The 42,959-nt window shown below is 63.7% G+C and carries 41 protein-coding genes and 1 pseudogene; 28 read left to right on the forward strand and 14 right to left on the reverse strand.

Annotation, left to right across the window (positions count from 1 at the left end; all coding sequences use genetic code 11):
* The first annotated feature begins 462 nt into the window (after window positions 1-462).
* Together IVB36_RS31490 and IVB36_RS31495 are read left to right on the forward strand one after the other, a co-directional pair.
* The gene (locus tag IVB36_RS31490; RefSeq protein WP_247394181.1) at window positions 463-759 is read left to right on the forward strand and encodes a hypothetical protein; all 297 of its coding nucleotides are present in this window, start codon (window positions 463-465) and stop codon (window positions 757-759) included.
* 386 nt (window positions 760-1,145) lie between these two features.
* Window positions 1,146-1,415 (forward strand): hypothetical protein, encoded by a 270-nt coding sequence (locus IVB36_RS31495; protein ID WP_247394182.1) that lies wholly within the window; start codon window positions 1,146-1,148, stop codon window positions 1,413-1,415.
* A 104-nt stretch (window positions 1,416-1,519) separates the two neighbouring features.
* Here the strand turns inward: IVB36_RS31495 and IVB36_RS31500 are convergent, their stop codons facing one another.
* The 4 genes from IVB36_RS31500 to IVB36_RS31515 all read right to left on the reverse strand — a co-directional run bounded on the left by IVB36_RS31500 (window position 1,520) and on the right by IVB36_RS31515 (window position 5,809).
* Entirely contained in the window at window positions 1,520-2,248 is a 729-nt protein-coding gene (locus IVB36_RS31500; protein WP_247394184.1) for a DUF72 domain-containing protein, read from the reverse strand.
* A gap of 45 nt (window positions 2,249-2,293) precedes the next feature.
* The gene (locus tag IVB36_RS31505) at window positions 2,294-3,223 is read right to left on the reverse strand and encodes a Ku protein (protein ID WP_018453912.1); all 930 of its coding nucleotides are present in this window, start codon (window positions 3,221-3,223) and stop codon (window positions 2,294-2,296) included.
* Window positions 3,224-4,191: 968 nt separating this feature from the next.
* Window positions 4,192-5,091: an SMP-30/gluconolactonase/LRE family protein gene (locus tag IVB36_RS31510; RefSeq protein ID WP_204512182.1), complete on the reverse strand. Its 900-nt coding sequence runs from the start codon at window positions 5,089-5,091 to the stop codon at window positions 4,192-4,194.
* Between the two features lie 58 nt (window positions 5,092-5,149).
* Complete coding sequence (locus tag IVB36_RS31515) at window positions 5,150-5,809, reverse strand: GntR family transcriptional regulator (protein WP_026232625.1); 660 nt, start codon at window positions 5,807-5,809, stop codon at window positions 5,150-5,152.
* Window positions 5,810-6,036: 227 nt separating this feature from the next.
* Between IVB36_RS31515 and IVB36_RS31520 the strand changes: the two genes are divergently transcribed.
* From IVB36_RS31520 to IVB36_RS31550, 7 genes are all read left to right on the forward strand, one after another.
* Window positions 6,037-7,053 (forward strand): TRAP transporter substrate-binding protein, encoded by a 1,017-nt coding sequence (locus IVB36_RS31520; RefSeq protein ID WP_018453915.1) that lies wholly within the window; start codon window positions 6,037-6,039, stop codon window positions 7,051-7,053.
* A gap of 76 nt (window positions 7,054-7,129) precedes the next feature.
* Complete coding sequence (locus IVB36_RS31525) at window positions 7,130-7,639, forward strand: TRAP transporter small permease (protein ID WP_085383159.1); 510 nt, start codon at window positions 7,130-7,132, stop codon at window positions 7,637-7,639.
* Between the two features lie 61 nt (window positions 7,640-7,700).
* On the forward strand, window positions 7,701-8,981 hold the full coding sequence (locus tag IVB36_RS31530) for a TRAP transporter large permease subunit (RefSeq protein WP_085383158.1): 1,281 nt from the start codon (window positions 7,701-7,703) through the stop codon (window positions 8,979-8,981).
* A 32-nt stretch (window positions 8,982-9,013) separates the two neighbouring features.
* On the forward strand, window positions 9,014-9,508 hold the full coding sequence (locus IVB36_RS31535) for a type II 3-dehydroquinate dehydratase (RefSeq protein ID WP_247394186.1): 495 nt from the start codon (window positions 9,014-9,016) through the stop codon (window positions 9,506-9,508).
* Between the two features lie 14 nt (window positions 9,509-9,522).
* Window positions 9,523-10,179, forward strand: a complete 657-nt coding sequence (locus IVB36_RS31540) for a hypothetical protein (RefSeq protein WP_247394188.1) — start codon at window positions 9,523-9,525, stop codon at window positions 10,177-10,179.
* Window positions 10,180-10,515: 336 nt separating this feature from the next.
* A complete protein-coding gene (locus IVB36_RS31545) occupies window positions 10,516-10,677 on the forward strand; it encodes a DUF2934 domain-containing protein (RefSeq protein WP_007595988.1) in 162 nt (53 codons plus the stop codon).
* 282 nt (window positions 10,678-10,959) lie between these two features.
* Window positions 10,960-11,247 (forward strand): DUF2934 domain-containing protein, encoded by a 288-nt coding sequence (locus IVB36_RS31550; protein ID WP_247394190.1) that lies wholly within the window; start codon window positions 10,960-10,962, stop codon window positions 11,245-11,247.
* Between the two features lie 285 nt (window positions 11,248-11,532).
* Here the strand turns inward: IVB36_RS31550 and IVB36_RS31555 are convergent, their stop codons facing one another.
* Window positions 11,533-12,264: a DUF3750 domain-containing protein gene (locus IVB36_RS31555; protein ID WP_018453922.1), complete on the reverse strand. Its 732-nt coding sequence runs from the start codon at window positions 12,262-12,264 to the stop codon at window positions 11,533-11,535.
* Window positions 12,265-12,385: 121 nt separating this feature from the next.
* Here IVB36_RS31555 and IVB36_RS31560 point away from each other — a divergent pair, with 121 nt between their 5' ends.
* The gene (locus tag IVB36_RS31560; RefSeq protein ID WP_007595982.1) at window positions 12,386-12,646 is read left to right on the forward strand and encodes a hypothetical protein; all 261 of its coding nucleotides are present in this window, start codon (window positions 12,386-12,388) and stop codon (window positions 12,644-12,646) included.
* Between the two features lie 160 nt (window positions 12,647-12,806).
* Here the strand turns inward: IVB36_RS31560 and IVB36_RS31565 are convergent, their stop codons facing one another.
* On the reverse strand, window positions 12,807-13,037 hold the full coding sequence (locus tag IVB36_RS31565; RefSeq protein ID WP_094183527.1) for a hypothetical protein: 231 nt from the start codon (window positions 13,035-13,037) through the stop codon (window positions 12,807-12,809).
* Between IVB36_RS31565 and IVB36_RS31570 the strand changes: the two genes are divergently transcribed.
* On the forward strand, window positions 13,036-16,152 hold the full coding sequence (locus tag IVB36_RS31570) for a DEAD/DEAH box helicase (protein WP_247394192.1): 3,117 nt from the start codon (window positions 13,036-13,038) through the stop codon (window positions 16,150-16,152). The two genes, IVB36_RS31565 and IVB36_RS31570, sit on opposite strands and share 2 nt — an antisense overlap.
* A gap of 3 nt (window positions 16,153-16,155) precedes the next feature.
* On the opposite strand, the gene IVB36_RS31575 is transcribed toward IVB36_RS31570, so the two are convergent.
* The 4 genes from IVB36_RS31575 to IVB36_RS31590 form a co-directional block, all read right to left on the reverse strand.
* Window positions 16,156-17,427, reverse strand: a complete 1,272-nt coding sequence (locus IVB36_RS31575) for a DUF892 family protein (protein ID WP_085383542.1) — start codon at window positions 17,425-17,427, stop codon at window positions 16,156-16,158.
* Window positions 17,428-17,574: 147 nt separating this feature from the next.
* A complete protein-coding gene (locus tag IVB36_RS31580) occupies window positions 17,575-17,868 on the reverse strand; it encodes a hypothetical protein (protein ID WP_026232628.1) in 294 nt (97 codons plus the stop codon).
* A 105-nt stretch (window positions 17,869-17,973) separates the two neighbouring features.
* Window positions 17,974-20,211 carry a glycogen debranching protein GlgX gene (gene glgX, locus IVB36_RS31585; RefSeq protein ID WP_018453927.1) on the reverse strand — a complete coding sequence of 746 codons (2,238 nt, stop codon included), beginning with the start codon at window positions 20,209-20,211 and terminating at the stop codon, window positions 17,974-17,976.
* A gap of 43 nt (window positions 20,212-20,254) precedes the next feature.
* On the reverse strand, window positions 20,255-20,512 hold the full coding sequence (locus tag IVB36_RS31590; protein ID WP_018453928.1) for a DUF3606 domain-containing protein: 258 nt from the start codon (window positions 20,510-20,512) through the stop codon (window positions 20,255-20,257).
* A 278-nt stretch (window positions 20,513-20,790) separates the two neighbouring features.
* Here IVB36_RS31590 and treZ point away from each other — a divergent pair, with 278 nt between their 5' ends.
* Window positions 20,791-22,602 (forward strand): malto-oligosyltrehalose trehalohydrolase, encoded by a 1,812-nt coding sequence (treZ, locus tag IVB36_RS31595; protein ID WP_247394193.1) that lies wholly within the window; start codon window positions 20,791-20,793, stop codon window positions 22,600-22,602.
* A gap of 63 nt (window positions 22,603-22,665) precedes the next feature.
* On the forward strand, window positions 22,666-23,523 hold the full coding sequence (locus IVB36_RS31600) for an SDR family oxidoreductase (protein ID WP_018453930.1): 858 nt from the start codon (window positions 22,666-22,668) through the stop codon (window positions 23,521-23,523).
* 91 nt (window positions 23,524-23,614) lie between these two features.
* On the opposite strand, the gene IVB36_RS31605 is transcribed toward IVB36_RS31600, so the two are convergent.
* Window positions 23,615-24,130, reverse strand: a complete 516-nt coding sequence (locus IVB36_RS31605) for a ferritin-like domain-containing protein (RefSeq protein ID WP_018453931.1) — start codon at window positions 24,128-24,130, stop codon at window positions 23,615-23,617.
* A gap of 86 nt (window positions 24,131-24,216) precedes the next feature.
* Between IVB36_RS31605 and IVB36_RS31610 the strand changes: the two genes are divergently transcribed.
* From IVB36_RS31610 to IVB36_RS31625, 4 genes are all read left to right on the forward strand, one after another.
* Window positions 24,217-24,411 carry a hypothetical protein gene (locus IVB36_RS31610; RefSeq protein WP_007614011.1) on the forward strand — a complete coding sequence of 65 codons (195 nt, stop codon included), beginning with the start codon at window positions 24,217-24,219 and terminating at the stop codon, window positions 24,409-24,411.
* Window positions 24,412-24,531: 120 nt separating this feature from the next.
* Window positions 24,532-24,714, forward strand: coding sequence for a hypothetical protein (locus tag IVB36_RS31615; RefSeq protein WP_143273038.1), 183 nt, complete (start codon window positions 24,532-24,534; stop codon window positions 24,712-24,714).
* Window positions 24,714-24,926 carry a hypothetical protein gene (locus IVB36_RS31620; protein ID WP_143273036.1) on the forward strand — a complete coding sequence of 71 codons (213 nt, stop codon included), beginning with the start codon at window positions 24,714-24,716 and terminating at the stop codon, window positions 24,924-24,926. The genes IVB36_RS31615 and IVB36_RS31620 overlap by 1 nt, the downstream gene beginning before the upstream one ends.
* Window positions 24,927-25,047: 121 nt before the next feature.
* Entirely contained in the window at window positions 25,048-25,233 is a 186-nt protein-coding gene (locus IVB36_RS31625; protein ID WP_018453934.1) for a hypothetical protein, read from the forward strand.
* A gap of 47 nt (window positions 25,234-25,280) precedes the next feature.
* Here IVB36_RS31625 and IVB36_RS31630 read toward each other — a convergent pair whose 3' ends face one another.
* The gene (locus tag IVB36_RS31630) at window positions 25,281-27,068 is read right to left on the reverse strand and encodes a peptide ABC transporter substrate-binding protein (protein WP_085348497.1); all 1,788 of its coding nucleotides are present in this window, start codon (window positions 27,066-27,068) and stop codon (window positions 25,281-25,283) included.
* A gap of 390 nt (window positions 27,069-27,458) precedes the next feature.
* Between IVB36_RS31630 and IVB36_RS31635 the strand changes: the two genes are divergently transcribed.
* The 9 genes from IVB36_RS31635 (at window position 27,459) to IVB36_RS31675 (ending at window position 36,645) form a co-directional block, all read left to right on the forward strand.
* The gene (locus IVB36_RS31635; protein ID WP_247295672.1) at window positions 27,459-28,253 is read left to right on the forward strand and encodes a MetQ/NlpA family ABC transporter substrate-binding protein; all 795 of its coding nucleotides are present in this window, start codon (window positions 27,459-27,461) and stop codon (window positions 28,251-28,253) included.
* A 136-nt stretch (window positions 28,254-28,389) separates the two neighbouring features.
* Window positions 28,390-29,424 carry a putative FMN-dependent luciferase-like monooxygenase gene (locus IVB36_RS31640; RefSeq protein ID WP_085383546.1) on the forward strand — a complete coding sequence of 345 codons (1,035 nt, stop codon included), beginning with the start codon at window positions 28,390-28,392 and terminating at the stop codon, window positions 29,422-29,424.
* A gap of 47 nt (window positions 29,425-29,471) precedes the next feature.
* Window positions 29,472-30,098 carry a CMD domain protein gene (locus tag IVB36_RS31645; RefSeq protein ID WP_085383552.1) on the forward strand — a complete coding sequence of 209 codons (627 nt, stop codon included), beginning with the start codon at window positions 29,472-29,474 and terminating at the stop codon, window positions 30,096-30,098.
* 12 nt (window positions 30,099-30,110) lie between these two features.
* The gene (locus tag IVB36_RS31650) at window positions 30,111-30,695 is read left to right on the forward strand and encodes an alkylhydroperoxidase domain protein (RefSeq protein ID WP_247394196.1); all 585 of its coding nucleotides are present in this window, start codon (window positions 30,111-30,113) and stop codon (window positions 30,693-30,695) included.
* A gap of 60 nt (window positions 30,696-30,755) precedes the next feature.
* A complete protein-coding gene (locus tag IVB36_RS31655) occupies window positions 30,756-31,913 on the forward strand; it encodes an ABC transporter substrate-binding protein (protein ID WP_247295676.1) in 1,158 nt (385 codons plus the stop codon).
* A 13-nt stretch (window positions 31,914-31,926) separates the two neighbouring features.
* On the forward strand, window positions 31,927-33,750 hold the full coding sequence (locus tag IVB36_RS31660) for an ABC transporter permease (protein ID WP_247337725.1): 1,824 nt from the start codon (window positions 31,927-31,929) through the stop codon (window positions 33,748-33,750).
* Window positions 33,750-34,592, forward strand: a complete 843-nt coding sequence (locus IVB36_RS31665; RefSeq protein WP_247366663.1) for an ABC transporter ATP-binding protein — start codon at window positions 33,750-33,752, stop codon at window positions 34,590-34,592. The genes IVB36_RS31660 and IVB36_RS31665 overlap by 1 nt, the downstream gene beginning before the upstream one ends.
* Window positions 34,589-35,329 (forward strand): ABC transporter ATP-binding protein, encoded by a 741-nt coding sequence (locus IVB36_RS31670; RefSeq protein WP_085357560.1) that lies wholly within the window; start codon window positions 34,589-34,591, stop codon window positions 35,327-35,329. The genes IVB36_RS31665 and IVB36_RS31670 overlap by 4 nt, the downstream gene beginning before the upstream one ends.
* Before the next feature lie 284 nt (window positions 35,330-35,613).
* Window positions 35,614-36,645 (forward strand): HoxN/HupN/NixA family nickel/cobalt transporter, encoded by a 1,032-nt coding sequence (locus tag IVB36_RS31675; protein WP_247394200.1) that lies wholly within the window; start codon window positions 35,614-35,616, stop codon window positions 36,643-36,645.
* Window positions 36,646-36,658: 13 nt separating this feature from the next.
* Here the strand turns inward: IVB36_RS31675 and IVB36_RS31680 are convergent, their stop codons facing one another.
* The gene (locus IVB36_RS31680; RefSeq protein WP_026232634.1) at window positions 36,659-38,161 is read right to left on the reverse strand and encodes an ATP-binding protein; all 1,503 of its coding nucleotides are present in this window, start codon (window positions 38,159-38,161) and stop codon (window positions 36,659-36,661) included.
* Between the two features lie 275 nt (window positions 38,162-38,436).
* Window positions 38,437-39,501, reverse strand: coding sequence for a 2-dehydropantoate 2-reductase N-terminal domain-containing protein (locus IVB36_RS31685; protein ID WP_007595931.1), 1,065 nt, complete (start codon window positions 39,499-39,501; stop codon window positions 38,437-38,439).
* Window positions 39,502-40,353: 852 nt separating this feature from the next.
* On the opposite strand from IVB36_RS31685, the gene IVB36_RS31690 reads away from it, so the two are divergent.
* Both IVB36_RS31690 and IVB36_RS31695 read left to right on the forward strand, forming a co-directional pair.
* Window positions 40,354-41,310: an alpha/beta hydrolase gene (locus tag IVB36_RS31690; protein ID WP_247394198.1), complete on the forward strand. Its 957-nt coding sequence runs from the start codon at window positions 40,354-40,356 to the stop codon at window positions 41,308-41,310.
* Window positions 41,195-42,593 (forward strand): annotated as a pseudogene (locus tag IVB36_RS31695) (porin); the annotation flags it as partial. The gene IVB36_RS31690 and the pseudogene IVB36_RS31695, both read left to right, overlap by 116 nt.
* Window positions 42,594-42,959: the final 366 nt, after the last annotated feature.

Genomic DNA, 42,959 nt, shown 5'->3' on the forward strand with positions numbered 1-42,959 from the left:
CATGACGAAGCAGGCAGCGCAACAGACCAACCTGTAGGGGGTCAATTTTGGACGCCGATCCCCCGGCTTAGGGGGTCAATATTGCAGGCCGAATGACACTCTGTAAGGAGCAGGGGGTGTAGCGCTTGGTAGGACGGCTTGGCGAACGCAAGGCGGACGTCGTCACACGTGCCCTTGCTCGCCGGCTTCATGCGTCGGTTGATCCATCGCGGCTGGGCGATCATGGCCTGGTACTCGCGATCAAGATCGGCCCACGTCCAGGTTGTCGGCTTGAGTGCCTCCGGTGCTGCCTCCGAAGGCGCCTCGTCAAGCTTGCCGCCAGCCATGTCGGCGTAGACCTGCTTGGCCTTCTCGCGGGCGTCCCGAAGCGAGAGATAGGTTGGGTCGACATGGATCCCTGTCGCGGATCCGATCTTGCGCGAGGCCGTACGCTCGCACGATCCACCGCACTGAGCGCCCGCGTTGGCGCAGGGTCAGATAGCGCTGCTCGGTATCGTTCCAATCGGCGATCCGGCCGCTGTCCGTTGCCTTCTTGGCAGCGGCAATCGCTTCGTCGACGACTGCCGGCGTGATCCGCTCCCGGACTTGCTGTGCCTTCTTCTCTGTCGCTGCGTCGGCCAAAATGCCACCAATCCGTACAAGTTTCGTACAAACGATAGCAGGTTAACTTGGTCGGTGATGAGCGAGATCAAGCCATTTTTGGGCAATTTCGCCACAAAGAAGAAGGTGAAGTTACTGGGATGGCTCCATAATCCCTAAAACACGGGAATCATAATCCTGGGGTCGGGGGTTCGAGTCCTCTCCCGCTACCAAAAAATCAGGCACTTCCTGCTAACCTGCGATCCTCGGACTCTCTTGGTACCACATTAGTCCCACCAATTCGCAAGCTGGCGAGCATGAAGCTACGCGCTGCGGAGGGGAAGACGGCGGGGTACATTTAGCGGTTTAGCGCCCGGAGTCGAAGCGTGGCCGCTTCTCAGCGGGCAGAACCCTACGGCTGAGCCGTGCTGCAGCCGACGCGATTGTGCCAGAGCCGCGGAACACGGGGACAAACCTCAGCTCTGCGATTGCGAATCCCTGCTGCGTGCTAACCGCTCGGAACGAGAAGACGGGCCAAAGGATTCGTCCGGGCAGGAGCAAGCTCGATGCTGATGACGAAGGAAGGACGGCCGGCGATCCGAACGCTGCGCGGCTGGGCGCTCAGCGTGCTGCAGGAGGCGGGCGCCATCCACGAATGCGAGGAGCACGGCTGGGCGAAGGACCGGGCCGACCCGCATGCACGCGAGCACGCATTGGATATAGCCAGGCAGGAGCCACCCGAGGGCTTATCTCCGGATCAGGCCGTCGGGCAAGTGCGCGAGGTTTTGCATTCGATCGGCGATACGTGCCCGGAGTGCCCGCCACGTCCCGATTAGGTCCCCTGCGCTGTCGCGCCGCTCGAATGGCGTGCGAGCCTCAAACGCCTTTGGCAAACTTGGACGACGTAACGGATATCAGCGGACTATTGCCAAAAGGCCCTTCAAGCGAGCAAGTCTAGTGCGTTCTCGATCGCTGCGCCGGCTGCGGTGTTGTCGAAGATGCACCAGGTCTCACTAGATGACGACGCAGCACCGAGCCGCAGCTTCAGCGATCGCAGGAACGCCCCGTCGTACGCGGAGTAGTAAATGCGCGGCGCTCCATGCAATCGAAAATAGCGCAGACTAGGCCACCCGCCCGGCAGGTCGGCATCGGTCCCCCGCGCCGGATCCGCGGCGACACGGGCAATCCGACGTTCCCCGAGCCAGGCGCCGACCTCGGGCGTAAACCAGCTGACGTGACGCGGCTCGCACGCGAGAGCGGCTGAGGTCTTTTCCTGCAGCGCGCGGAACAGGAACTCCGCATCGGACGCAACGAACATTTTGCGAGGCGCAAACTGAACGAGCAAAACCCCGAGCTTCGCACCAAGTCCGGCGCTCTCTTCGATGAACCGATCGAGTTCACCCTGCGCAAGCTGTGACGAGTGAGTAACAGACTTCGGCACCTTTACCGAAAAGCGGAAATCATCTGGCGTCGCGTTCGCCCATTTCTCATAGGTCGAACGCCGGTGCGGCTTATGAAATGATGAGTTGATCTCGGTGGCGTTCAACACCCGCGCGTAGCGTTCAAGCTGGCTACCTACCCCGCCAACTCTTTCCTTGCAGACTCGCGGAACATTCCATCCCGCTGTGCCGAGCCGCAGCTCAGCCTTGACATGCGCGGCCTCTTCCATGTCAGTCCGAAACTGCCATCGGGTATCACCGGATGTTTCACAATCTCACGCCGACTTCCGCCGCGTCCCTGCTGTCGGCTTCTTCGCCGCCGCTTCCTTAGCCAGCTTCTTACCGGCGATCGGCATCAGCATCTCCTTCTGAGCCGCGGCAGCCTTCTTCGTCTTCTTGGCAGGCTTTTTCGGAGCCTCGGTCTTTGCTGCTGCCCCGCCGACGCTCTTGCGTAGCGCGTCCATCAGATCGACGACGTTCTCGCCTTTCGGCCGATCCTTCGGCACGATCGGCTTGCCGGTGCGCTTCTGGTTGATGAGCTCGATCAGCGCGCTTTCATAATGGTCCTCGAACTTCTCCGGCTCGAATGATCCCGCCTTCTGGTTCACGATGTGCCTGGCCAGATCGAGCATGTCCTTCGTCACTTTGACGTCCTGGATCTCGTCGAAGTATTCCTGCTCGCTACGAACCTCGTAGGGATACCGCAGCAAGGTGCCGACCAGACCCTTGTCCATCGGCTCGAGCGCAATGATGTGCTCTCGGTTGGTGAGCACCACGCGCCCGATCGCAACCTTGTTCATCTCGCGGATGGTCTCGCGGATGACCGCGAAGGCGTCGTGGCCGACTTTTCCGTCCGGACGGATGTAGTAGGGGCGAATTAGGTAGCGCGGATCGATCTCGGCCTTGTCTACGAACTCATCGATCTCGATGGTCCGCGTGGATTCCAGCGCGATCTCCTCAAGCTCCTCCTTGGTCACCTCGATGAACTGGTCCTTCTCGAGCTGGTAGCCCTTAACGATGTCCTCGTTGGGCACCTCGTCGCCGGTGTCGGCGTCGACTTTCAGGTACTTGATCCGATGACCGGTCTGACGGTTGAGCTGGTTGAAGGAGATCTTCTCGCTCTCCGACGTAGCTGGGTAGAGCGCCACGGGACAGGTGACCAACGAGAGACGCAAAAAGCCTTTCCAGTTCGCGCGGGGGGCCATGGTACGCAAAACTCCATAAGGGGACTTGGACTCAAGACGAACGGCGCGACACAGTTCCGACACCGCCCGCAGGTGTCCACCGCAAATTGATGCCAGATCCCGGTCAAGCGCCCGGAATAGATGGCTGGCAGTCTTAACCCAACGAACAAAATAAGAACGTGTATCGGTGACGCAATCCCTGGCACTCCGCGGTGATTAGACCTCTGTGGAAAACGGCCAATCCCTTGCTCTAGGGAAGCGGCAACCCAGCCCGTCGGGCAACACACCCTTCTCCCGTCAATCCCTCTCCGCAAAAATATTCCACTTTACCGAAATTCGGAAACGGCGTATGTGTCGCTCATCCCGGCTCATCCTTGAGGGGCGATCTCGTTGTCGTCTTGATTGCGAGCCGGGCTTGCGATGGACGCGGCAGCGTCGGTACGAGATGGTGCGGGCAGGGCGGGTAGACCCTGTGAGCCCGCAACCGCGTGCGGACGAGCGGCGCTGCTAGGCTTCGTCTCGCCTGTAAGGTTTCGGCTTCGTCGACAGGGCTGGAAAAACTGCGGCGAAATGGCGGGCCGTGCGTACGGCAAAACCGTGTGGTCCTGGCCGTCGTTTCTACGGTCAAGCTTTCGCGGAGGTGTGTGCGAGCCCAACCGGGCAGACAGCATCATCCAAATTCGCGAGGCGAGGGAGGCCAAAGAGAACTCGGCTCCCGGGAGAGCACGGCATAAGCCGTCCAACCATCGCGCAGGGAAGGCCGAGTGATTGGCTACACCTGTATGCTGCTGTGCGGTTTTCCTGCGTGTGCTTTTCGCGCAGCGGACCGCGGGTGCCAGCCGGCACCCGGCCTTCCCTGCGCCCTCTTGGATATGAGGGCGGAGTGACGAAGCAAAGCTCGGGCGAAACGCGCCGCGAGAACGAGAAATCATGTCCGCTGTTTGAATGCCTGGTCGCGTCATGTGCCGCGACGTCTCGGTGGCAGGCGCTCAGGATGAATTGCCGAAGCGATGCTCTGGAAGTCCCTGTGCAATGCCATCAATGGCCAGAACATGACCCGCCTGGGGTTCGCGGCCCAGTTGCTCGCGATCAAGAAACTTTCTCGCCGTCGTCACGAACAGGGTCTTCAGATCGGCTCCGCCGAAGCATACGCAGGTCGGATTGGTCGCCGGCACCGGAATGACGGTATCGATCCGGCCGTCCGGCCGATAGCGCACCACCCGGCCGCCGGAGAAGAATGCGGTCCACAGTCCGCCCGCAGCGTCGATGCACGCGCCGTCGGGCCTCTCGCCGGAGGCGCTGTAATCCGCGAACAGCCGTCTGTTGCTAATCGCGCCGTCATCGAGATCGAAGTCGAACTGCCAGGTGCGGTAACGCCTCGTGTCCGTGAAGTAGAGCGTGCGATTGTCGGGCGAGAACGCGATGCCGTTCGTCACGATGACATCGCCGAACATACGCGTTGTCCGGCCGTCCGCGTCCACCCGATACAGCGCTCCGTTCGGCCGATGCAGCTGGTTGTCCATGGTGCCGATCCACAGCCGGCCCCGCGCGTCGACGCGCCCGTCGTTCAGGCGATTGTCGAGGCCGCTTTCGACCTCGCAGAGCTGACCTGGAGGATCGTCATCGAACGCGCGGCGATAAAGCCTCAGATCCTGCGCGAGCAGGTGGGAGCCATCCGCCGTCAAGGCCTGACTGCCGAGGAAGTTGCATGCGTACGGAATAACCTGATGCGCGCCTGTCGCCGGATCGAAGGATTGATGCAGCCGCCGGTCGATGTCGACCCACCACAGCTTGCGGGAGCTGTCGCACCACAATGGCGTTTCGCCGAGGATGTCGCCTGTGGCGACCGCGGTCTCGACCCGATGCGCGGGAATCATGTCAGGAGTCATCCCGAAATCCGATTGCAGCGACGAGCGCTGTCTCCGAACGACGTCAGGCCGCGGACGATCAATCCTCGTTCCAGGAGGCGAGGGCGTGCGCGACGCACCCGTTGATGTGGTCGGTAAGCACGGTTTTGGCGCCTTTGATGTCGCGCTTGAGGGCGCATTCGAGCAGCGCCTTGTGCTGGTTGATCGTCTCCGCGCCGCGGTAGCGCAGCGCATAGCGGAAATATTTGTCGAACACGATCGCGTGGGTCTGCATCAGCTCGCGCGAGCCGCAACTCGAGATGAGAGCCTGGTGGAATTCGCCGTCGTAGCGTTTGCGCAGCTCGGGATCGTCCCCCTCCTTGAGGACGGTGCGTTCGGTGGCCGCCAGCTTGTGATGCGCGGACACCACGCGGCCCTCCCACTCGACGTCGCCGGCACGAAACGACTCGGCCATTGCATGCTGCTCCAGCAGGATGCGCAGGCCGGCGAGTTCACGCAGGTTCTGGATGGATATCGGCGCCACCTCGAAGCCGCGCTGGCCCTCCGCGACCACGAATCCCTCGGAGGTCAGACGATTGAGGATCTCGCGCAGCGTGGAGATGCTGACGCCGTAGTCCTCCTTCATGGCGTCGAGCTTGAGACGTCCGGACGGCGTCAGCACGCCGAAAATGATGTCAGATCGAATCCGCTGATAACCGCTGTCGCCCGCCGACAAGGGGCGCCCCTCGAGTGACGTCATGCTCTCCGATCCCGCAATATGCGCGCAACGCCCCGTGGTGGGCGGCCGAACCATCAATGTTACCAGCAATATAGCAAATCCATAACAACAGATGTATTCGAAAATCTCAGATGAACAGAGATTTATCATTTGACCGAGAAATGTAGTTATGTTTTTTGATTGACCTGAGGGTGCAGAAAAGAATGGCTCGAGCCGCCGTCGTGCCCCGATCGAACAGGGAGGTCAAAATGAGCTTGTTGGTACGGGCGCTGTCTGCGACGGCGATCTGCGTGGCGCTGACGGTCGGTGCATCCGCTGAGGACATTCAGGAGCGCACGATCAGGTGGGGACACCTGAACAACACCGATCACCCCGTCAGCGCGGGGGTGCAGAAATTTGCGGAGATCCTGCTGGCGAAGAGCGGGGGCAAGATGAAGATTCGTGAGTTCGCGGCCTCGCAGCTCGGCAACGAGCTGCAGCAGCAATCCGCGCTACGCGGCGGCACGCAGGAAATGCTGTCGGCCTCGACGACGTCGCTCGCAACCGTCGTGCCGGAGTTCGGCCTCATCGACTTTCCATTCATCGTGAAGACCATCGAGCAGGCGGATGCTCTCGGCACCGGCAAATTCGGCACGTCGATGCTCGATACGTTGCCGTCGAAGGGATTGATCGGTCTGGGCTATTGGGGCCTCGGCTTCCGCAACGTCACCAACAGCACGCGGCCGATCACCAAGGTCGAGGATTTCAACGGCCTCAAGCTCCGCGTCATTCCGAACCCGGTCTATCTCGAGACCTTCGGATCCTTCAAGGCCAATCCCGTTCCGATGGCCTTCGGCGAACTCTATTCGGCGTTGGAGACGCGCACCGTCGATGGCGAGGAGAACCCCTTCACGGTCATTCTCTCCAACAAGTTCTACGAAGTGCAAAAATACGTTTCCGCCACCAATCACACCTTCACCCTGAACATTATTCTGGTGAGCAAGGCGTTTTGGGACAAGCTCTCGCCGACCGAGCAGCGCCTGATGCGCGAGGCGTATGAGGAAAGCCGAGGCTATCAAAAGGAGCAGACCCGCCTTCAGACCGAAAAGGCCCTCTCTGAATTACAGGCGAAGGGCATGCAGTACAACACCGTCGCGCCGGAAGAGCTCGATCGCATGCGCAAGACCGCGCAGCCGGTGGTCGACAAGATTGCCGCCAATCTCAAGCCGGAGGCGGTCAAGCTGTTCAACGACGAGCTCGATCGCATCCGCAAGGACGTGAAATAGTCGACCTCGTCAGCATGCAAGAGGCAGAGCCGGCCAGTCGGCCGGCTCTGAACCCGACTTTGCCCGGACGACACGCATGGCGCGAATTCTCGACCTCTATTGCACCCTGCTGAAGGGCATCATCGCCGCATGTCTTGCGGTGATGGTGGTGCTGGTGTTCGGCAACGTTGTCCTGCGCTACGGCTTCAACTCCGGTATTGCGATTTCCGAGGAGCTGTCACGCTGGCTCCTGGTCTGGCTGACTTTCCTCGGTGCGGTCGTGGCAATGCGTGAGCACGCCCATCTCGGCGTCGATAGCCTTGTGCGGATGCTGCCGGCTTACGGCAAACGCATCTGCTTCATCGTCAGCTACGTCCTGATGCTGTTCGCCGACTGGCTTCTGCTCTCGGGAAGTTGGCGGCAGACGATCATCAATATCGACGACCGCGCGCCGGCGACCGGCCTCTCGCTCGGCATTTTCTATGGCGTCGGCGTGATCTTCGGCGTTTCGGCCGGAGTGATCCTTCTCTACGACCTGTTCCGCGTCGTTTCCGGACAGGCCAGCGAAGCCGACATGGTAGCCGTCAGGGAATCGGAGGAGCACTGATGCTGTCTCCTCGTATCGTGCCGCCCGGCGCTCACATCCTGAAAATCACCGGGATCATGCCATGACGATTGCCGTCTTCACCCTCTCGCTGCTCGGCGCCATGGCGCTGGGCATGCCGATCGCCTTTGCGCTGATCGTCTGCGGCGTGGCCCTGATGAGCACGATCGACATGTTCGACGCGCAGATCGTGGCGCAGAACGTCATCAACGGCGCGGACAGCTTTCCGCTCATGGCCATTCCCTTCTTCATGCTCGCCGGCGAGGTCATGAACAAGGGTGGTTTGGCCAAGCGAATCGTCAACGTTGCGCTCGTCGCGGTCGGCCATTTTCGCGGCGGCCTTGGTTACGTCACGATCCTCGCGTCCTGCATCCTTGCGTCGCTGTCGGGCTCCGCGGCAGCCGATGCCGCGGCACTGGCTGCCCTGCTGGTGCCGATGATGGTGGCGGCGGGCCACAAGAAATCCTATGCGGCGGGTCTGGTCGCGGCCGGCGGCATCATCGCGCCCGTGATTCCGCCCAGCATCGGATTCGTCATTTTCGGTGTCGCCGCGGGCGTGTCGATCTCGAAACTGTTTCTGGCCGGGATCGTCCCCGGGCTGTTGCTCGGGGCGGGGCTCTGCCTGGCCTGGTGGTGGGTGGTCCGCCAGGAGAACCTGACGCCCCCGCCAAGAGCATCGCTCTCGGAAATGGTGAAAGCGGTGGTCGACGGCTTCTGGGCGTTGATGCTGCCGGTCATCATCGTGGTCGGCCTGCGTTTCGGCATCTTCACGCCGACGGAAGCCGCAGTGGTCGTCGCTGTCTATTCGCTGTTCGTTGCGACCTGCATCTATCGGGAATTGAAGCTGTCGCAGCTTTACGAGGTGTTCGTCTCCTCGGCCTTGACGACGAGCATCGTCATGTTTCTCGTGGCAGCCGCGCTGGTGTCGTCCTGGCTCATCACCGTGTCCGAGATTTCGGCACAGATCGTCACCCTGCTCAAGCCTTTCATGGGCAACAACACGCTCCTGATGCTGGCGATCATGGTCGTGGTGGTGATCGTGGGGACGGCTCTCGACATGACGCCGACCATCCTCATCCTCACGCCGATCCTGATGCCGATCGTCAAGGCGGCGGGCATCGATCCCGTCTACTTTGGTGTCCTCTTCATCATCAATAATGCGATCGGCCTCATCACGCCACCGGTCGGTATCGTGCTGAACGTGGTTTGCGGCGTCTCCAGGATCAGCATGGAGGACATCATCAAGGGCGTCTGGCCCTTCTTGATTGCGCAACTGATCGTCCTGTTCGCGATGGTGCTATTCCCGGGGCTGGTGACGATCCCGGCCAAGTGGTTCAGCGGCTAGACGCGTCGGCAACAAAAGAAGGACAAGCGAAAATGGCCGCAAGGATCATGATCCTCAACGGACCCAATCTCAATTTCCTCGGCATCCGCGAGCCCCACATCTACGGCTCGACGACGCTCGGGGAGATCGAGGCGAGCTGCAAGGCGCTGGCCGACCAGCTCGGGGTTTCGATGTCGTTCCATCAATCGAACATGGAGGGCGAACTCGTCAGCCTGATCCAGTCCGCCCATGGCAACGCGGACGCCATCATCATGAACCCCGCGGCCTATTCATTCACCTCGATCGCGCTGATCGATGCGCTGAGGATTTTCGAGGGTGTAAAGATCGAGGTGCATATCTCGAACATCCACGCGCGGGACGAGCTGCACCGCCACTCGATCACGTCGAGCGCCTCCACGGCAGTCATTTGCGGCCTGGGTCCCTATGGTTATCTCGCCGCGATGCTCGCGGCGGTCCAACGGCTAGGGCAATTGCCTGCGACCATCGCGCCAGCTCTGCACGGGCTTGCGGCCGGTGGCAAGGCGTAGGCATGGAGGGCGGGATGCGCGGCACGGGATTTCTCGCCATCTGGAGCGACGTCGAGGCTCACGACCTGACCGACTACCGGCACTGGCTGACGCGTGAGCACACGACCGAGCGCGTGACGACGAAGGGCTTCCTGGCATCGCGTGTCTTCCGCGCGGCAAGGGACGACATCAACCGCTTCTTCATTCTGTACGAGCTGGGGACGCCGGAGGTCCTCGACGGCGAGGCTTATCTGGCGCGCCTCAACGCACCGACGCCGTGGTCCCGGCGCATCATGCCGAAGCTTGGCAATTTCATGCGGGGCGGCGGCGTCATGATTGCGCGGGGAGGGCGGGGCGAGGGCGCATCGATCGTGGCGCTGCGGATCGAGACGTTGCCGAAGGATCCCCAGGGTCTGGCTCAGGCGCTCGTTGCGTGCGACGGGGTTGCCGCGGTGCAGATCGGCGCGACCGACGAGGCGCGGACATCGGTGCGGACGACCGAGAAGGGCATGCGGAAGAACGAGGGCTTTTTCGCCGGACTTTTGCTGATCGAGGCGCTCGACGTCGCGTCGTTGCAGGGCGCCTTGCGGAAAGCCGCGGAAATTGCCCCCGACGTCATGGCCGGGGCGAGCGAGCCGGAAGTTTTTCAAAGCATGTTTGCGCTCGACGCCCGTATCGCAGATTTCGGCTGATGACAACGTTCTCGCTCGCCGCGGTGACTTGCTCGAGCTTGCGCCGCCTGCTGCCCGACGTCAGATTCGTCTGGATTGCTGGCTGACGTGGCATCCCGATACCTGAGGAACGCTCCGCGTCAGGAGTGCACCGCTCCATCCCGGGGCCTGTAAAAGGCGGCGAGAGCGGGCTTCGTTCGAGCTCGCGTGTTCGCCGCTCCGGGCTAGGAACTCTTGCGCACCATCGAGGCTTGACTCAGCGGGCCAGCGTCGCCGCCGATTTGCTGGCCTGCACGGCCCCGCCTCCAAGCCCCCATACCCCCCAGGGTGGGGCCGTGTCTCTTCGCAGGAGATGCAATGCCGGAGCCGACCGATCACGACATCAGAGAACGCGCGCACCGCCTGTGGGAACAGGCGGGCAAGCCGGAAGGCCGCGAGGAAGAGTTCTGGCATGCGGCCGAGCAGGAGTTGCGCAACGAGGACAAGTCGAACCCCATGCGGACGCCGGATACGCTGTGACCAACAAGGGCTGCCCATTCTGCTATGGTCTGGGATGGGTCTGCGAAAACCACCCGCTCCGCGCCTGGAGTGAGGAACTGGGCGGCTGCCGCTGCGGTGCGGGCATGCCCTGCACCTGCAACACGACGGAAGATCCCGAAACAAGGGCGGTGATCGTCGAAGCGGACACGACGTGGCATTGAAGGACCTGGCATTGAAGGCGGAACAGAGCCTTCCAGCAGGAATTGAGGATGTGAGCAGCACGGGCTGCGACGCAGGCCCGTGGCTACGGCGGGGTTTGCGGTGGACGAGCGGCAAAAGATAGAGCACCAGATCGAACTCGCAACGCGAGCGGCTGCGCTCGTCAAAGACGAAACCACCGTCCAGCGATTCAGGAGCTTCGCCGAGGAGCTGAAGCAAAAGCTTCTTCGCATGATGCGGCGCGGCAAGGTGCGAGCGCGCGCGTACGAGCTCTGGGAGCAAGCCGGTCACCCGGCCGATCGCGATGTGGAGTTCTGGGTCGAAGCGGAACGGCAGATCGAACAAGAGCGCGATCAGCGGAAGCTCTCGGATCCGCCAGAGAAACGATAGAAGCTGGCGCTGCCGGTAGCCACCTCGGCAGCGAACAAGGTTCGTCCGCGCGTTCGCCGGACAGAGAAAAAGCCGCCGAGTTCTTCACCCTGGCGGCCTCAAAAGTTCGTAGCTGTTGGTCGCCTCTCCAGCCTGGTGCGTACCGCCGTTACCTTGTTTGCGGCCATGCAAGTTCAGTCTAGGCCAAGGCGCTCGATTCTGCTGTGACCTGAAGCACACATTGGAAGGACGATGTCGGGAAGCTTGGGAGGTGACCGACGTTGACGGGACTGCTCCGTCATCGCGTTACGCGCCAGCCGCGACACCCAGGCGGCCTATGCCGGGAAGCTTCAGCGCGGGGCGGCGGATGTCGAGGCCGAGCACCGCGCCGAGGAAATTGATCTCGACCCCTTCGACCCAGCCGATGGTCATGCCGAGATAGCCCGACAGCGAGGCGTAGAGCCCGGTGCCGGACGCCGTGATGCCGGCCCAGCGTCCGCTGTAGGGAAAGTCCTTGCCGATAGCGGTCGGCGGCAGCACGGCACGCAGCTCGGGAACAGCATCCAGCGCCGCCTGCACGAAGGTGTTGGAATTCGGTCCCGGCCAGGCGCTGTAGTCGCCATAGGCGCGGAACTTGTAATTCTCGATGACGGCACGGATCTTCGGAATCAGCGCTTCGGCCCGCGCGCCATCGACGGCGACCACCGTTTCCGGGAGGGCTCCGAACCAGCGGCCGTCGGGCGGAAAGCCGTTGCTGCGAACAGGGTCGCCCCAGGCCGTGTAGTCGTATCGGCTATAGGTTGTGGCGCCCTTCTCCTTGACGACGATCCAGGTGTGGACGGCAAAAATACTGCGCCAGCGCACGGTGCGCGCGGCGAACACTCGGATCAGCGCATCCGGATTGGCCGATGCGGGCGGCAGCAGGCCGGCGCTGGAGCGATCCGCCGTCTGCCAATTGCCGCGGCCGTCGCCGCGCAAATAATAGCGGCCGGCCGACACGCCGATCGGCAGGAAGATCAGCAGCAGGAACAGAATCAAGGATTTCCTCAAGGGCAAACGGCGATCAGGCGGGACGATGCCACCAATATAGTTCGCAAGGCACGCCGCGCCAGCGCTCTCCTGCTCTTGCATTCGGGTGGTGCGGCCATATGTTGCGTCCATGAGGAAGTTGTCGCTCGTCGAGGACCAGGCCATCCAAGCGCGAATCGCGTACATCGCGGGCGCCGAGATTTTCGATCGCCTCTTCGCCGGCATCCGGTTCGACGAAATCGACGGCAATCTGCTGTTTGCCATTGCCAGCGACGAAGACTGCGCGGCCGAGATCGAGGACGAGTTCTCGCACCAGCTCGCTGTGGTCGCCACGCACATCCTCGCGCAGAGCGTGGACGTGGTCGTCGTGCTGCCGAAGGTTCTGCAATAGCCGCCTGCCCGTTAGCCTTCTGCCCGTTCAGGCCGCTTGCCTTTGCCCCCTGTCTCTGCTTTTCAACGCAATTGCAAAATTGTAATGACGTCAGTGGGCGCTCAAGCCCGAAGGCGCGTTATCGACGGAGCTCGACGGGAGGGCTCGTCGTCGCTCGCCTCTATTTGCGAAACAAAGTTGGATACACATTGGCGCCCACCAGCAAAGCCCGGGCCACGACCGGCGCGATAAAGACAAAAAGCAAGAGCTCGAAAAGCGTAGGCTCGATAAGCAAGAGCGCGAAGAGCACGAGTTCGAAAAGCAAGAGCTCGAAAAGTACCAGCTCGACAAGCAAGCGCCCGGACAAGAGCGCCTCGCGTTCCGCGGTCGCCTCCTCATCGCCGCTCGGCATGCTGGCGCTGCATCTGCTCGAGCAGTGGGAGAAGTCCGGCCGCGACGGCCTCGTCTTCCTCTGCGACGACGAGAGTAGGGCGGAGCGGCTGGGCGGCGTGATCCACGCCCTCGATCCCTCGGTCGACGTGCTGGTGTTTCCGCGCCTGAACACGCTGCCCTTCGACGGCCTCGAGCCCTCCCGCGAGATCGCGGGCCGGCGCAGCTCGGTGCTGCGGCGTCTCGCCAAGACAAAGAAGCCCGTCTTCCTGGTGTCCACCGCGGAAGCCATCATGGAACGGCTGCCGCTGCCGGCGAGCTGGTCGCGGTCGAGCCTCACGCTGAAGGTGGGCGCGCCCTATTCCGAGACCGAGCTGGAGACGCGGCTGGAAGCTCTCGGCTACGATCTCGACGAAGAGGCGGAGTATCCGGGCGGTGTCCTGTTCCATGGCAAGACGTTCGAAGTGTTTCCCGCCGGCGCACTCGCTCCCTTCCGGATCGAGCATTCCGGCGACACGATCCGCAAGATCGTCGCGGTTGATCCCATCGAGCACGAGGTCGTCTACGAGACCCCGGAATTGATCATAGATCCCATGTCCGAGCGGATCGCTCTGGGAGCTACGCGCGGACAGCGGGCGACACTGCCTGATTATTGCAGCCGCGCGCGATGGATCGCGGATGCCGGGGTATCGGCTCACGCCGAGAGCTGGCAGGGCACGATCGAGGACGCTGCCGGCCGCAGGGATGCGGAACGCGAATATCTGGGGCAGGCGGACTGGAAGCAGCTGAAGAAGCGCATCAGCGTGCTGCCGCGCAAGGCGGCCTTGATCTCGACGCCGGAGTTCTCGAAGCTGGCCTCGCCTCGCAAGGCGCTTCGCGCCTTCGTCGCCGACATGCAGCGCGGCGGATCGCGGCTGCTGTTCGTCGCGGCCGTCGAGGACGACCTTCGCGCGATGGAGCGCATGAGCGGCATCAAGGCGGAGCGCCTGGCCGATTGGAGCGAGGTGACGAAGGCACGGAGCCGCGAAGGCGCGCTGCTGGCCGATTTCGACGCGGGGTTCATTGGCGCCGGCCGCAAGCCGCTCGTCGTCGTGACCGCGTCCGACGTGCTCGGCAGCCGAGCCCATCATCCGCAGCCGATGGCGCGCGCCTGGAATCCGGCTTTCGATCATCCCGACGTGCCGGAAAAGGGCGCCGCTATCGTCCATCTGCAACGCGGGCTCGCCGTGCTCGATGGCTTGCAGACCCTGGATATGGGCAAGGGATCGCGACGCGAGATGATCAGGCTCAAATTCGCGGGCGACAATGCCGTGCTCGTACCGCCCTCCGATCTTGCCGTGATCTGGCCTTATGCCGGCGAGCCCGGGAAGCTGACGCTGGACAAGGCGGACGGCAGCAGCTGGTGGGCGCGGCGCACCGAGGCGGAAGCGGAAATCCAGGTCGCCGCCAAGGCGCTCGCCAAACACATCAGCCAGCGCCTCCGCCGTCGTGCACCCAAACTGGTGCCGCCGGGGCCGGCTTACGAAAAATTCGTCGCCCGGTTCCCCTATTTCACGACAGTGGACCAGGCCCAGGCGATTCAAGACGTCCTAGACGATCTTGCGGCGGGCCACCCCATGGACAGGGTGATCTGCGGTGACGTCGGCTTCGGCAAGACCGAGGTCGCGCTGCGGGCGGCGGCCGCAGTGGCGCTGTCCGGCAAGCAGGTGGCGATCGCGGCGCCGACGACCGTGCTGGCGCGGCAGCATGTCGAAACCTTCCGCAAGCGGTTCGGCCCTCTCGGCATCGAGGTGGGAAGCCTGTCACGAGCCAGTTCAGGCCCGGAGACGCGAGAGACCAAGGAGGGGCTGCGGCGCGGCATGCTGAAAGTCGTGGTCGGCACGCAGGCGCTTGCGGCAAAGGACGTGAAGTTCGCCGACCTCGGCCTCGTCATCATCGACGAAGAGCAGCACTTCGGAGCGGCCGAGAAGGCGAAGCTTTCAGGCCTCGCCAAGGGTGCCCATTCGCTGTGGATGAGCGCCACGCCGATCCCGCGCACGCTCGCGGCGGGTCTTGCCGGCTTCAGGGATCTTAGCGTCATCGCCTCGCCGCCGGTTCATCGCCTTCCCATCGTGACCAGGATCGCGCCGCTGTCCGATGCTGCCATTGCCGCAGCGCTGCTCCGCGAGCGCAGGCGGCACGGTCAGAGCTTCCTGATCTGCCCACGCATCCAGGATCTGGAGCCGATGCTGGCGCGGGTGCAATCGGTGGCGCCGGAGCTGCGCATCGTCTGTCTTCACGGCAGACTGCCCGTGGACGAGATCGACGATCGCATGATGAGTTTCGTCGATGGCGAGGCGGACGTACTGCTGGCGACCAATATCGTGGAAAGCGGTCTCGATATTCCGCGCGCGAACACCATCGTGGTGTGCTGGCCCGAAAAGTTCGGACTTGCGCAGCTGCATCAGCTCAGGGGACGGGTGGGACGCGGCGGCACGCGCGCCTTTGCCCATCTGCTCACGGAATCGACCTCGGAGCAGTCCGAGAAACGTCTGGCGGTATTGGAGGAGTTCAGCAAGCCCGGGGCCGGCTTTGCGATCAGCGAGCGCGACCTCGACCTCAGGGGCGCCGGCGATCTGTTCTCGGAACAGCAGTCCGGCCACGTCCAGGTGTTCGGACCCGTGCTCTACAGTCATCTGCTGAAGCGGGCGTCCGAGCGAGGCAGCGATACCGGGGCCGATCTGTGGGTGCCCGATCTCAATATGCCGCTGGCCGACATGCTGCCTGAAGGCTACGTGCAATCGGAAGCGGTCCGGCTCGAGATCTATGGCCGCGCTGCCAGGTGCCGAAGCGACGACGATCTGGAAGATCTGGAGGAGGAGATCTCGCGTCGTTTCGGCAGGCTGCCGCCGGAGGCCCGCGACTTCTTCGCATCCGCCAGGCTCCGGATCGATTGCAAACGGCGCGGCATCGTCAGGCTCGATGTCGGGCCCGAGGCCGTCGCCGCGACATTCCTGCCAGGGCGGCTGCGGAAATTCAGGGGAAAGTCCGAGGCACGATCGCTGCAGCGCGACGGCGACCGCGTTGTTCACGCCGGCCGCCGCGACCAGGATCCGTTCAGCCGGGTCGAGGAATTTCTCGACCTGCTGGACGGCTAGGGATCATTCGGTCTGCTCGACTGCCGCGGGCATTTTCGCCACCGACATCAGCGAGCGAGCCACCTGGTTGAGAAGCTGATCGGCGTTCTCCTCCTCGGCGAGCGATTTCGACAGCAGGGCGACAATGGCACTGTGGCGAAGCTGCTGGGCGAGGTTGCGCGCCGTGGTGTAGCCCGCGATCTCGTAATGCTCGACGCGCTGCGCTGCGCCGATCAGGGCGAGGTCGGCCGCCGCGTCCTCCTTGTCCTCGCCCTCGGCCATGATCTCCTGGCCTTCCTCGACGAGGCCCATCATGCCCTTGCAGGGCTTGGCGCGGGGGGATTTGCCGAGCATTTCGAAGCATTCGTTGATGCGCTCGACCTGCGCTTCGGTCTCGGCGAGGTGCTGCTCGAACAGCTCGCGCAACTGATCGAAGCGGGCGGCCTCCGCCATCTTGGGAAGCGCCTTGGTCAATTGCTTCTCGGCATGCAGGATATCGCGCAGCTCGTTGATGAGCAGATCGCCGAGACCCGCTTCGTCCGCGGGCGGCGAGCTCTCGGTGACGATGGCCGAGGCCGGACCCGGTTCGCCCGCCTGGATCGCCGGCGACTCCGTGAACACCCAGTCGCCGCCCTCGTTCCACGGGCCGCGCGTGTCGATCTCGCCATGGTCGCCGGCGCCGGTGGAATCGTTGAAGAACTGGTCCACGAGGCCGGGCGTCGGCGCGATGCGGCCGATGCTGAACGCTGGCTTGCCCATGCTCTCGAGCGCGAGCGCGAACGCCTTCATGTGCGTGATCTCGCGGGTCATCAGGAACTGCAGCGCGTCCTTGCTGCCGGCGTCGTCGCAGAAATTGATCAGCCGCTCGTAGACGATCTTGGCCCGCGCCTCCGCGGCGATGTTGCTGCGCAGATCGACGTCAAGCTCGCCGGTGATCTTCAGATAGTCGGCGGTCCAGGCATTGCCCTGGGAGTTGAAGAGATTGACGCCGCCGCCGCCGGCGATGGCGATGAGGGGATCGGCTTCGGCCGCCTGGCGGTCGAACTTCGACGGCTTGAGATGCATCCGCGCCAGCGTGCCGACCACTTCCAGATGGCTGAGCTCTTCGGTGCCGATGTCCATCAGCAGGTCCTTGCGATCGGGATCCTCGCAGTTCAACCCCTGGATCGAGTACTGCATCGCGGCGGCGAGCTCGCCATTCGCGCCGCCGAACTGCTCCAGCAGCATGTTGCCGAAGCGGGGATCCGGCTCGTCGACGCGAACGGTGAACATCAGCTTCTTGACGTGGTGATACATGGTGGGGACTCTCGTATTGGGAGGACAGGAACGAGGATGTCTTCCGAACGGGCGGCTTTAGCGTTCGTTCCTCGCGAAACGACCTGCGCCGATGATATCGGGCGCAGGTCGTTCGAAGTCGATCGGCAGGATTGTGGGCGTATTCGTTTAGCGTTGGTCCGGACGCTTGGCGGGCGGCCCATTCTTGTTGCCTGGCGCGCCCTGAATATTCGACGGGTCCTGCGACTGCACGGCGGTGTTGCCAGTGGAGCTCGTCGAACTCGATCCAACGGTCTCACCAGGCTTTGCGGCCGGCCCGTTCTTGTTGCCGGGCTGCCCGGCAATGCCGGCACCCGAATTCTGCGCGCTCGGCGCGGACGAAACGTCAGGCTTGCTGGCCTGCGCCCAGGCTGCTCCAGGCAGCGCGAGAGCGGCGAGGATAACGGCACCTGTGAACTTCATCTCGGTGTTCTCCGACTGATGCCCCATCTACTCGAACGCCGATAACCTGCGTGCGTTCCCTGTCGTCATCAACTCGAAAGCGTCGGCTCACCGTGTCACGACCAACTACCCCGGCAGCGGCGCCTCCACGACGTCCAGCAGCGCGCCGAGGCCCTGGCGCAGGCGGCGCGTGGCGATGGTTTCGGTGGCGAGACCGAACACCACGAGGGATCGCCCCGTCATCGCATAAACGTGCCCGAACTCGAATGCGGGCATTTGCCCCTCCGGTTGATTGGTGTCGATCAACCCGATCCAGCTGCGTCCCTCGGCGACTGCGGGCAAGGTGAAATTCACGACGTCGTAATGGGCGTTGTAGATCAGCAGCATGGTTGCGTCCGAGCCGCGGCGCTTGATCCCGGTCTCCTGGGCGCGGCCGTCGAGCAGCAGGCCGAAACATTTGGCGTTACCGTCCTGCCACTGGTCCGTCGTCATTTCCTCCCCGGACGGCGCGAGCCACGTCACGTCCTTCACGTCCAGCTCTTCATTGTGGGAGCCGACCAGGAAGCGGCTGCGGTAAAGAATCGGAAATGCCTTGCGCGTGGCGATCAGCTTGCGCGTGAATTCGCGCAGGCTGCGGCCATTTGCGGTGATGCGGAGCCAGTCGAGCCATGTGGTCTCGTTGTCCTGGGCGTACGCGTTGTTGTTGCCGTGTTGGGTGTGTCCGAATTCGTCGCCGGCAAGCAGCATAGGCGTGCCGTGCGACAACAACATGGTCGCCAGCAGATTGCGCTTCTGGCGCTCGCGCAGCGCCGTGATGTCCGGATCGTCCGTCGGTCCCTCGGCGCCGCAATTCCAGGAATGATTGTCGCTGTGGCCGTCGCGATTATCCTCACCATTGGCTTCGTTGTGCTTGTCGTTGTACGAGACGAGGTCATTGAGATTGAAGCCGTCATGGGCTGTGACGAAGTTGACGCTGGCCCATGGCCGGCGGCCGCGCTTGTTGAAGAGATCGCCGGATCCGGACACGCGCTTGGCGAAGTCCGCGATCGATCCCTCATCGCCCTTCCAGAAGGCGCGCACGGTGTCCCTGAACTTGTCGTTCCACTCCGCCCATCCCGGCGGAAACTGACCGACCTGATAGCCGCCCGGACCGATGTCCCAGGGCTCGGCGATCAGCTTGACGCTGGAAAGCACGGGGTCCTGCCGGCAGGCATCGAGGAAGCCGCCGCCTTCATCGAACCCGTAAGGTTCGCGCGCCAGGATGGTGGCGAGATCGAAGCGGAAACCGTCGACCCGCATCTCGGTCGCCCAGTAGCGCAGGGAATCCGCGACCAGTTGCAGCACGCGTGGATGCGACAGGTTCACCGTGTTCCCGGTACCGGTGTCGTTGATGTAGTAGCGCTGCTGGTCCGGCAGCAGGCGGTAATAGCTGGCGTTGTCGATGCCCTTGAACGAGAGGGTTGGGCCGAGCTCGTTTCCTTCAGCGGTGTGATTGTAGACGACGTCGAGGATGACCTCGACGCCATGGGCGTGGAACTGGTTGACCATGGCCTTGAATTCGTTCGCGAACGGCGTCCTGAGGTAACGCGGCTCCGGCGCGAAGAAGGCAAGGGAGTTGTAGCCCCAGTAATTGCGCAAGCCTTTCTCGACCAGATAGCTGTCGTCAACGAAGGCATGGATCGGCAACAATTCTGCACTGGTAATGCCAAGCGAGCGCAGGTAGGCCGGAACTTCCGAGTGCGCGAGACCGGAGAACGTGCCGCGGTCTGCGTCGGGCACCAGCGGATGCAACTGGGTAAACCCCTTGACGTGCATCTCGTAGACGATCGTCCGCTCCCACGGCACTTCCGGCTTGCGCGCGGCGCCCCAGGTGAAGGCCGGGTCGATGACACGGCATTTCTGCATCAAGGGCGCGCTGTCGCGTTCGTCGTAGGAGAGATCCTTGTCGGCATGGTCGAGCTGGTAGCCGAACAGCTCCGGTCCCCAGCGCAACCGGCCGACCAGCTGCTTGGCGTAGGGATCGAGCACGAGCTTGTTGGGATTGAAGCGGTGTCCAGCGTCGGGTTCGTAGGGGCCATGGACGCGGTAGCCATAGACGGTGCCGGGGCGGGCCGAGGGCAAATAGCCGTGCCAGACTTCGTCGGTATATTCGGGGAGTTCGATCCGCTCCAGTTCGGTTTCGCCGCTGTCGTCGAACAGGCAGAGTTCGACCTTGGTGGCATGGGCTGAAAACAGCGCGAAATTGACGCCGAGCCCGTCCCAGGTGGCGCCGAGCGGAAACGGCTTGCCCTCGCTGATGCGGGAGCGGCGCAGGCTCGAGGCCGCCCGCGTCAGGGTGTCGTCTGAATGTACCGTTTGATCCATCGCTGCCCCCGAATAGCCCCTGAAGAATTTGGTGAGGTTGCCGTCACTTCCGCGTCGCCTGCTCGCCGACGGTCGCAGAAGTAATCACCGCGACAGGAGGCACATCGTCCGGCTTCGGCAGCGTGGTTGCCCTTTGCAGCGCCGCCTCCTTGCTGATAGCCGCAATCGAGTTGCCAATCCGCTCGACGATGCTGGTCAGCTCTGCGTCGGATAGTCCGAGACGCTTTCTGACGAGGCGCACCTGAGTACGGTCGGCCAGGTCGAGCTTGTTGCGGATCGGCTGTGGCTTCGAGCGGCGCATGACGAAAACTCCCGTGTGGAGTTGCAACCGTCGCCCCGGCGATTCCGTTCCCTGTTTGCAACTTGATCTTCCCCAACCCATCGTCGCCGCACCTCGGCCCAAAAGTGCACACAACGCACATGGCGCATCGGTGTGGCGCCGGCCTGAGGAACGAATGCCCACATCTCGGCTTCTCCCGTTGAGCATGCTCAAGCGATCGTAAAATCGAGCCTCGCGAAGCGTGCCGTAACTTCCAGCCATGCACGCAAAGGCGGCCAGGTTTGAGTCACAGTTTGGGAATGGCTGGGCCAGCGCGACACCACGGCCCTCGATGCCTCGACCACGGGGTCTGCTTCAATCTGTGGGCGCCGACGGCGCAATCGGTCGAATTGCTCGAAGCCGGCCGGCCGCCACTCCGGATGATGCGCGACCACGATGGCTGGTACCAGGCGTTGAGTCCCGCCGCGCATGTCGGCACGCGCTATCAGTTCAGGATCAACGAAGACCTGGTCGTTCCCGATCCCGCCTCGTTCTTCCAGCCGGACGACGTCGGGGCCCCGAGCGAGGTGGTGGACACTGCGGCGTTCCGAGACTCGGTGCTCTATCCCGGCCGCCCTTGGGCGGAGGCCGTGATCTACGAGTTGCACGTCGGCACCTTCAGTGAGGAGGGCACCTATGCCGGCGTCGAGAAGAAGTTGCCCTATCTGCGCGATCTCGGCATTACCGCAATCGAGCTGATGCCGCTCAATGATGTCCCCGGCCGGCACAATTGGGGCTATGACGGCGTGCTGCTGAATGCGCCGAATGCGCGCTACGGCAGGCCGGAAGACCTCAAGCGGCTGTTACGCGCGGCGCATGCCCTCGACATCATGGTCTATCTCGATGTTGTCTATAACCATTTCGGACCGCAGCTGAACTATCTGCACCTCTATGCGGAAAGTTTCTTTACCGCGCGCCACAGCACCGGCTGGGGCCCTGCCGTCAACCTCGAGGGACACGACGGCGCGTTCGTGCGCGAGTTCCTGATCGAGAACGCGTTGATGTGGCTGCGCGACTACGGGTTCGACGGCTTGCGGCTCGACGCCGTTCACGCCCTGAAGGACGATTCCGACCGCCATTTCCTGATCGAGCTTGCCGAGACGGTTCGCAGTCAGCTGCCGGACCGGCGCGTGCATCTGATGCTGGAGAACGAGGCCAATCAGGCCCGCCTGCTCGACCGTGCTCAGGGGCGAACCCGGCTCTATGACGCGCAATGGGGCGATGATTTTCACAACGCGCTCCACGTCCTGTTGACGGGCGAGGACGAAGGCTATTATCGCGCGTTCGCAGACAGGCCGCTTGAACATCTCGCGCGAGCGCTCACCGAGGGCTTTGCCTACCAGGGCGAAATCTTTCCGCTGCATGACGAACCGCGCGGCGAGCCGAGCGCGCATCTGCCGCCTGATGCCACCATCTTCTTCGCCCAGAACCACGACCAGATCGGCAACCGCGCGCTCGGGGAGCGGCTTTCCGCGCTGGTCGGTCCGGAGAAGCTGGACCAGGCCATGGCACTGGTTCTCTTGAACCCGCATATTCCCCTGTTGTTCATGGGTGAGGAAGCCGCGGCCGAGACGCCATTCCTGTTTTTCGCAGACTGGTCCGGCGAAGCTGCCGAGCTGACGCGGGAAGGGCGGCGCAAGGAGTTCGCGCACTTCAAGGCGTTCTCGACGCCCGGCATGCGCGCCAGGATTCCGGATCCGTGCGATGAAAAAACCTTCGGGGCATCGAAGCTCGACTGGGCCGGCATCGACCGCTCTCCCGCCAGCGCCAGGTTTCGCGGCCTCACAGCCCGATTGCTGAAGATAAGGCGCGAGAAGATCGTTCCGCTGATCAAACGGGGTTTCGTTTCGGCTCATTGCAGGTTGCTGGGGGAGAACCAGCGTAAGGGCGGCCTGGATGCCCGTTGGCGGACGCAGAAGGGAGACATCTTGCAGATTCTTGCCAATTTCGCCGACCACGAACTGCCCATGCCGGCGCTGGTCGCGGGCGAGAGCCTATGGCGATTGGGCGCCGCCGACGCGCCAGAGCTGTTGCCGAGCGACATCATCGTGCGGCTTGGCCACGAGGCGTGATGGAACCGCGAGGAACGCTTCCGAAAGCTTTCCGTTAGCGGAGTAAATCCCTGGAGCCACTCCATGACCGAATATCCAAAGCCGCCTTATCCGTCCCAGCAGCAATCGATGCCCGGTTCGACCCGCGCGATGAATCCACGACCGGATCACGGCGAAGAGAGTTACAAGGGCTCCGGGCGACTGTCCGGAAAGAAGGCAATCATCACCGGTGGCGACAGTGGCATCGGCCGCGCGGTCGCGATCGCCTATGCCCGGGAAGGTGCCGACATCGTCATCGCCTATTTGAACGAGGACGAGGATGCCGCTGAGGTCAAGACGCTGGTGGAGCGCGAGGGACGCAAGGTCGTCCTGATCCCCGGCGACATCCGCAATCCCGATCATTGTCGCGCGATCATCCAGCGCACCGTCGAGGCGTTCGGCGCAATAGACATCCTCGTCAACAACGCGGCGCATCAGGACACGTTCAAGGAGATCGCTGAGATCAGCGACGAGGAATGGCAGCGGACGTTCGAGACCAACATTCACGCCATGTTCTATCTCACCAAGGCTGCGGTCCCCCACATGCGCCCGGGAGCGGCGATCATCAACACCGCGTCGGTGAACTCCGACATGCCGAATCCAACCCTGCTGGCCTATGCCACGACCAAGGGCGCCATTCAGAACTTTACCGGCGGCCTTGCGCAGATGCTGGCGGCAAAGGGCATTCGGGTCAATGCGGTCGCTCCGGGTCCGATCTGGACGCCGCTGATTCCGTCGACGATGCCGGAGGACAAAGTCAAGAACTTCGGCAAGCAAGTGCCGATGCAACGGGCCGGCCAACCGGCCGAACTTGCGACCGCCTATGTCATGCTCGCCGATCCACTCTCGAGCTACACGTCGGGAGCGACCCTGGCGGTCACCGGCGGCAAGCCGTTCATCTGACCGAACCTGCAACGAGAACGTGGCAGCCCCGCGGGTGGGGCCGCCACGTCTAGTACGTCTTCACCAGCACGCCTTGACCAGCAGGTCTCGATCAAGCCGCGCTGGACGCCTTGGCATTGACGCCCTTGCGAAGCGCCACGGTGTTCAGCTTGGTGTTGGCGGCCTTCTCTTCGTTCAGGTTCGTCGTGAGGAAGCGCACGATGTCGTCGTGCCCGAGTTCCTCCGCCCATGCGATCAGCGTGCCGTAGCGGCACATCTCATAATGCTCGACGGCCTGTGCGTTGGCCACGATCGCGGCATCGAGCACGGCCTTGTCCTCGATTTCGCCCGCGGTCTCATCGGCCTCCTTGATGAGGCCGTCGATGGCGGGACAGTGTGTCCCGCTGGGCTCCTTGCCGAGCTTCGCGAATGCCTTGCCGAGCCTGTCGACCTGCTTGTTGGTCTCCTCCAGATGGGCTTTCAAGCCGGCGGCAAGGTCCCTGTTTGTCGCCTTCTCGATCATCTTCGGCAGAGCCTTGAGGATCTGCTGTTCCGCGTAATAGATATCCTGCAGGCCGTGCAGCAGCAGGTCTTCCATCGATTTGATGTCCTTGGTGAAGAATCCCATAAACGACGTCTCCTTTGACAATGATGGAACTGGAACGCTGCACAGCCCTAGCTGTTCCATTCCCGTGATCAGATCAGGAGAGCCGAATGAGCGATGGTGCGGATCATCTTGCGGGCTTGCTCGGACGAGCGGCCATGGACGTGTGGGGTGACATGCCTCGCGACATCCAGGAAGCGCTGTTCGAGACCGCCATGAAGGGGCGTCCTGCGGAGCGGGAAGAGCTCGCGCGACTGCTGCACGAGCGGCATCCCCGTACGCTTCATCCGGCACGGCCTGGCTGAGCCGCGGCAGGAACGATTGTGTCAGAAGCCGATTTGTAAAATGGGCGAGGCGCGGTGAATGGGATTGACGAAGCCCGTGAGCCGTAGCTCGCCCAGGATCAAATCGGTGAGTCGATCGGCGTGACTGAAATGATGATCGGAAAATGGTACGACCCGATCTCCCAGCGATGGATCGTGCCTCGCGAGGAACGTCCGGTGGCGGACTATTCGCAGTCCAACCCGGAGAAGGGGCCGGAAAGCAGCGCATCGCGCGAGGCGCAGCGGATCTGGGACCTGTTGGTCGATTGCTGCGCGCGCGGTTGATGTCCGAGCCGCACCATCATTCGCTTCTACTTGGCAATTCAGAGAGTGATGACATAGACCGCGAAGGCAATGATGAGCGCCAGGCTTACGACGGCGGTGCTGATCAATATCTTGCCCATGGCGCGTCCGTGCTGTCTCGCCGCGTCAATGTAACAGCCGCCATTTTCGTTCCGGAGCGGCAGGTGAAGGTGGCTCCCACTGTTCACATGTGAACAAAGGGTGTCGGCACCAATGGCGTGAACTATATCATTTGATACAGACATGGCTGCGCTCGCACTTATCATCGGCAATCCGGAAAGGCACCGCATGGTGCCATGAGATGGAGACCCGATCGTGCTCAGGCGGCGTCGCGTTCAGCAAACCACCACTCTGCAAGAACGGCTTGCGGAGTTCACCAGGACCATCCGTGAAAAGGCCGAGGCGTTGCCCGACGGCAAGGAGCGGGATGAGCTGATGAAACGGCTCAGAAGCGCCGACGCGGCGTCAAACCTCGACCGTCAATTCGCCGGCAGGGATTGAGCTGGTGGTCTGCCGAGGCGGAGTTTGCGCGTTCAGCCTCTCCGGCGTCAGCTGCGATACCAACTCGCCAGATTCCAGGTCGTGACGTCCCATCCCGACATGTCGACCATGAGGTTGTTGACCCCTGCGTTGACGATGTTGCGGGATAGAAGCGGCAGGAACACGTTGGCCTCGCAAAACGTTTCGTCGACCTTGATCAGCAGCGCGGCCCGCCTGACCGGATCAAGCTCGTTCTGCGCAGACTTGTAGGCCTTGTCGGCCTCGGGATCGGACCAGCGCGAGACGTTGCGGCCGAGCCATTTGTTTTCCTTGTTGGAGATCTCCCAGGAGACGCACTGGTTCAGGAAGCGCTCCGGGTCGGGCTGCGGCTGCGTGGTGTTGTACATCTCCATGTCGGCATAGAACTTAGAGTAGGTGTCGGGGTTGCCGACGTCGGACGAGAAGAACACCGATGCCGTGACCGCCTTGATTTCGATCTCGATCCCGGCCTTCTGGCAGGCCTGCTTGATGATGGCCTGCGTCTTCTGACGCGGCGCATTGGTCGAGGTCTGGAAGACGAATTTGAGCTTCTTGCCGTCTTTCTCGCGGATGCCGTCCGCGGCCTTGGCCCAGCCGGCCTCGTCGAGGATCTTGTTCGCCTTGTCGACGTCGAACTCGTATTTCAGCTTCGGCGACTTGAACTGTTTGGGCGCGTTGACGAAGCTCGCGGTGGCGACGCCGCCGCGCCCGTAAATGAATTTCTGAATCGACTCGCGGTCGATCAGCAGATTGATCGCGCGGCGAACGGCGGGATCGGACAGCGTCGGGTGCTTGGTCTTGGGGCTTGAGCGCTCGCCGTCCACCTCGGTCCAGGGGTCCGTCGTGTTGAGGATGATGAATTCGACGTTGCCTGATGGCGTGACGTCGAGCTTGCCCTTGCCGCTGGCCTCCATGCGTTTGAGGACCTCCTCCTCCACCTGCATGTTCCAGGCATAGTCGTATTCGCCGGTCTGCAGCACGGCGCGAGCCGCGGACACCGCATCGCCACCGCCCTTGATCTCGAGCGTGTCGAAATGCGGCTGGTTCTTGACGTGATAGTCGGGATTGCGTTCGGCCCGGATCAGGTCACCCGGCTTGAACTCGACGAATTTGTAGGGACCAGTGCCGACCGGCTTCAGATTGCCGGGCGCTTCGCGCGACTTCGCGCCGACATAGTCGCCGAAATGATGTTTCGGCAGGATCGGACCGACCGAGCCGACGAAGGGATCGGCCCAGAACGGCGTCGGCGCCTTGAACAGCACCTTGACGGTGTGGTCGTCGATCTTCTCGACCGTGATGTCTTTGTAAGACCCCGTAGTGTACGCCGCCGTGGCGAGATCCGAGGCGTATTGCCAGGTGAACACGACGTCGTCGGCGGTGAAGGGCTTGCCGTCATGCCATCTCACGCCCTGCTTCAGTTTCCAGGTCACGCTCAGGCCGTCCGGCGAAAGGCCGCCGTTCTGCTTGGACGGAGCCTCGGCCGCGAGGCAGGGGACGAGGTTGCCGTCCTTGTCCCAGCCGGCGAGGGGCTCGAAGAAGACGCGCGAGGCGATCTGGTCCTTGGTCCCGAGCGCGAAATGCGGATTGAGCAGTGTAGGGGCCTGCCAGAGCAGGATTTTGAGTGGGCCGCCGCCGCCGGCCTTGGTCGGCTTGTAGGGCAGGGTGGCGTCCGCCATCGCCACGTCGTTCCAGACCAGGATCTGGCTCGCGACAGGCGCCGCGATCCCGATCGCAGCCATCGTCTGCATGAACGAGCGTCGCGACAGGGTGCCCTGCTGCACCTCAGTGATGGACTTGCGGATTTCGTTCTCGTTCATCGGATGATCCCCCACTTCAAGGACAAGTCGTCACCGGCCAAGGCCCATCATGTTTGATCATGGGCGAGGCGGCAATGCCACCAAGGTCAGAAAACCCTGCGGCGAAATGACGAATGTGCGGGGAGAGGTCTGACGCCCGGATGGAGCCGAGCGCAACCAGGATAAGTCCAGCCGCGCTGGCGGCGCCCCGGATTGCGCATCGCTCCATCGGGCTACGGGCAACGATCCGTGGGTTTTGTCGTGACGCGTCTCACGCTTGCGCAGATGCATTCGTTCCCCGCATGCCGTCGAACGGAGAAGCGTCGTCCGCGTCAATCGGTCAATATGGATTTACATTTCATTGATTTCGCGCCGCGGAGAAGCGAATACGGTTCCAATCATTGCCGAGTCATGGAGACCAAGATGTCGTTCTGTTCCACCCTGATCCTTGCGACCGTGCTCGCCGTCTGGTCGGCCGCCGCTTCAGGCGAGACCATCAAGATCGGCGTGACGCCGGGGCCGCACGCCCAGATCTTCGAGGCGGTGAAGCCGATCGCCGCCAAGCAGGGTCTCGACATCCAGCTCATCGAATTCTCCGACTACGTCGTGCCGAACGCAGCGCTCGATGCCGGTGAGATCCAGGCCAATTCGTTCCAGAACCAACCATATTTGGACAATCAGAAGGCGGACCGTGGCTACAAGATCGAAGCCGTCGGCCTGACCGTGAATTTCCCGATCGGCGTCTATTCCAAGAAGCACAAGGCCTTCGCCGATATCCCCGAGGGCGGCAAGGTCTCGATCCCGAACGATCCGACCAATGGCGGCCGCGTGTTGCTGCTGCTGCGCGACCAGGGCGCGATCAAGCTGAAGGACGGCACGGGTTTCAAGCCGACGGTGCTCGATATCACCGAGAATCCCAAGAAGCTGAAGTTCATCGAGGTCGACGCGGCGCAGGCGCCGCGCGCGCTCGACGACGTCGACGCCGCCGCGATCAACACCAATTATGCAACCCAGGCTGGCCTCGATCCCGTCAAGGATCCGATCCTGCGCGAGGACCCGAAGGGTCCCTACGTCAATCTCATCGCCGTTCGCACGGTCGACAAGGACAAGCCCTGGGTCAAGATCCTGGTGGACAGCTATCACACGGCGGAGGTCAAGGAGTTCATCCTGACCAAGTTCAAGGGCGCGGTTCTGCCGAGCTGGTAGGCAGTCTGCCCAGCCAAAGTTCAGCTCAGGGCGATCCCGGCGGGCGGGCTTGCGTACTAGCCCTGCGCAATGCCCGCTTGTCTGGAGCTGCGGCAACCGACATCATCGGGACCTATCCTCGTCCGACAGGGGTCGTATGAAACGCTTAGCAAACCTGAAACGCCTGGGGTTTTTCACACGGCTTCTCGACGAGGCCCCGCCGGCCGACCGATATCGCTTCGCGGCCGAGCAGATCGTGCGCGCCGAGACGGCGGGCCTCGATTCCGCGTGGATCGCGCAGCACCATTTCCACGAGCGCGAGGGCGGCCTGCCGTCCCCCTTCACCTTCCTCGGTTATGTCGCAGCCCAGACCTCGCGCATCAGGCTCGGCACCGGCATCGTCACCTTGCCGCTGGAGAACGCGGTGCGGGTGGCGGAGGATGCCGCGGTGCTCGATCTGCTCTGCAACGGTCGCTTCGAGCTCGGTGTCGGCACCGGCGGCAATCCCTCGGCCTTTGCCGCCTTCGGCCTCGACAGCGCCCAGCGCAACGAGATCTTTGCGCGCAATCTGGACGTCGTCCGCACCGCGTTGGTCGGCAAGCCGCTCGAAGGTGGTGACACGCTCTATCCGCAGCGGCCGCAATTGGACGACAGGATCTGGCAGGCGACGTTCTCTGTCGCGGGCGGCGCGCGTGCCGGCAAGGCAGGCGATGGCCTGTTGCTGTCGCGCACCCAGCCTCGAACCAAGGAGGCGCCGAAGGCAACGCTCGCCGAGATTCAGAATCCGGTGATCGATGCCTATCTCGAGGCGCTGCCGCCGGGACGGGAGCCCCGCATCATGGCCTCGCGCACCGTCTTCGTTGCCGACGACCGGACTGAGGCGATGCGTCTTGCCGATATCGGCCTGCGACGCGCGCTCCCGCAATTCCTCAAGGGCGGCCACGCCAAGCCAGGCGAAACGCTCGAGGAGATGATCGTGGCGTTCGACACCCATGTCGGCGCGGCCGACGACGTCATCGCTTCGCTCCGCGCCGACGCCACGCTGGAGCGGGTGACCGATCTCGTCTTCCAGGCGCATTCGGTCGATGCCCCGCATCCCCACATTCTGCGCTCGATCGAGCTGGTCGCGGAGAAGGTCGCGCCGGCGCTGGGCTGGGCGCGGACGGCGCCCGACGTGGCGCTGGCGGGATAGTCGGAATGAACGGAATCGCGTTGCACGAGGCTGCAAGAGGCTGAATGATGGCTACGAAAGATATCATCGACACGCTCGCCGGGATCGAACCGGGTTCGGCTCTGGACGGCATTCGGGCCAAGCGCATCCAGGCGCGCGACAATGCGCAGAAGAGCTATCTCTCGCTGTTGGAGCCGATCGACGCCGGCGATGTCTCGCTGGTGGAGCGCGCCGCGGTCGCGCTCTTCGTGATCGGCCTTCACCGCGAGCCCACGATGGCCGGCTTCTATCGGGCGAAGTTAGCTGCGACCGCCGATGGCGCGCGCCTGGTCGAAGCTGTCGATGTCGAAATCGCGCGGGGCGAGACCTCGGGCCCCTACGGTGCCTTTCCAGCCGGCCCCCTGTCTGTCGAAAACAAGGCCGGCCTGATCTATCGCGTCGGCGCGGAGCGCAAGCCCGATCTCGGAGACCGGCTCGCTGCAGCGTTCGAGCATGCGCATCTGCTGGTGTTCCGCCCGCGCGATGCGGCTGCAGCCGACATGAAGGCGCTGCTCGCCGCCGGCTGGTCGAACACCGGCATCGTCACGTTTTCCCAGCTCGTTGCGTTCCTATCGTTCCAGGTGCGCGTCGTCACGGGACTGCGCGTGCTCGGTGCCTCGCTCGGGCGCACCACGAACGCCGCGGCCGGCGCGTAAGGAGGCTGCATCATGAGCGCTGCAAACAATGCCGATCCGCCCGTCGTCTTCACCCAGGACGAACTGGGCTGGGTGTCCTGGATCGACCCGCTGCTCGAAGCCGAGCTGACCGAGCGGCATTTCGCGGGCCTCGTCGATCGCTCCCGTTCCAAGTCCGAGTATTTCCGCCTGCTGGTGCGCGACCCTGAGGTGCTGGAAGCCCGCACCAAGACGGACAAGGACATCTTCTACAACGTCGCCGACGGCCTGCCGCGCGCCGAGCGCGAGCTCGCGGCGGCTGCGACCTCGCGCTACAACGGCTGCATCTACTGCGCCTCCGTGCATGCGCGTTTCGCCAGCACTTATTCCAAGCGCCGCGACGATGTGCAGCGCCTGCTCGACGAGGGCGTCGGCGCCGATCTCGGCGAGCGCTGGAATGCGGTCGTCAAGGCCTCGGTGGCGTTGGCTGCGACGCCGATCGCGTTCAGCGCCGACAATATCGATGAGCTGCGCCGCGCCGGTCTCGACGATGCCGAGATCGTCGACGTCATCAACGGCGCGTCGTTCTTCAACTGGGCGAACCGGCTGATGCTGTCGCTTGGCGAGCCCTCGAAATAGCCAATCTCACCGGCATGAAAATTGCTAGTTGTTTCAACGCCTGACAGGATGGAGCCGTCCATGAGCAACATCGATCGTCGTACCCTGGTCAAGGGCTCGCTTGCCGCCATGATGGCGGGGGCAGCCTTCTCGCGCGCCGCGCTTGCGCAATCGTCCGAACCGATTTTGCTGGGCGTCAGTGGTCCGTTGACCGGGCCGAACGCACAATATGGCACGCAGTGGAAGCAGGGCTTTGATCTCGCGCTCGACGAGATCCAGGCCGCGGGCGGCATCAACGGTCGCAAGCTCGCCTATAGTTTCGAGGACAGCCAGAGCGACCCGCGCCAGTCGGTGGCGATCGCCCAGAAGTTCGTCTCCGATCCCAGGATTGTCATGGAGCTCGGCGACTTCTCCAGCCCCGCCTCGATGGCGGCCTCGCCGATCTATCAGCGCGGCGGGCTGGTGCAGTTCGGATTCACAAATTCGCATCCGGATTTCACCAAGGGCGGCGACTTCATGTGGAGCACCTCGGTCAGCCAGGCTGACGAGCAGCCGCTGCTGGCGGCCTATGCCGTCAAGCGCCTCGGCCTGAAGAAGCTCGCCGTGCTGCACCTCAACACCGATTGGGGCCGTACCAGCCGCGACTATTTCGTTAAGGCCGCGAAGGAGCACGGCGCCGAAATCGCCGTCACCGAAGGCTACATCGCGGAGGAGCGCGACTTCCGCTCCACGCTGGTGCGTGTCCGCGACGCCAATCCCGACGGGCTGATCCTGATCTCCTATTATTCCGACGGTGCGCTGATCGCGCGCCAGGCGCGCCAGGTTGGGCTGAAGCAGGTGATCTGCGCCGCGAGCTCGGTCTACTCGCCGAAATTCCTGGAGCTCGGCGGCGAGGCCGTCGAGGATGTTCATGTCGGCACGCGCTACTTCCCGGAAGACCCGCGCCCCGAGGTGCAGACGTTCATCGCCGGCTTCAAGAAGAAATACAACGGGGTGGAGCCCGACGCGTTCAACGCCTACGCCTATGACGCGATGAACATGGCGGCCGCCGTGGTGAGGATCGGCGGCGCCGACCGGCGCGCGATCCGCGATGCCTTCACGAAAGTGAAGGACGTCTCGAGCGTGATCTTCGGCAAAGCGACGTTCGACGTCGAGAGCCGGCGCGTCAAGGGCGCCATGAATGCGGAGCTCGTCGTGCGCAAGGGCCAGTTCGCCCTCTGGGACGGCAAGCCGACCTGAGGGGATCTCCTGCGTGTCTTCCTGGCTCGACTACACGATCAACGGGCTGATCGTCGGTAACGTCTACGCCCTCGTTGCGGTCGGGCTCGCGCTGATCTTCGGCGTCAGCCGGCTGATCAACTTTGCGCAAGGATCGATCTACCTCGTCGGCGCCTATATCGGCTGGGTCGCGGTGGTGCAGCTGCATACGCCACTGCCGCTCACCATCATCCTGGTCGCGGTGGCGGCGGCGCTGGTCGGCTTGATCATCGAGCGGTTCGGCCTGCGCCCGCTGCAGAACTCGGTGCGCATCGCACCGCTGCTGGCGACCATCGGCATCAGCTTCGTGCTCGATCAGCTCGTGATGCTGACTTTTTCGCCCAATCCGCGCGCATTGCCGAGCCAGTTGCCGGATGTCCGCTTCCAGATCGGCGGCGGCACGATCGGCCCGCTCGATCTGCTCATCGCCGGTGTCGGCCTCACCAGCGCGTTGCTGCTGTTCGTGTTCCTGCGCTACAGCAAGCTCGGCTGGGCCGTGCGTGCCACCGCGCAGGACCGCGACGCCGCGATGCAGATGGGCGTCGACGTCAACCGCGTCAATCAGGCCGTGTTCGGCATTGCGGCTGCGCTCGGCGGCGTCTCCGGCCTGCTGGTCGGTATGTACTATAACCAGATCGACACCGCGATGAGCCTGCAGGCGACGCTCAAGGGCGTCGTCGCCGAAGTCGTCGGCGGTGCCGGCAATGTGCCGGGTGCGGTGATCGGCAGCCTGCTGCTGGGATTGGTGGAGAGCTACGGCGTTGCCGTGTTCGGCACCAGCTACCGCAACCTGTTCGCGTTCCTGCTGCTGGTCGTGGTGCTCGTGCTGCGCCCGAACGGTCTGTTCGCCAGCGCACGGCAGGCGCCGCCCGAGCCGCTCACCGGCACTTTCATCGCGCCGAGCCGCCCGGTCCGGATTCCGCGCTGGGCTCTGCTGATCGCTGCCATCGTCTTCGCGATCCTGCCGCTGTTGCCCGTGTCGTTCTACGTGCTCCAGACCCTGATCAACGCCTGGCTGCTCGGCATGCTCGCGCTGAGCCTCACCCTGGTTGCAGGCACGATTGGTCAGGTCTCGCTGGGACACGCCGCGCTGCTCGCGATCGGCGCCTACACCTCCGCGCTGCTGTCGCTCACGTTCGCTGTCCCGGTCGGCCTTGCCATCATCGGCGGCGGCCTGATGAGTGCTGCGCTGGGCACGGCGCTGATCTCGCCGTCGTTCCGGCTGCGCGGACATTATGTGTCAATCGCGACGCTCGCGATCGGCGAGATCGTCTCGCTGGTGATCCTGAATTGGGAGAGCGTCACGCGCGGGCCGATCGGCATCTCCGGCATCCCGCCGCTGTCGCTGTTTGGCTATGAGCTGGTCAGCCCGATTTCGATCTACTGGTTCAGCTTCATCGTGATGGTCGTGCTGGCGCTGCTGCAGGGACGCCTGCTCGGCTCGCATCTCGGCCGCAGCTTTCGCGCCATCCGCGACGACGACATCGCCGCGCGGGCCTATGGCCTCAGCCTGAATCGCTACAAATCGCTGGCCTTCATCTTCGGCGGCTTTGCCGCGGGGGTCAGCGGCGGCATCGCCGCGCATCTCTATTCCTATATCAACCACGAGACCTTCAACACGCAGCAATCCATCCTGGCGCTGACCGTCGTCATCCTCGGCGGTCTCGGCAATGTCGTCGGGGCGATTCTCGGGGCGGTCGCGCTGGTCGGCCTGCCGGAAGTGTTCCGCATCGCGGCGGAGTATCGCATCCTGATCTACGGCATCGTGCTGCTGCTGCTGGTGCGGTTCAGGCCGCAGGGCCTTTTGGGGACGGTGTGATGATGGACGCACACACGGCGATGCTGTCCCTGCGCGGGCTGACGCGGCGCTTCGGCGGCCTCACCGCCGTCGACGCCATCGATCTCGATCTCGCCAAAGGCGAGCTGATCAGCATCATCGGCCCGAACGGGGCGGGCAAGACAACGCTGTTCAATCTCGTGACCGGGCTTGACCTTCCGGACGCCGGGACGGTTCGCTTCGAAGGTCAGGACATCACAGGTTTCTCGCCGGAACGGCTGGCGGCCGGAGGCATCGCGCGGACGTTCCAGCTCGGCCGCGCCTTCGGCAATCTCAGCGTGATGGACAACGTCCTGATCGGTGCGCATACGCGCTTGCGCGCGGTGAAACCGGCAGTGCCGGTGATCGGCCCGCTGCTGGAATTGGGTCTGGCGCTGCTGCGCCCCGCCAGCGTCAAGGCGGAGGAAGAGCGGCTGCGCGAGGAGGTGAAGGTCATTCTCGCGCGCTTCGGCGAGCGGTTGCTGCCGCGTATCGATCAGCCGGCCTACAGCCTCTCTTACGCCAACCGCCGCCGCGTCGAGATCGCGCGCGCGCTCGCCTTGAAGCCGCGCCTGCTGCTGCTGGACGAGCCGACCGCCGGCATGAATCCGACCGAGACCACGGAGATGCAGGGGCTCGTCGCCGAGCTGAAAGCCGAAGGGCTGACGATCGTGCTGATCGAGCACAAGCTCGAAATGGTGATGCGCCTCTCCGATCGCGTCATCGTCATGGACGAGGGCAAGAAAATCGCGGAAGGCCCGGGCGAAGCGGTGCGCGGTGATCCCAAGGTGATCGAGGCCTATCTCGGCCACGGCCTGACGACGAAGCAGGAGAGCGCGGCATGACGAACCCGCCTCCCGATGCGCTGCTCGCGATCACCGACGTCAATACCTTCTATGGTCAGGCCCAGGTGCATTTCGACCTGTCGATATCAGTTCCGCGCGGCCACATCGTCTGCCTGCTCGGCGGCAATGCCAGCGGCAAATCGACCACGATGAAGATCATTCTAGGCCTCGTGAAGCCGCGCTCGGGCGACGTGACGTTCGACGGCACTTCGCTACTGGGACTTACCACGCCGCAGATCGTCCGCCGCGGCATCGCCTCGGTGCCGGAGGCACGGCGGCTGTTCGCCGACATGAGCGTCCGCGAGAACATTTTGATGGGCGCCTTCGTGCGCGACGACCGCGAGGCGATCGCGCAGGATCTCGACAAGATGCTCACGCTGTTCCCGAAGCTCGGCCAACGGCTGTCGCAGCGCGCCGGCTCGCTCTCGGGCGGCGAGCAGCAGATGGTCGCGATGGCGCGGGCGCTGATGAGCCGTCCCCGGATGATCGTGATGGACGAGCCGACCATGGGCCTGTCGCCGCTTTACGTCGACCGCGTGCTGGAGCTGATCCGCACCATCAACCAGGAGGGCGTCTCGGTCTTCATGGTCGAGCAGAACGCCAGCCTCGCGCTCGAGATCGCGCACGAGGCCTATGTGCTCCAGACCGGCAAGATCGTTCTCTCCGGCTCCGCCCGCGCGCTGAAGGACGATCCCCGCATCCGCGATGCCTATCTCGGCGGCTCCGAGGCGGCGTAGCGCCATCTCGGCCTGCATGGTTCGAGACGCCCGCCCTCGGCGGGCGCCTCACCATGAGGGTCTGGCAACCTCGCGGCGAAGCAAGACCTCATCCTAAAGGAGCCCGCGCAGCGGGCGTCCCGAAGGACGCCGCAAGCACTGCTGCAGAACCGTGCCGCCCCTCCGGGATTGCACTGGTCAGTATGACCACCTTATGAAAAGATCATACCGCTCGTGCGATGGGTCGTGCAGCGGACGGAATGATTGGCGTGACGAAATTATCTTTGCGGGCGGTCGACCCCGGAATGATGCTGCTGTTCGGCGGGTTGATCGCGGCCAACATCGGGGCGTGGGCTTGGGCGTTCGCGGCGTTCGGTGACCGGCCGACGGTGATGGCGACCGCGCTGCTTGCCTGGGTGTTCGGCCTGCGCCACGCCGTCGATGCCGACCACATCGCGGCCATCGACAACGTCGTGCGCAAGCTGATGCAGGCCGGCGATGCGCCGCGCAGCGTTGGTCTCTATTTCGCGCTTGGTCATTCCACCGTGGTTGTGGTCGCGACCATGCTGCTCGCGCTGGGCTTGGTGAGCCTTGGCGGCGACAGCCTGCTCAAGGACGTCGGCGGCTTCATCGGCACGTCGGTGTCGGCGCTGTTCCTGCTGGTGATCGCGGCCATCAACCTGGTCATCTTCGCCGGCCTGTGGCGGACGTTCCGGATCGCGCGCGCGCAAGGCATTCACGACGCCGCGCAGCTTGATGCGCTGCTCGCCAGCCGCGGATTGCTGGCGCGGCTGCTCGGCCCGATGTTCCGCCTGGTGACCACGCCGGCGCATATGTACCCGCTCGGCTTCCTGTTCGGCCTCGGCTTCGACACCGCCACCGAGATCGGCCTGCTCAGCATCTCCGCCAGCGAATACGCGCTTGGTGCATCGCTGGCCGACGTCATGGTCTTTCCCGCGCTGTTCGCATCAGGCATGGCGCTGGTCGATACCGCCGATTCCGCGCTGATGGTTAGCGCTTATCGTTGGGCCTTCGTCGATCCCTTACGGAAGCTCTGGTACAACCTCACGATCACCGGTGCCTCGGTCGCGGTGGCGCTGTTCATCGGCGGCATTGAGGCGCTTGGCCTGATCGGGGATCGGCTCGGCCTGTCTGGCGGTGTGTGGACGCTGGTCGACGGCCTCAACGATTCACTCGCGAACGTCGGCTTCGCCGTGGTCGCGCTATTCGCGATTGCATGGCTGGTTTCGGTCATGCTCTATCGCAGGCTATTCGCGCTCGAGCGGCGGCGCACGCCCGATGTGCTGGTGGGCGCCGATGCTACCGAGACAGCGTGAGTCAATCGTGGGCTCAAGCCGAAGCTGCGCTCTCCGCCGGCAGGTCGTCGGCATTGGGATCGCCCGGCGCGGTGGCCCACGCCAATTCCACCAGCGTCACGAACCTGCGGCCGGCGCCGTCGAGCTGGCAGACGATCAGGCCCTGCTCTTCCATGTAGCCGAGCAGGCGCTGAGCCCGGCGCAGCGAATGCGAGCCGTAGGCGCGGGCGATCGCGGCGTCGCCGGGGCAGGGCCAGCCTTCTTTCGCCGCGCGCGCGATCATCATGAACACGCCTTGCATGTCGTCGGGCAGGATCGAGGCGCGCAGCGACACGTCCTGCCAGGCGTCGTCCTCGGCATGCTCGGCGCCGAGCCCGGCGCGTGCGCGTGTCAGCATGCGGCGGAATTCGGTGAGGTCGGGCACCGCCGAGCCGAGTCCCTCGATGCGGCAGCGAACCACGAACTCCTGGTACAGCACGCCGACCGCGCGGAAACCGGCGTCGGGCGCGGCGAGCACGGCACGAAGGGTCCGATCCACGCGTTCGCGCCGTTCGGCAAGCTCTTCGGCACTAATCGGGACCTCGATTATTTCGGGGCCGATCTCTGGTGCCGCAGCCTTCGCGGCGCGGAGCTGCTCGAGCAGATCGGGCGCGGGCCGGCGCTGCGGCCGGCTGGCATCGGGCGGCGGCGCGGCCAGGATCACGGCGCGCATATTTTCGAGTGCGGCTTCGGGCATCGGCATCAGCCGCGGCGTGGAATTGCGCGGCTGGGTTTCGGTCGCGCCGATGTTCAAACGCAGCGGCCGGCGTGACAGCGCGGGGCCGAGCGCCATGAATTGTCCGCGTTCGAGATCGCGAAACGATTCGGCCTGCCGCCGCTCCATGCCGAGCAGGTCGGCGGCGCGCGCCATGTCGATGTCGAGGAAGGTGCGGCCCATCAGGAAGTTGGACGCTTCCGCCGCGACGTTCTTGGCGAGCTTCGCCAGCCGCTGGGTCGCGATGATCCCGGCAAGCCCGCGCTTGCGGCCGCGGCACATCAGATTGGTCATCGCGCCGAGCGAAAGCTTTCGCGCTTCGTCCGAGACTTCGCCCGCCACCGCAGGCGCAAACAGCTGCGCCTCGTCGACCACGACCAGCATCGGATACCAATGGTCGCGGTCCACGTCGAACAGTCCGCCGAGGAAGGCCGCGGCGCGGCGCATCTGGTTCTCGGCGTCGAGCCCTTCGAGGTTGAGCACGGTGGAGACGCGATGCAGCCGCGCGCGCTCGCCGGCAACCTGAAGGCCGCGTTCGGTGTGATCCTGGGCCTCGATCACGAGATGGTCGAAATGCTCCGCCAGGGAGACGAAATCGCCTTCGGGATCGATGATCGCCTGCTGCACCCAGGGTGCGCTCTGCTCCAGCAGCCGCCGCAACAGATGTGATTTTCCGGAACCCGAATTGCCTTGCACCAGGAGGCGGGTCGCCAGCAGTTCCTCGAGGTCCATGGCCGCCGCGGCGCCCGCCGTGGTCTGCCCCATCTCGATCGCAACCGTCATGCCCGACTCAAGTCCCATCATTCGCGGACAGGGGCTTATCAATCCGGCCGTGGCGCGTCGAGCACCATGGCGTAAATCATGCGTTGTTGCCCACGGCGGATTTCAGGCGCGATTCGATTGCCGTAGAAGTGCGGGCCGATAGGGCGCTTGCGGACCGGCGTCCTGGGGTATCACTTGCGCGAGTTCCCCCCTTGATGTGCGAAACCGCCATTGCACCGTGCGCTTGGCATGCGCCCAGCCAATGATGGGTGCGGGGCAAAGGGGATCGCGGCCCGTTACAGCGCGCCCGATCCGCCCTGCACGATCTTCTCGTTGAGCTTCAGGTCCACGGTCTCGACCGTGCGGTCGATCTCTGCATTGGGCGCGCCGAGCTGATGCGAGATCAGCTTGACCAGCAGGTCGACGCGCTCGATGAAGGGCGCGCCGCCGGCCACTGCGCGTGCGGCCGATGACGGCTTCAGCAGGCTCTCGGCAGCCTTGGCGTATTTCGCGAACGGCACCTGGTCCTGCGGATCGGCGCCGAGACGCCTGGCGATGGCGTCGACATGCTCGTAGATCGTCTGCGAGCGCGCGAGATCACCGTGCACGGCGTCCCGGATCGACTGCGGCTCGTGCGGCGTGATGCAGCGGTAGTTGCCGGTCAGCAGCATCGACCATTTGGCCAGCGGCACGAACAGGGAATCGAACACCTTCAGCTTCACCGGCACGTCGTGGCCGTCGAGCGTCACCGCGTCGATGTCGGCTTCGAGCTCGCGCAGCACCTTGTTGTGCTTCTCGTCGGCGAACACGGATGCCTTGAAATTCGTGGGCAGACCGACGTGCAGCACGTTCGCAGCCTCTTCCGGCGGACGGAATGCCTGCGGGTCGGGCGAGCACAGGGTCACCAGCCCCGGCTCGAAGCGCTCCCACACCTGCGCATTGGTGTAGGCCTCCTCGAGATCCATGTCTGCGAGCGAGGGGATCCGCTTCAGATAGGGCAGCGGCGGCATGTTCATGATCGAGAGGCACGGCAGCTTCGCCGCGGCGATCCTGACCATGAGAACGCGCACCGTATGGTTGGTGTATTGCGGCTCCTGCATCGCAAGGCCGACCATGTCGTAACGCGACAAGTCCACATTGGCCGGCGTCACGGCGTCGAGCTTGCCGGGCAGGTCGCGCGAGAAGATGGCGCGGTGAACGGCCTCGTCACGCAACTTGATTCGCACCTCGGTCCCCTCGCGGTTGATCAGCTCCGCGGTCTTGGCGCGGCAGACCAGGGTCACATTGTGCCCCGCCATCAGCAGCTTCGTGCCCAGCAGGGAACCGTAGGAAGCCCCGAGAATCAGGATGTTACGCGCCATGTCTCGTCCCTTTGACAATTTGTGATTTTTAAGACCCGGCCGTCATCCGCGGGCGAGTTTGGCGGGCATGTAAGGCAAAGTGCGTGCGGATGGCAACTGGGATATGGATACAAGGCGCGGATCAGCGGGCGGCCCGGCGTGTTGCTTGACGCCGAAAGCAAGACGACGCCAAACCGGCGGCGGTTGTGCAGGGTCGTTGAGTTGCTCAAATAACTGGCTTACCGAAGTAAGAAATGTTGCACATCTCGATCGCCCAGGCTCTCCCAGAACGCGATCATACCTCGTCACGTCTCGCGCGCCGGGTGCGGATGAGCGACTTCGAGGATTTTGTCGCGCCGGTTTTCCTGCGACATTGACTAGCGGAAAGCCCTTTGGCGAAGGCCATCGGCATCGATCAGGCGGTAACCCGCCGCATTTTTATCGCTGGCGTGATTGGTGGCGCGCCGGATCGGCGTCATGAGGAATCATGATGGAAGCCGACACAGGCGATGCCTTCTCCCTCGTTAAATGAGCTCCAATTTTAGTCGTCCACCGCAACAAAAAACTGCAAACGCGGGACAGCAAAAAATGGCAGAGTGGTGCGGGGCCTAAACTGTGTATCAGCAACGGAGCTGAGACGTGACGATTGAGTTGGAGTCGGCGTGCGACTTGTTTTGCGACCGGTTCGTTCGGACTGTAGTCCGTCCGGTCCAGTGCCCCCGCCCGCGAAGGGAAAACGGAACGATCATCGGGACGGCAGACGCAAGCGCGATCACGCACGCATGACATCGCCTCGAGCAGACATGCAGGGCGTTGCGCTGACAGCGCTGCGCCGAGTCCAAGCAACCGCCGACGCGCCGTTCGGGGACGGGCATGGAAGATGATCATTGGCCTCACGGCACGTGCGACGGCGCCGGTCGAAGCCTGGCGTGCTTGCGAAAACGCGCGTCCCATTTTTTCGAAAGCTTGTCCGTCGCGGAACTCGTGCGCGAGGCGCACAGGCATCGGTGGATTTCGGAGTGGTTGAGGATCTCAGGCGAGTACCGGATATTCGCCGAATCGGCGCGCGTAACCAGTTCAGCTCAGATCGCGCGGGAAGCGTGGCTGTGCTCGCTGACGGCCCTTGAAGTCGCGAGGAACCTGTCTTGGCCCGGAGATCCCGGGGGTACCGACCTCGTAGACAAGGTCAGACTCTGCCTGAGGGGCTTCGAGGAGGACGCCGGTTCGGCGATCGAGCGTGTGGAGATCGACTGCTTTGATCAAGGCTCGCTTGCGGGCTACTTTCTGCCGGCGTTCCCCGATCGGTCTTTCGCACCCGCGGTTATCTGCGTCAGCGACGAGGACATCACCCTCGGCTCGATGATGAGCAGGCTGTTGCCGGCTTCAGGGCGACGGAACGTGTCACTCCTGCTCGTTGATGCCGGCGATTCATCCGGTCGTAGCCCCTTCAAGCCGGCGCATATTCTTCAATGCTGGCTGGATTACCTGGAAGCTCGTCCGGACGTCGATTCGCAGCAGATCGCGGTCTACGGCGAGGGGGCGGCCGCCAGTCACGCATCCCGTCTTGCCCTCGTGGATCGCAGAATGGCTGCCGCCGTGTGCGACGGCGGCATTGCGACGCCGGTCATGCGCCGGGCATCGCTGCGCTGGATGATCGGCGTCGAGCAGGCGGTCCGTGACGGGCCCTCGACGGGTTCGTTGCTGCCGTTGTGTCGGATACCTGCGTGCCGATGCGAACCTCAATACCAATTCGGACTTCAACCCGAACCAGAGCGGTGTTGCCGGTGCACGCAACCGCCTGATGAACTACTACACCTTCCGCGCTCGTGAAGACCTCAACATCGACACCCGCACCGCGACCGAATACGGCGTGGTCCGCACGTTCTTCGACGGCGTCTTTACCTGGACGACCGGCAACTATTCGGGCACCGGTTCGGCAACGGGTGGCACCCAGTACAGCGGTACGCTCGGTCTCAACGCTGCGGGCACAGGCCTCGTCGGTTCGGGGTAGCGGCAACGTCAACGGCACCGACGGCAATACCTCGGCCGGTGCGCTCGGCGTATACTACGCCTTCATCCAGTTCGCCGGCTTCACGATGGGTAAGGCCGTGTCGCAGTTCGACGCGCCCTGGACCAACTATCCCGGCAACATCACCGACAACCTCGTCGGCGGCAGCGGCACCGTTACTGGCGTCACCCAGTTCACATACACCGCCGACTTCGGCCAGGGCGTCACGGCATCGTTCTCCGCTGAAGATGCGACGGCCTACTATCAGGCCGGCAACCTCAACATGACCGGCGCGACCGCAGGTGGCATCATCGGCGGCTCATACGGCACCAACGCCCTCGGCGGCTCGCGTTCGCCGAACCTCGTCGGTCAGGTGCGTGTCGATCAGGCCTGGGGTCTCTTCCAGGCGTCAGTGGCTGCGCATGACAACCATGTCGCCTATTACGGCGCGACCGAAGCCACCGGCCATCCCGACGACAAGTGGGGTTGGGCGGTTCAGCTCGCTTTGTCGATCAAGAACATCCCGACCGGCGCGGGTGACACGATCAACATCCAGGGCGTCTACACCGACGGCGCGACCCGCTACAACTTCCAGAACCTGTCGGGCAGCAGCTACTCGCTGTTCGGTAGCTCTGGTGTTGCCTACCAGAGCGTTGGCTTCGCCAATGCTCCCGACACGGTGTACGTGACCGGTAGCTCGCAGGAAACCGTCAAGACCTGGGGCTTCCGTGGCGCTTACACCCACAACTGGGATCCCAACTGGAACTCCTCGCTGTACGGTGCTTACGCTCAGGCCCAGTTCGGCACGCTGGCCAAGACCACCATCTGCGGCGCCGGCGGCGGCGCCGGTGTGTTCGGAGCCCTGGCAGGTGTGACGGGTTGCAACCCGGACTTCGCGATCGGCCAGCTAGGTGTCGTCACCCGGTGGACCCCGGTCAAGAACCTGACCTTCTCGGCGGACGTGTCCTGGACCCATCTCGACCAGAAGTATTCTGGTACGGTTGGCGCCTCCCCGAGCGTCGCGACCGCCAAGCCGAAGGCGGCCTACGAGCTGAAGGATCAGGACTCGGTCGCCATGATCCTCCGCGCTCAGCGCAACTGGTAAAATCTATCGAAACACATGAACGAACACCCGGCGGGAAACCGCCGGGTGTTTTTTTGCGCAAGGCAGATGATATAGGGCGGCGAAGCCCCGGTGCCCGGATGGAGCGCAAGCGTGATCCGGGGGCTGCTCGCGCTGCGTCCGGCACCTTCCCGGATCACGCTTCGCTTCATCCGGGCTACGGGACCGCGCCTGTGTCGCCCCCGTGTCAATCCGCCGCCGCAAAAAGATTCCGCTTTACCGAAATTCGGAAATGGCGTATGTGTCGTGCATCCCGGCTCATCCTTGAGGGGCGATCTTGTGGTCGTCATGTTCGCGAGCCGGGCTTGCGGTGGACGCGGCAGCGTTCGGGTGCGAGAGGCCAAGGGC

The sequence above is a fragment of the Bradyrhizobium sp. 35 genome (assembly GCF_023073215.1).
Taxonomy (GTDB): domain Bacteria; phylum Pseudomonadota; class Alphaproteobacteria; order Rhizobiales; family Xanthobacteraceae; genus Bradyrhizobium; species Bradyrhizobium canariense_D.

What these genes read in the sequence shown, in the direction of transcription:
- IVB36_RS31495 (WP_247394182.1), top strand. Translation starts at nt 1,146, where the DNA reads ATGCTGATGACGAAGGAAGGACGGCCGGCGATCCGAACGCTGCGCGGC.
- IVB36_RS31500 (WP_247394184.1), bottom strand. Translation starts at nt 2,248, where the DNA reads ATGGAAGAGGCCGCGCATGTCAAGGCTGAGCTGCGGCTCGGCACAGCG.
- IVB36_RS31505 (WP_018453912.1), bottom strand. Translation starts at nt 3,223, where the DNA reads ATGGCCCCCCGCGCGAACTGGAAAGGCTTTTTGCGTCTCTCGTTGGTC.
- IVB36_RS31510 (WP_204512182.1), bottom strand. Translation starts at nt 5,091, where the DNA reads ATGACTCCTGACATGATTCCCGCGCATCGGGTCGAGACCGCGGTCGCC.
- IVB36_RS31515 (WP_026232625.1), bottom strand. Translation starts at nt 5,809, where the DNA reads ATGACGTCACTCGAGGGGCGCCCCTTGTCGGCGGGCGACAGCGGTTAT.
- IVB36_RS31520 (WP_018453915.1), top strand. Translation starts at nt 6,037, where the DNA reads ATGAGCTTGTTGGTACGGGCGCTGTCTGCGACGGCGATCTGCGTGGCG.
- IVB36_RS31525 (WP_085383159.1), top strand. Translation starts at nt 7,130, where the DNA reads ATGGCGCGAATTCTCGACCTCTATTGCACCCTGCTGAAGGGCATCATC.
- IVB36_RS31530 (WP_085383158.1), top strand. Translation starts at nt 7,701, where the DNA reads ATGACGATTGCCGTCTTCACCCTCTCGCTGCTCGGCGCCATGGCGCTG.
- IVB36_RS31535 (WP_247394186.1), top strand. Translation starts at nt 9,014, where the DNA reads ATGGCCGCAAGGATCATGATCCTCAACGGACCCAATCTCAATTTCCTC.
- IVB36_RS31540 (WP_247394188.1), top strand. Translation starts at nt 9,523, where the DNA reads ATGCGCGGCACGGGATTTCTCGCCATCTGGAGCGACGTCGAGGCTCAC.
- IVB36_RS31545 (WP_007595988.1), top strand. Translation starts at nt 10,516, where the DNA reads ATGCCGGAGCCGACCGATCACGACATCAGAGAACGCGCGCACCGCCTG.
- IVB36_RS31560 (WP_007595982.1), top strand. Translation starts at nt 12,386, where the DNA reads ATGAGGAAGTTGTCGCTCGTCGAGGACCAGGCCATCCAAGCGCGAATC.
- IVB36_RS31570 (WP_247394192.1), top strand. Translation starts at nt 13,036, where the DNA reads ATGCTGGCGCTGCATCTGCTCGAGCAGTGGGAGAAGTCCGGCCGCGAC.
- IVB36_RS31565 (WP_094183527.1), bottom strand. Translation starts at nt 13,037, where the DNA reads ATGCCGAGCGGCGATGAGGAGGCGACCGCGGAACGCGAGGCGCTCTTG.
- IVB36_RS31575 (WP_085383542.1), bottom strand. Translation starts at nt 17,427, where the DNA reads ATGTATCACCACGTCAAGAAGCTGATGTTCACCGTTCGCGTCGACGAG.
- IVB36_RS31580 (WP_026232628.1), bottom strand. Translation starts at nt 17,868, where the DNA reads ATGAAGTTCACAGGTGCCGTTATCCTCGCCGCTCTCGCGCTGCCTGGA.
- glgX (WP_018453927.1), bottom strand. Translation starts at nt 20,211, where the DNA reads ATGGATCAAACGGTACATTCAGACGACACCCTGACGCGGGCGGCCTCG.
- IVB36_RS31590 (WP_018453928.1), bottom strand. Translation starts at nt 20,512, where the DNA reads ATGCGCCGCTCGAAGCCACAGCCGATCCGCAACAAGCTCGACCTGGCC.
- treZ (WP_247394193.1), top strand. Translation starts at nt 20,791, where the DNA reads ATGGCTGGGCCAGCGCGACACCACGGCCCTCGATGCCTCGACCACGGG.
- IVB36_RS31600 (WP_018453930.1), top strand. Translation starts at nt 22,666, where the DNA reads ATGACCGAATATCCAAAGCCGCCTTATCCGTCCCAGCAGCAATCGATG.
- IVB36_RS31605 (WP_018453931.1), bottom strand. Translation starts at nt 24,130, where the DNA reads ATGGGATTCTTCACCAAGGACATCAAATCGATGGAAGACCTGCTGCTG.
- IVB36_RS31610 (WP_007614011.1), top strand. Translation starts at nt 24,217, where the DNA reads ATGAGCGATGGTGCGGATCATCTTGCGGGCTTGCTCGGACGAGCGGCC.
- IVB36_RS31620 (WP_143273036.1), top strand. Translation starts at nt 24,714, where the DNA reads ATGTCCGAGCCGCACCATCATTCGCTTCTACTTGGCAATTCAGAGAGT.
- IVB36_RS31630 (WP_085348497.1), bottom strand. Translation starts at nt 27,068, where the DNA reads ATGAACGAGAACGAAATCCGCAAGTCCATCACTGAGGTGCAGCAGGGC.
- IVB36_RS31635 (WP_247295672.1), top strand. Translation starts at nt 27,459, where the DNA reads ATGGAGACCAAGATGTCGTTCTGTTCCACCCTGATCCTTGCGACCGTG.
- IVB36_RS31640 (WP_085383546.1), top strand. Translation starts at nt 28,390, where the DNA reads ATGAAACGCTTAGCAAACCTGAAACGCCTGGGGTTTTTCACACGGCTT.
- IVB36_RS31645 (WP_085383552.1), top strand. Translation starts at nt 29,472, where the DNA reads ATGGCTACGAAAGATATCATCGACACGCTCGCCGGGATCGAACCGGGT.
- IVB36_RS31650 (WP_247394196.1), top strand. Translation starts at nt 30,111, where the DNA reads ATGAGCGCTGCAAACAATGCCGATCCGCCCGTCGTCTTCACCCAGGAC.
- IVB36_RS31655 (WP_247295676.1), top strand. Translation starts at nt 30,756, where the DNA reads ATGAGCAACATCGATCGTCGTACCCTGGTCAAGGGCTCGCTTGCCGCC.
- IVB36_RS31665 (WP_247366663.1), top strand. Translation starts at nt 33,750, where the DNA reads ATGATGGACGCACACACGGCGATGCTGTCCCTGCGCGGGCTGACGCGG.
- IVB36_RS31670 (WP_085357560.1), top strand. Translation starts at nt 34,589, where the DNA reads ATGACGAACCCGCCTCCCGATGCGCTGCTCGCGATCACCGACGTCAAT.
- IVB36_RS31675 (WP_247394200.1), top strand. Translation starts at nt 35,614, where the DNA reads ATGATGCTGCTGTTCGGCGGGTTGATCGCGGCCAACATCGGGGCGTGG.
- IVB36_RS31680 (WP_026232634.1), bottom strand. Translation starts at nt 38,161, where the DNA reads ATGACGGTTGCGATCGAGATGGGGCAGACCACGGCGGGCGCCGCGGCG.
- IVB36_RS31685 (WP_007595931.1), bottom strand. Translation starts at nt 39,501, where the DNA reads ATGGCGCGTAACATCCTGATTCTCGGGGCTTCCTACGGTTCCCTGCTG.
- IVB36_RS31690 (WP_247394198.1), top strand. Translation starts at nt 40,354, where the DNA reads ATGGAAGATGATCATTGGCCTCACGGCACGTGCGACGGCGCCGGTCGA.